At 66.0% G+C, this 56313-nt stretch carries 51 protein-coding genes (1 of these 51 only partly in view); 19 read left to right on the top strand and 32 right to left on the bottom strand.

The annotated features are described in order from the left end of the window. A protein-coding gene (locus IFT58_RS06245; protein WP_192080811.1) for an NADH:flavin oxidoreductase/NADH oxidase crosses the window boundary here: on the bottom strand, window positions 1–1099 show its 5' portion. 23 nt of this gene lie to the left of the window's left edge; only the first 1099 of its 1122 coding nucleotides appear in the window; it begins with the start codon at window positions 1097–1099; the stop codon falls past the left edge of the window. A 506-nt stretch (window positions 1100–1605) separates the two neighbouring features. Between IFT58_RS06245 and IFT58_RS06240 the strand changes: the two genes are divergently transcribed. After that, on the top strand, window positions 1606–2037 hold the full coding sequence (locus IFT58_RS06240) for a CBS domain-containing protein (protein WP_188325048.1): 432 nt from the start codon (window positions 1606–1608) through the stop codon (window positions 2035–2037). Window positions 2038–2129: 92 nt separating this feature from the next. On the opposite strand, the gene gloA is transcribed toward IFT58_RS06240, so the two are convergent. After that, on the bottom strand, window positions 2130–2648 hold the full coding sequence (gene gloA, locus IFT58_RS06235) for a lactoylglutathione lyase (RefSeq protein WP_192094208.1): 519 nt from the start codon (window positions 2646–2648) through the stop codon (window positions 2130–2132). Window positions 2649–2772: 124 nt separating this feature from the next. Here gloA and IFT58_RS06230 point away from each other — a divergent pair, with 124 nt between their 5' ends. Beyond that, window positions 2773–3876, top strand: coding sequence for a PLP-dependent cysteine synthase family protein (locus IFT58_RS06230; RefSeq protein ID WP_192080812.1), 1104 nt, complete (start codon window positions 2773–2775; stop codon window positions 3874–3876). Between the two features lie 132 nt (window positions 3877–4008). Then, complete coding sequence (locus IFT58_RS06225; RefSeq protein WP_192094207.1) at window positions 4009–6039, top strand: M3 family metallopeptidase; 2031 nt, start codon at window positions 4009–4011, stop codon at window positions 6037–6039. A gap of 16 nt (window positions 6040–6055) precedes the next feature. Here IFT58_RS06225 and IFT58_RS19015 read toward each other — a convergent pair whose 3' ends face one another. The 4 genes from IFT58_RS19015 to IFT58_RS06205 form a co-directional block, all read right to left on the bottom strand. Further along, window positions 6056–6802 (bottom strand): ankyrin repeat domain-containing protein, encoded by a 747-nt coding sequence (locus IFT58_RS19015; protein WP_192094206.1) that lies wholly within the window; start codon window positions 6800–6802, stop codon window positions 6056–6058. Between the two features lie 11 nt (window positions 6803–6813). Beyond that, the gene (locus tag IFT58_RS06215) at window positions 6814–7617 is read right to left on the bottom strand and encodes an SDR family oxidoreductase (protein WP_192094205.1); all 804 of its coding nucleotides are present in this window, start codon (window positions 7615–7617) and stop codon (window positions 6814–6816) included. Beyond that, window positions 7614–8195 (bottom strand): DUF1415 domain-containing protein, encoded by a 582-nt coding sequence (locus IFT58_RS06210; RefSeq protein WP_192094204.1) that lies wholly within the window; start codon window positions 8193–8195, stop codon window positions 7614–7616. Before IFT58_RS06210 ends, IFT58_RS06215 begins: the two co-directional genes overlap by 4 nt. A 128-nt stretch (window positions 8196–8323) precedes the next feature. Then, on the bottom strand, window positions 8324–8806 hold the full coding sequence (locus IFT58_RS06205; RefSeq protein WP_188325040.1) for a YajQ family cyclic di-GMP-binding protein: 483 nt from the start codon (window positions 8804–8806) through the stop codon (window positions 8324–8326). 80 nt (window positions 8807–8886) lie between these two features. Between IFT58_RS06205 and IFT58_RS06200 the strand changes: the two genes are divergently transcribed. Next, window positions 8887–9783, top strand: coding sequence for a DMT family transporter (locus tag IFT58_RS06200; RefSeq protein ID WP_188325039.1), 897 nt, complete (start codon window positions 8887–8889; stop codon window positions 9781–9783). A gap of 58 nt (window positions 9784–9841) precedes the next feature. Here the strand turns inward: IFT58_RS06200 and IFT58_RS06195 are convergent, their stop codons facing one another. Next, entirely contained in the window at window positions 9842–11353 is a 1512-nt protein-coding gene (locus IFT58_RS06195; RefSeq protein WP_192094203.1) for a hypothetical protein, read from the bottom strand. 293 nt (window positions 11354–11646) lie between these two features. Here IFT58_RS06195 and IFT58_RS06190 point away from each other — a divergent pair, with 293 nt between their 5' ends. Continuing rightward, window positions 11647–12654 carry an ATP-binding cassette domain-containing protein gene (locus IFT58_RS06190; RefSeq protein ID WP_192080819.1) on the top strand — a complete coding sequence of 336 codons (1008 nt, stop codon included), beginning with the start codon at window positions 11647–11649 and terminating at the stop codon, window positions 12652–12654. Beyond that, window positions 12651–13340, top strand: coding sequence for a methionine ABC transporter permease (locus tag IFT58_RS06185; RefSeq protein ID WP_188325036.1), 690 nt, complete (start codon window positions 12651–12653; stop codon window positions 13338–13340). The genes IFT58_RS06190 and IFT58_RS06185 overlap by 4 nt, the downstream gene beginning before the upstream one ends. 68 nt (window positions 13341–13408) lie before the next feature. Here the strand turns inward: IFT58_RS06185 and IFT58_RS06180 are convergent, their stop codons facing one another. Continuing rightward, window positions 13409–15349, bottom strand: a complete 1941-nt coding sequence (locus IFT58_RS06180) for a hypothetical protein (protein WP_192094202.1) — start codon at window positions 15347–15349, stop codon at window positions 13409–13411. Window positions 15350–15797: 448 nt separating this feature from the next. Continuing rightward, on the bottom strand, window positions 15798–16412 hold the full coding sequence (locus tag IFT58_RS06175) for a lipocalin family protein (RefSeq protein WP_192080821.1): 615 nt from the start codon (window positions 16410–16412) through the stop codon (window positions 15798–15800). A gap of 150 nt (window positions 16413–16562) precedes the next feature. On the opposite strand from IFT58_RS06175, the gene IFT58_RS06170 reads away from it, so the two are divergent. Together IFT58_RS06170 and IFT58_RS06165 are read left to right on the top strand one after the other, a co-directional pair. After that, window positions 16563–16844: a hypothetical protein gene (locus tag IFT58_RS06170; RefSeq protein ID WP_188325033.1), complete on the top strand. Its 282-nt coding sequence runs from the start codon at window positions 16563–16565 to the stop codon at window positions 16842–16844. A gap of 69 nt (window positions 16845–16913) precedes the next feature. After that, the gene (locus tag IFT58_RS06165; RefSeq protein ID WP_192094201.1) at window positions 16914–19016 is read left to right on the top strand and encodes a prolyl oligopeptidase family serine peptidase; all 2103 of its coding nucleotides are present in this window, start codon (window positions 16914–16916) and stop codon (window positions 19014–19016) included. 64 nt (window positions 19017–19080) lie between these two features. Here IFT58_RS06165 and IFT58_RS06160 read toward each other — a convergent pair whose 3' ends face one another. The 9 genes from IFT58_RS06160 to IFT58_RS06120 all read right to left on the bottom strand — a co-directional run bounded on the left by IFT58_RS06160 (window position 19081) and on the right by IFT58_RS06120 (window position 28274). After that, window positions 19081–20112, bottom strand: coding sequence for a symmetrical bis(5'-nucleosyl)-tetraphosphatase (locus IFT58_RS06160; protein WP_192080823.1), 1032 nt, complete (start codon window positions 20110–20112; stop codon window positions 19081–19083). 15 nt (window positions 20113–20127) lie between these two features. Further along, entirely contained in the window at window positions 20128–20508 is a 381-nt protein-coding gene (gene apaG, locus IFT58_RS06155) for a Co2+/Mg2+ efflux protein ApaG (RefSeq protein WP_188325030.1), read from the bottom strand. Between the two features lie 13 nt (window positions 20509–20521). Continuing rightward, the gene (gene rsmA / locus IFT58_RS06150; RefSeq protein ID WP_192094200.1) at window positions 20522–21334 is read right to left on the bottom strand and encodes a 16S rRNA (adenine(1518)-N(6)/adenine(1519)-N(6))-dimethyltransferase RsmA; all 813 of its coding nucleotides are present in this window, start codon (window positions 21332–21334) and stop codon (window positions 20522–20524) included. Then, window positions 21331–22311 carry a 4-hydroxythreonine-4-phosphate dehydrogenase PdxA gene (gene pdxA, locus IFT58_RS06145; RefSeq protein WP_192094199.1) on the bottom strand — a complete coding sequence of 327 codons (981 nt, stop codon included), beginning with the start codon at window positions 22309–22311 and terminating at the stop codon, window positions 21331–21333. Before pdxA ends, rsmA begins: the two co-directional genes overlap by 4 nt. Before the next feature lie 3 nt (window positions 22312–22314). After that, on the bottom strand, window positions 22315–23661 hold the full coding sequence (locus IFT58_RS06140; RefSeq protein ID WP_188325027.1) for a peptidylprolyl isomerase: 1347 nt from the start codon (window positions 23659–23661) through the stop codon (window positions 22315–22317). Beyond that, entirely contained in the window at window positions 23658–26081 is a 2424-nt protein-coding gene (gene lptD / locus IFT58_RS06135; protein WP_192080827.1) for an LPS-assembly protein LptD, read from the bottom strand. The genes IFT58_RS06140 and lptD overlap by 4 nt, the downstream gene beginning before the upstream one ends. A gap of 88 nt (window positions 26082–26169) precedes the next feature. Further along, on the bottom strand, window positions 26170–27105 hold the full coding sequence (locus IFT58_RS06130; RefSeq protein WP_192080828.1) for a histone deacetylase family protein: 936 nt from the start codon (window positions 27103–27105) through the stop codon (window positions 26170–26172). Window positions 27106–27127: 22 nt separating this feature from the next. Beyond that, window positions 27128–27682 carry a cob(I)yrinic acid a,c-diamide adenosyltransferase gene (locus IFT58_RS06125; protein ID WP_192080829.1) on the bottom strand — a complete coding sequence of 185 codons (555 nt, stop codon included), beginning with the start codon at window positions 27680–27682 and terminating at the stop codon, window positions 27128–27130. A gap of 7 nt (window positions 27683–27689) precedes the next feature. After that, window positions 27690–28274 (bottom strand): hypothetical protein, encoded by a 585-nt coding sequence (locus IFT58_RS06120; RefSeq protein ID WP_192094198.1) that lies wholly within the window; start codon window positions 28272–28274, stop codon window positions 27690–27692. Between the two features lie 111 nt (window positions 28275–28385). Between IFT58_RS06120 and ubiH the strand changes: the two genes are divergently transcribed. Together ubiH and IFT58_RS06110 are read left to right on the top strand one after the other, a co-directional pair. After that, complete coding sequence (ubiH, locus tag IFT58_RS06115) at window positions 28386–29591, top strand: 2-octaprenyl-6-methoxyphenyl hydroxylase (protein ID WP_192094197.1); 1206 nt, start codon at window positions 28386–28388, stop codon at window positions 29589–29591. Continuing rightward, a complete protein-coding gene (locus IFT58_RS06110) occupies window positions 29588–30769 on the top strand; it encodes a UbiH/UbiF family hydroxylase (protein ID WP_192094196.1) in 1182 nt (393 codons plus the stop codon). Before ubiH ends, IFT58_RS06110 begins: the two co-directional genes overlap by 4 nt. Before the next feature lie 164 nt (window positions 30770–30933). Here the strand turns inward: IFT58_RS06110 and IFT58_RS06105 are convergent, their stop codons facing one another. Continuing rightward, on the bottom strand, window positions 30934–31326 hold the full coding sequence (locus IFT58_RS06105; RefSeq protein WP_192080833.1) for an EF-hand domain-containing protein: 393 nt from the start codon (window positions 31324–31326) through the stop codon (window positions 30934–30936). A gap of 110 nt (window positions 31327–31436) precedes the next feature. Between IFT58_RS06105 and IFT58_RS06100 the strand changes: the two genes are divergently transcribed. Together IFT58_RS06100 and IFT58_RS06095 are read left to right on the top strand one after the other, a co-directional pair. Continuing rightward, window positions 31437–31862 carry a hypothetical protein gene (locus IFT58_RS06100; RefSeq protein WP_192094195.1) on the top strand — a complete coding sequence of 142 codons (426 nt, stop codon included), beginning with the start codon at window positions 31437–31439 and terminating at the stop codon, window positions 31860–31862. Next, window positions 31859–32335, top strand: coding sequence for a hypothetical protein (locus IFT58_RS06095; RefSeq protein WP_192094194.1), 477 nt, complete (start codon window positions 31859–31861; stop codon window positions 32333–32335). Before IFT58_RS06100 ends, IFT58_RS06095 begins: the two co-directional genes overlap by 4 nt. Window positions 32336–32410: 75 nt before the next feature. On the opposite strand, the gene rlmM is transcribed toward IFT58_RS06095, so the two are convergent. From rlmM to IFT58_RS06080, 3 genes are all read right to left on the bottom strand, one after another. After that, a complete protein-coding gene (rlmM, locus tag IFT58_RS06090; RefSeq protein WP_188325018.1) occupies window positions 32411–33493 on the bottom strand; it encodes a 23S rRNA (cytidine(2498)-2'-O)-methyltransferase RlmM in 1083 nt (360 codons plus the stop codon). Beyond that, a complete protein-coding gene (locus IFT58_RS06085) occupies window positions 33477–34037 on the bottom strand; it encodes a nucleoside deaminase (protein ID WP_188325017.1) in 561 nt (186 codons plus the stop codon). Before IFT58_RS06085 ends, rlmM begins: the two co-directional genes overlap by 17 nt. A 140-nt stretch (window positions 34038–34177) precedes the next feature. After that, entirely contained in the window at window positions 34178–35926 is a 1749-nt protein-coding gene (locus tag IFT58_RS06080; RefSeq protein ID WP_192094193.1) for a glutamine--tRNA ligase/YqeY domain fusion protein, read from the bottom strand. 151 nt (window positions 35927–36077) lie between these two features. Here IFT58_RS06080 and IFT58_RS06075 point away from each other — a divergent pair, with 151 nt between their 5' ends. Then, a complete protein-coding gene (locus tag IFT58_RS06075; protein ID WP_188325015.1) occupies window positions 36078–36341 on the top strand; it encodes a DUF2007 domain-containing protein in 264 nt (87 codons plus the stop codon). Window positions 36342–36350: 9 nt separating this feature from the next. Further along, complete coding sequence (msrA, locus tag IFT58_RS06070) at window positions 36351–37034, top strand: peptide-methionine (S)-S-oxide reductase MsrA (RefSeq protein WP_192080839.1); 684 nt, start codon at window positions 36351–36353, stop codon at window positions 37032–37034. A 431-nt stretch (window positions 37035–37465) separates the two neighbouring features. On the opposite strand, the gene IFT58_RS06065 is transcribed toward msrA, so the two are convergent. From IFT58_RS06065 to ahpC, 5 genes are all read right to left on the bottom strand, one after another. Beyond that, a complete protein-coding gene (locus tag IFT58_RS06065; protein WP_192094192.1) occupies window positions 37466–38425 on the bottom strand; it encodes a transaldolase in 960 nt (319 codons plus the stop codon). A 55-nt stretch (window positions 38426–38480) separates the two neighbouring features. Further along, entirely contained in the window at window positions 38481–38885 is a 405-nt protein-coding gene (gene rnk, locus IFT58_RS06060) for a nucleoside diphosphate kinase regulator (protein ID WP_192080841.1), read from the bottom strand. A gap of 129 nt (window positions 38886–39014) precedes the next feature. Next, window positions 39015–39980: a LysR substrate-binding domain-containing protein gene (locus IFT58_RS06055; RefSeq protein ID WP_192094191.1), complete on the bottom strand. Its 966-nt coding sequence runs from the start codon at window positions 39978–39980 to the stop codon at window positions 39015–39017. A gap of 84 nt (window positions 39981–40064) precedes the next feature. Next, window positions 40065–41657, bottom strand: coding sequence for an alkyl hydroperoxide reductase subunit F (gene ahpF, locus IFT58_RS06050; protein ID WP_192094190.1), 1593 nt, complete (start codon window positions 41655–41657; stop codon window positions 40065–40067). A gap of 177 nt (window positions 41658–41834) precedes the next feature. Continuing rightward, window positions 41835–42398 (bottom strand): alkyl hydroperoxide reductase subunit C, encoded by a 564-nt coding sequence (gene ahpC / locus IFT58_RS06045; RefSeq protein ID WP_188325009.1) that lies wholly within the window; start codon window positions 42396–42398, stop codon window positions 41835–41837. A 347-nt stretch (window positions 42399–42745) separates the two neighbouring features. Here ahpC and prmC point away from each other — a divergent pair, with 347 nt between their 5' ends. Together prmC and pip are read left to right on the top strand one after the other, a co-directional pair. Further along, the gene (prmC, locus tag IFT58_RS06040) at window positions 42746–43597 is read left to right on the top strand and encodes a peptide chain release factor N(5)-glutamine methyltransferase (RefSeq protein WP_192094189.1); all 852 of its coding nucleotides are present in this window, start codon (window positions 42746–42748) and stop codon (window positions 43595–43597) included. Window positions 43598–43646: 49 nt separating this feature from the next. Further along, the gene (gene pip / locus IFT58_RS06035; protein ID WP_192080845.1) at window positions 43647–44588 is read left to right on the top strand and encodes a prolyl aminopeptidase; all 942 of its coding nucleotides are present in this window, start codon (window positions 43647–43649) and stop codon (window positions 44586–44588) included. A 102-nt stretch (window positions 44589–44690) separates the two neighbouring features. Here pip and IFT58_RS06030 read toward each other — a convergent pair whose 3' ends face one another. Beyond that, window positions 44691–45575 (bottom strand): LysR family transcriptional regulator, encoded by an 885-nt coding sequence (locus tag IFT58_RS06030; RefSeq protein ID WP_192080846.1) that lies wholly within the window; start codon window positions 45573–45575, stop codon window positions 44691–44693. A gap of 108 nt (window positions 45576–45683) precedes the next feature. Here IFT58_RS06030 and IFT58_RS06025 point away from each other — a divergent pair, with 108 nt between their 5' ends. Continuing rightward, window positions 45684–47075: an MFS transporter gene (locus IFT58_RS06025; RefSeq protein WP_192094188.1), complete on the top strand. Its 1392-nt coding sequence runs from the start codon at window positions 45684–45686 to the stop codon at window positions 47073–47075. A gap of 94 nt (window positions 47076–47169) precedes the next feature. Here the strand turns inward: IFT58_RS06025 and IFT58_RS06020 are convergent, their stop codons facing one another. The 4 genes from IFT58_RS06020 to IFT58_RS06005 are packed head-to-tail and all read right to left on the bottom strand — an operon-like array spanning window position 47170 to window position 50078. Continuing rightward, window positions 47170–47961, bottom strand: coding sequence for an N-formylglutamate amidohydrolase (locus IFT58_RS06020; protein WP_192094187.1), 792 nt, complete (start codon window positions 47959–47961; stop codon window positions 47170–47172). Next, window positions 47954–48508, bottom strand: a complete 555-nt coding sequence (locus tag IFT58_RS06015; RefSeq protein ID WP_192094186.1) for an NUDIX hydrolase — start codon at window positions 48506–48508, stop codon at window positions 47954–47956. The genes IFT58_RS06020 and IFT58_RS06015 overlap by 8 nt, the downstream gene beginning before the upstream one ends. Continuing rightward, window positions 48505–49470 (bottom strand): 5'-3' exonuclease H3TH domain-containing protein, encoded by a 966-nt coding sequence (locus IFT58_RS06010; RefSeq protein WP_192094411.1) that lies wholly within the window; start codon window positions 49468–49470, stop codon window positions 48505–48507. Before IFT58_RS06010 ends, IFT58_RS06015 begins: the two co-directional genes overlap by 4 nt. A 26-nt stretch (window positions 49471–49496) precedes the next feature. Beyond that, window positions 49497–50078 (bottom strand): nitroreductase, encoded by a 582-nt coding sequence (locus IFT58_RS06005; protein ID WP_192080850.1) that lies wholly within the window; start codon window positions 50076–50078, stop codon window positions 49497–49499. 517 nt (window positions 50079–50595) lie between these two features. On the opposite strand from IFT58_RS06005, the gene IFT58_RS06000 reads away from it, so the two are divergent. Continuing rightward, a complete protein-coding gene (locus tag IFT58_RS06000) occupies window positions 50596–52878 on the top strand; it encodes a DUF1631 domain-containing protein (RefSeq protein ID WP_249405626.1) in 2283 nt (760 codons plus the stop codon). Window positions 52879–53140: 262 nt separating this feature from the next. Next, a partial coding sequence (locus IFT58_RS05995) for a DUF6531 domain-containing protein (protein ID WP_249405606.1) occupies window positions 53141–56313 on the top strand: 3173 nt, incomplete at its 3' end.

The raw sequence follows: 56313 nt of genomic DNA, 5'->3' as shown, positions 1-56313 counted from the left end.
GGCCGCGGTAGCGCGCCAGCCAATGGGCGTACGGGGCGGGAAGGGTGGTCCAGGCCGGGTTCTCGACGCCCAGCTCCTGCGCCAGCTGGTACGGGTAGTGCGGGTTGGCCAGGTGCGCGCGACCGATCATCACCAGGTCGCTCTGCTGCTTCTGCACGATGTCTTCGGCCGCTTCGGCGCCATCCACGCACCAGCCCACGGCCACTGCGATGCCGGCTTCATCGCGCACGCGCTGGGCAATCGGCGCCAGGAAGGACGGCGTGCCCCACGGCACCACGCCGGTCGGGATGACGAAGTTGATGCTGACGTTGAGCAGGTCCAGCCCGCGTTCGCGCATCTGCCGTACCAGTTCAATGGATTCGGCGACGGTCTCTTCATCGCGGCCGTCATACTCGATGACGCCCAAGCGCGCGGTCAGCGGCAGGTCGGCCGGCCACACCGCGCGTACGGCAGCGACCGTTTCCAGCAGGAAGCGGGCCCGGTTGTCGAAGTTGCCACCGTACTGGTCATCGCGCTGGTTGCTGTAGGCGGAGAAGAAACTCTGCGCCAGGTAGCCGTGCGCGAAATGCAGTTCCAGCCATTTGAAGCCCGCATCGCGTGCCCGTTCGGCGGCCGATACGAAGTCCGCCTGTACGCGCTTGATGTCGTCCAGGGTCATTTCCTGCGGCAGCTTGGACAGCCCGCCACCGAAAGCGATTGCCGACGGCGCCAGGGTCGGCCAGCCGCGCGCATCGTCCTCGGCCATATGGTCGTCACCTTCCCACGGCAGGTTGGCGCTGGCCTTGCGTCCGGCATGGCCGATCTGGATGCCCGGTACCGCGCCGGTCTCGGCGATGGCGGCGGCGATCGGGGCCAGTGCGTCAGCCTGGGCGTCATTCCACAGGCCAAGGCAGCCGGGGGTGATGCGACCTTCTGCGGACACGCCGGTCGCTTCCACGATGACCAGGCCGGCACCGCCACGGGCCAGCCCCGTGTAATGCGCCAAATGCCATGCGTTGGGCACGCCATCGACGGCGGAGTACTGGCACATCGGCGGTACCGCGATGCGATTGCGCAGGGTCACGCCTTTCAGCTGGAACGGAGAGAACAGTCGGGACATGGAAAAAATCCGGGGGAGGAGGGGGAGCAACGGCATCACGTACCGTGCGCTGCCCAGACAATGGGGGCCGGCGGGGGTGTAAACCATGGCGCTGCAGCAGGCGGAGGCAGGACGCTGCATGTCATCGGTGCAGGCACCAGCCGGGTCGAGCCACACGCGTCACGCGGTCCACTGCGCGCGAACTGGGACAGAACAGCACCGTTCTGTCCGCATGGCGGCAGCGGACGACCAATCTTGAGTGCACGTCACCGCCGATATTCAGCGGCGGTTTCACCCGCGGTGCCATTCTCTGGATTGTTGGCAAGTCTCCACGACATACAGTCCTATCCAAGCCGATAGTGACCGATGGTCGCAGTCGTAGAATCGAGCTGGCCGGGGTGTGGGTCGCGTCGTTGAACCTGCCTCGTTCGCGTTGCACCAGACGTGCGCTGCAAGGTCCGGTCCCGCGGTGGGGCGCACCGGCAGAGCACATTTTTTGAATCAGTGAACTGCAACAGGAAACAAGAATGAACGTTCGCGAGCTTCTGCAATCCAAGAAAGAAACGGTCATCACCATCGATATGGAAGACACCATCGGTGCAGCCGCGCACAAGATGAGTGCGAACAAGATCGCTGCCCTGGTGGTGATGAAGGACGGTGTACCGGTCGGCATCATTTCCGAGAAAGACATCGTGCGCTGCGTCGCCGATGATGGTCCGCAGGCCGGCCGTCGGGTGATCTCGAGTGTGCCGTCCACCGGCCTGGAAGGCATCGCCCCCGAGGCGACCCTGAAGCAGGCCATGTCGCTGATGACGTACTCGCGTCGTCGCCACCTGATGGTCACTGATGGCACGACGCTGGTAGGCATCCTCAGCCTGGGTGACATCGTCAAGAATCTGCTGGGTGAGCTGGAGCTCGAGAAAGCCGTACTGCAGGACATCTACCTGGCGGCGCACTGACGTCACAAAAAAAAGGGGACGGAGGGGATTAAGTCGTTTCTGGCACCGCTATGCCAGAAACGACTTAATCCCCTCCGTCCCCTTTTTCGGGGTCAGGCGTTGGAGATGATTTCGACCCAGTAGCCGTCAGGGTCCTTGATGAACGCCAGGTGCTTCATGCGGCCGTCTTCCAGACGCTTCTGGTAGGGCACCTGCAGGGCGTCGAAGCGCTGGCAGGCCGCCTGGATGTCCGGCACCGATACGCAGATGTGACCGAAGCCACGCGGGTCGCTGTTGCCATCGTGGTAGACCGGGCCGGATTGGGTCTCGGTACCGTGGTTATGGGTCAGCTCCAGTACGCCGGACAGGCCAGCCATCCACAGGCGGCGGGCCGCGTCGTCTTCCGGAACCGCCGTGTCGGCGGGCAGCAGGGCCAGGAAGTACAGGCTGAACTGCGCTTCGGCGAAGTCGCGCTTGTCGAGCAGTTGGTAGCCCAGTACACGGGTATAGAAATCCAACGATGCCGTGGCGTCCTTCACCCGCAGCATCGTGTGGTTGAAGACGAAGCCGGCTGTTTCTGCCGGAGGCTGGGCGGCGACGCCGGGAACAGTGCGCAGGGTAGCGAGGGTCATGGGGACTCCTTATCAAGACGGGCCGGTCAGGGCCGAAACGCCCATTCTACCGGCGGGCGGATGACGACGGCCCGGCGTAGAATGTCGGTTCCGCACCGCTCCACTACGGACATCAGACCCCGCCATGTCGCAGCGTGAATGGGTGGCAGCCGCCATCCGCAAGATCGAGGCCGATTTCAATCGTTCGGCCGATACGCATCTGATCCCGATGGATCTGCCCGGTTTTCCCGGCATCGATGTCTATTTCAAGGACGAGTCCAGCCATCCCACAGGCAGCTTGAAGCATCGGCTCGCGCGCTCGCTGTTCCTGTACGCGTTGACCAATGGTTGGCTGCGCGAGGGCCGACCGGTGATCGAGGCGTCCAGTGGCTCCACCGCGGTATCCGAAGCGTACTTCGCGCGCTTGCTGGGGTTGCCGTTCATTGCGGTCATGCCGGCCACCACCTCGCCGGAAAAGATCGCGGCGATCGAGTTCCACGGTGGCCGCTGCCATCTGGTGCAGAGCGCCTGCGGCCTGAATGCCGCGTCGGAGCAGCTGGCGCGCGAGACCGGCGGGCACTTCATGGACCAGTTCACGTTCGCCGAGCGCGCCACCGACTGGCGCGCCAACAACAACATTGCCGAATCCATCTTCAAGCAGATGGCCGAAGAGCCGCATCCCATCCCGGAATGGATCGTCTGCAGCCCGGGCACCGGCGGCACCGCGGCGACCCTGGGTCGCTACGTCAGCTACCGTCGGCACGACACGCGCATCCTCTGCGCCGATCCGGAGGTGTCCGTGTTCTACGACGGTTACTGCGCCGCGCTGGCGGGTGAGCCGTGGAAGCACCTGACCTGCGAAGGCGGCTCTCGGGTGGAAGGCATTGGCCGGCCACGGGTAGAGCCCAGTTTCATTCCGACCAGCGTGGATGCGATGGTCAAAGTGCCCGATGCCCTGGCGCTGGCCGCGATGCGTCAGGTCAGCCGCAGCCTGGGACGTCGTGTCGGCGGGTCCACAGGCACCAATTTCATCGGCGTACTGCAGGCCGCGCAGTGGATGCGCGATGCGGGGCGCGGCGGCAGTATCGTCACCATCCTCTGCGACAGTGGCGAGCGCTACGCGCACAGTTACTACGATCGGGCGTGGTACGAGCGCATGGGTATCGATGTGGTGGGTGCCGATGCCGTGCTGGAAGGCGTCATGGCCGGTGGATCGCTGCCGGTGCTGCCGGTCAGTCATCTGGAATAGCGACGAAGACCTGAAGCACCCAGCCCGTCGGCGGAATGCCGGCGGCGCTCGCCGTGCTCTTGCCATCGGCCCACGGCGATGCCATATGGGAGGGGATGCCACGCTGCGTGGCGCCCGTACCTGGAGCCGTTGATGACCACCACCAACCCATTGCTCGATTTTTCCGGCCTGCCCCGTTTCGACGCCATCCGCCCGGAACACGTCGGTCCGGCGCTGGACGTGCTGCTTGCCGAGGCGGAGGCCGCCGTCACCGCGGCAGAGAACGTGCATCCGGTGACCTGGGCGTCGTTCGTGGTGCCGCTGGACGATGCCACCGAGAAACTCTGGCGTGCCTGGGGCCAGGTGGGCCACCTGCAGGCGGTGATGAACACGCCGGCGCTGCGCGAAGCCTACAACGAGAACCTGCCGCGGGTGACACGCTTCGGCAGTGCACTCGGCCAGAACCTCAAGCTGTTCCAGCAGTACCAGGCGTTGGCCGTGCCGGCAGTGGCGCAGGGTCTCGATGAAGCGCAGCGCAAGGTGCTGGACAACGCACTGCGAGACTTCCGTCTGGGTGGCGCTGAACTGGATGCGCCATCGCAGCAGCGTTTCAGCGCGATCAAGGAAGAACTGTCTTCGCTCTCGGCCAGGTTCTCGCAGAATGTCCTCGATGCGACCGATGCGTGGTCGCTGCACGTTGAAGATGCTGCGCGATTGGCCGGGTTGCCGGACGATGTACGTGCGGCCGCGCGTGCAGCGGCAGAGAAAGAGGGCCTCGCCGGTTGGAAGCTGACCCTGCAGATGCCGTGTTACCTGCCGGTGCAGACCTACGCCGACGACCGTGCGCTGCGCGAAACGCTGTACCGCGCCAGTGCGCAGCGCGCCTCCGAATTCGGCGATGCGGGGTGGGACAACAGTGCAAACATCGAGCGCATTCTCGCTCTGCGCACCGAGCTGGCGGCGCTGCTGGGGTTCGACTCCTATGCCGATTACTCCATCGCCACCAAGATGGCGCAGGCGCCCGCCGATGTGCTGGGATTCCTGCGTGACCTCGCGGCGCGTGCGAAGCCGCATGCGGCCAAGGATCGTGCCGAGCTGGAGCGTTTTGCCCGTGAAGAACTGGGCATTGACTCACTGCAGGCCTGGGACCTTGCGTACGCTGCCGACAAGCTGAAGCAGGCACGCTACAGCTATGCCGAGCAGGAGGTAAAACAGTACTTCACCGAACCGAAGGTGTTGGCTGGCCTGTTCGCGGTGATCGAACAGCTGTACGGCCTGCGCGTGGAAGCGGACGTCGCGCCGGTGTGGCATGAGGATGTGCGGTTCTATCGCTTGCTGGATGCCCAGGGTGCCCTGGTCGGACAGTTCTATCTGGATCTGTACGCCCGCGAAGGCAAGCGCGGGGGCGCGTGGATGGATGACGGCCGCAACCGCCGCGTGCGTGCCGATGGCAGCGTGCAGACCCCGCTGGTCTACCTGGTGTGCAACTTCGGCCGTGGTATGGCCGGCAAGCCGGCCACCTTCAGCCACAATGAGGTCACCACGCTGTTCCACGAAATGGGCCATGGCCTGCACCAGCTGCTGACCCGCATCGGCGAGCTGGGCGTAGCCGGCATCAACGGCGTGGAATGGGACGCGGTCGAATTGCCGAGTCAGTTCATGGAGAACTTCTGCTGGGAATGGTCGCACCTGCAGGCCATGACCGCGCACGTGGACAGCGCTGAGCCGCTACCGCGCGCGCTGTATGAAAAGATGCTGGCGGCGCGTAATTTCCAGAGCGGTATGACCACGGTGCGGCAGCTGGAATTCGGCCTGTTCGACATGCTGCTGCACAGCCAGTTCGCACCGGCACAGGACACGGTGCTGGGCCTGCTCGATCGCGTGCGCGAGGAAGTCGCGGTGAACCATCCGCCCGCGTGGAATCGCTTCCCGCATCAGTTCAGCCATATCTTCGCCGGCGGTTATGCGGCCGGCTACTACAGTTACAAATGGGCCGAAGTGCTGAGTGCCGATGCGTATGCGGCGTTCGAAGAGGCGCCAGACGCCTTGGCGGCGACTGGCGCACGTTTCCGCGACGAAGTGCTGGGTCGCGGCGGCAGCCGCAGTGCGGCGGAGAACTTCCACGCGTTCCGCGGCCGCGCGCCGAGTATCGATGCGCTGCTGCGGCATTCAGGGATGGCGTGAGTCCAGGGTGGGCTTGTCAGCCGTTGGCTGCCTGTAGATTCCCCGCCATCTCCAACATCAGGCTGATCGCGGGACTGGTGCTGACGCTCATTGCGGTGCTGCCGTCACTGGCGGTGGCAAGCGGGTCTGCACCGGCTTTGATGAGCAGTGCGACATTGTCCGCATGCGAGCTTTCTGCCGCCGCGATCAGCGGAGTGGCGCCGTTTCGTGGTTGGGCGGCGTTGATGTCGACACCGGCTGCAATCATGGCCTTCAGCATGGCAGCGTCGGCGAGGGTTGCTGCCGCGACCACTGGGCTCAAATCCTCGCTATTGGGTGCCGTCGCAGATGCGCCGTCGCGCAGCATCTGTTCCACGTGCCCCACCTGACCGTAGGTCACCGCGATGAACATCAGGTCGCACGGCGCCGGCACTGGGAATGCTGTGTTGAAGTTGCACGGCAGGGCGTCCATGTCTTCAGCAGACAAGCGCATTCCGCTGGCCATCTTGAAGTTGGCGGTGTTCCAGGCGGATGCAGCCTTCTCGGACATGGGCTGCGGAGCGGCGTTGCTGATCTGGGCAGGGACCGGCATGGCGGTATCCACTGACGGTGCTGGTGTGGCACCGGCCGCACTTTTATCGGGTTGCTGCAACGCGGGCGTTGGCATGCGGGCGACGAATGAGTTGATCGTGTGAGGCATGAAGATGATGCTCTGAGCGGCGGCGGTCTGCGCCGAAGCATATGGTGCAACCGACCAGAGCTGGCGGCTTTCAAGAAAACGCACACCGACCGTCTTCAGTCGACGTAGATCATCTTGCGGGTCATGCCGCCATCGACGATATGGTCCTGTCCGGTGATGAACCCGGCCATGTCTGAAAGCAGGTAGACGGCGAGGGCACCGATGTCTTCCGGTTGGCCGACCCGGCCCACCGCGTGCTGCGCGTGGTCGGCCTTGGAGAGTTTGGCCGTGCGTCGCCGCGCGGGCGCCTGCCATGCGCCCGTGCTGATCCAGCCAGGGCTGATGCTGTTGACCCGCACGGCCGGCCCTGCACTGATCGCCAGGGCGTGGGTGAAGGCCAGCAGCCCGCCCTTGGCCGCGGCGTAGGCTTCGCTGTGCGGTTCGGACTGCTGCGCACGGGTAGAAGCGATGTTGAGGATGGCGCCACCGCCATCGGCTGCCAAGGCAGGCAGCGCGTGTCTGCTGCACAGGAACGCGCCGTGCAGCGAGGACAGGCGCTGCTGCCATTCGCTCCACGTCATGTCGGCCAGCGGCGTGCCGTGCGCGCTGGCGATACCGGCGTTGTTGACCAGGCCGTCGATCCGTCCGAAACGCTTCAGCGCCGCTTCGATGAAGCTGCGCACGCTCGATTCGCTGGTGATGTCCAGCTTGCGGAACGCGGCGTCGGCGGGGCGATTCCATTCCGCCAGACATGCCTTGCCGGCGTCCACATCCAAGTCCCCGATCATCACCTGGCCCCCGGCACCGAGTACCGCTTGGGCGATCCCGCGGCCGATGCCATTGGCGCCGCCGGTGACCAGCACCACCTTGCCCGCAAGCGGGGCGGTCGGCCACGGCGCAATGGTGGGCACGATGCTCACGACAGGTCTTCGCCGCGCAGGCGCCGCCACCAGCCCTGCACGCCGATCCGATCCAGTGTCTGGATGTTGCGCTCCACGATCACGTCCGGATCGGGGAAGGCGTCGACCGCACGCGCCACGCTGTCTTCGCGCAGCAGGTGCAGGATGGGGTAGGGCGCGCGGTTGGTGTAGTTGCTGGCATCGTCGGCGGCAACGCCCTCGAACTGGTACTGCGGATGGAAGCTGGCCACCTGCAGGATGCCCTGCAGGTCGAGCGCTTCGATCGCTGCGTCGGCGTTGTCGAGGAAATCGTTGTAGTCCAGGAAGTCGGTCAGCACCTCCGGGTGGATGATCAGCGTGGTGTCGATCTGCTCCGGCGAGGCATCGCGCAGCAGCACCAGTTCTTCGGCCAACTGCTCCACCAGCGCCTCCGGCGTGGTCGCATCACTGAGCACGTAGCGGACCTGCTCCTTCACGTACACCGCCTTGGCAAACGGGCACAGGTTCAGACCGATCACGATCCGTTCCAGCCATACCCGCGTGGCCGCGATGGGATCTTCGGAAGGCTGGCCTTCGGCCGGAAACGCGTACTCGGTCATGGCAGGCTCGACAAGCTGGCGGGGAACGTCATTGTTGCGGAAAAAAGGGGACGGAGGGGATTAAGTCGTTATCGGCCAGCGTTGTTGGTCGAAAACGACTTAATCCCCTCCGTCCCCTTTTTTATGCGTCAGTCGCGGAAGTTGTCGAACTGCAGCGGCAGGTCGAAGTCGGTCTTCTTCAGCAGGGCCATCGCATCCTGCAGATCGTCGCGCTTCTTGCCGGTCACGCGCAGCTTGTCGCCGTTGATCTGGCTTTCCACTTTCAGCTTGGCTTCCTTGAGCGTGGCAGCGATCTTCTTGGCGATCTTCTGTTCGATGCCCTGCTTGACGGTGATTTTCTGCCGCGCACCGGCTACGTTGGTTTCCACGTCGCCGAATTCCAAGCTCTTTGTGTCGATTTTGCGGGCCGACAGGCGGGCACGCAGGATGTCGGTCATCTGCTGCAGCTGGAAATCGCTGGGAGCGGACTGCGAGATCACCTCGTCTTCCAGGATGTACTTGGCATCCACGCCCTTGAAGTCGAATCGGGTGGTCAGCTCGCGGTTGGCCTGGTCCACCGCATTGGTCAGCTCGTGTGTGTCAACTTCGGAAACGACGTCGAACGAAGGCATGGGAATGCTCCTGTAATCAGTGGCGCCCATTCTACCCAACCGACATTGGAAGGCCGTGCAGACTGGCGCGATAATGGGCAATGAACCTCCAACGCTCCCCTTCGCGTGCCGTGGCCTGGATGATCGGCGCGGTCGCCTGTTTCTCGCTGATGGACGCTGGCATGAAGCAGCTCTCCACCGGCTATCCGTCGCTACAGGTGACCTTCCTGCGTGGTGCCGCCTCGCTGCCTTTCGTGCTGGTCTGGGTGCTGGCCAGCGCCGGCCCGCGTTCGCTGATCCCGCGCCGCTGGGGCCTGCACCTGCTGCGCGGCGTGCTGGGCATGGTAATGATCGGCTGCTTCGTGTTCGCCCTGCGCGATCTGCCGCTTTCCACCGCTTACAGCATCTACTTCGTCGCGCCGCTGATCATCGCCGCGCTGTCGGTGCCGTTGCTGGGTGAGCGGGTGGGCCCCCGGCGGTGGGTGGCCATCGGCATCGGCCTGCTGGGTGTCGTGGTGGTGCTGAGGCCGGGCGTGGACGGATTCATCTCCATCCCGGGCCTGATGGTGCTGGTCGCCGCGACGGCCTACGCCATTGCCGCGATCACCGTCAGCCTGCTGACCCGTACCGATACGTCCCAGTCCATGGTGGTGTGGTTTCTGGTCATCATGGCCCTTGGTGCCGGTTTGCTGGCCTGGTCGGACTGGGTGCCGATGCGTCTGGCCGATGCGCCGCTGGTGGCGGGGATGGGGCTGGCAGGGGCGCTCGGGCAGATCGCCCTGACCCGGGCATTCCAACTGGGCGAGGCATCGATGATCGCCCCGCTGGAGTACACCGGGCTGGTCTGGGTGATCGGCTGGGATCTGCTGTTCTGGCAGCAGTTACCTGACGCATGGACGTGGAGTGGGGCGGCGATCATCGTCGCCTCCGGGCTTTACCTGCTGCACCGGGAGCGGGTGAACCGGCAGGCCCCGCCGATGCCGCTGGACCACCCCTGAGGCGGCCACGCAGGCAGCGTGAGCGGGGTGGATCGGGCCAACCCACCGATCAGCGGGATCAGCCCATCGCCGCGAGGATGCGTTGGTTGACCATGCGCAGCGTGGCGACCGTCGTCGTCGACAGTCGTTCGACCCGCTTGATCAGCCGGTCAAGTGCCGCGATACGCGGGATATCGATGCCCGTGGGTGTTGGATCGCGCTGGGCAATGGTCTGCCTGAGCCCTTCCAGTCGCGATTGCAGGGTGTTGAGGTTTTTGCGCACTTCAGCAAGGCATCCGCCCAGCGCGCGTAGTTTGTGGCCCCGCAGGAGGGCGATGTCGTCGGGCCGGGCAACGGATGCCAACGCGTTTTCCACATGGGGCAGCGTTTGCTGCAAGGGGCGGATCGTCCTGCATTGGTCGATCAGGGGGGCGAGACGTCGGCTGCGCGGGCGCATCGGATGCTGTGGTCCGGACACGCTGCGCTTTTGCCGGATGCTTCGTAGCGCTGTCGGGACAGGCCCGGGTCGCTGCGTGTCGTCCAGCTCCAGTTCGGCCAGCGCACCCAGCCATGGACCGGGGTCGAGATGGGCACCGACCAAGTTGGTCAGTGGGGCGCTTTCCACCGCACTGATGGCTTCGGAGAGGGCCGACGTGGCGTGGTTGTCGCCCAAGCCGTGCCACAGCAGCCTGTCCAGCAGCCGTTCGCAGTTGGCGTGATGGCAGGTTCCCAGATAGTCCAAGGCAGCCGCGACCGCTTGTGGGTCGGCTACGCGCGGCTGCACGAGGGGAAGGGGTTCATCGCCCTCCGGTGCCATCCGCCACTGCGTGGTGGCCGCGAGCAAGGCGGTACCGGACAGGGCGAGCGCACCGCCGATCATGGCCAGCGCCGGCCGCCCGCAGGCCATCGCCGACCCTGACGCCGACGAGGCTGCCTGCACGGCCATCAGGCCGGCCTCCTCGGGTACAGCAGCCGCCGGTGCGACCCGGCTGGCCATCAGCAGTCCGGTGGCCGCCGCCAAGGGTGACCTCAGGCGAAGCATGTTGCTGCGGAGGGGAGCGGGCGCGGCCTCCGGCAGCGTCGGCCGGACCTCCGGCTTCGCATCTTCGCCGCCAAGTGCGCGCGCGTCGGCCCGGCATACGCTGCGATCAAACGAGCGCTGGTCGTGATGCGACAGAAAGCCGGCAAAGACGTCCTGCGTGGCGTGATAGGCGGGGGCCTGGAGCAGCCGACGCTGCAGCATTGCCAACCCGGCTGCACCGAGGGTGCGGAGTCGCTCGTCCACCTGCCTGATCAGCTCGGCGTGCGCAACGAGTAGGTTGATCAGCGTGGAAGGTGGGCTGTCAGGCCCATTATCACGCGCCAGTCCGGCCAGAAACAGCTCCGCTGCGTGCGGATAGCGGTCCATCACCTGGCATGCAGTGGCTAGGCGGATCGAGGGGCGCGCGATGGCCCCGGCGTCGTCGCGGTTGCCTGCCGGCAGGGCCCCATTGAGCAGCCGGACACCCCTGTGAGGGTGCGTCGACACCAGGACGGGGCGCACCGAACGCTCACGGATCGGCGACGCCGAGGAGTTGGGGGCAACGCTCATCATCGGAGCACTCTTTGCGGGACTTGAAGGTGCGCTCACTCTGCGGGAGCGGGTCGCGGCAGCACCATGGCGGTGATCGATTTCCGCAACGACCGGCGAGCGACGCCCAACGCATATCTGCATTGCGGGCGGATCGCCTCCGGCCGTTGACGTACCCGGCAGCGCCGTAAACGACGGTCGATCACGGCTGCTTAGAAGCAGACGGAATATCATTCGATCTGCCGGTACGGGCGCTGCTGCGCCCGTGCTGATAGGCTGCACGCCCCCTGTTCGCCCCTTGGTGAGTCGACCCCGTGATCGAGTTCCAGCGCCTGCACAAATCCTATGTCGTGGCCGGCCGCGCCGTCAGTGCGCTGCAGCCGCTGGACCTGACCATCCAGGCAGGCGAGGTGTTCGGCATCATCGGCCACTCCGGTGCCGGCAAGTCGACCCTGATCCGTTTGATCAACCGCCTGGAAGAGCCTTCCGGTGGGCGCCTGCTGATCGACGGCGAGGACGTCACCGCGCTGGATGCGCAGGGGCTGCGCACGCTGCGGCGGCGCATCGGCATGATTTTCCAGCACTTCAACCTGCTGTCCTCACGCACCGTGACCGGCAATGTTGCCTTTCCCTTGGAACTGGCCGGCACGCCGCGCGCGGAAATCGATGCGCGCGTCGCCGAGCTGCTGCAGACAGTGGGCTTGCAGGATCACGCCGACAAGTATCCCGCGCAGCTGTCCGGCGGACAGAAGCAGCGTGTCGGTATCGCCCGTGCGTTGTCCACCCGGCCGCAGATCCTGTTGTGCGACGAGGCCACCAGCGCGCTGGATCCACAGACCACGGCCTCGGTGCTGGCATTGCTGGCGAAGATCAATCGCGAGCTCGGCCTGACCATCGTGCTGATCACCCACGAGATGGATGTGATCCGCCGCGTCTGTGACCGGGTGGCGGTGCTGGATGCGGGGCACATGGTGGAGACCGGTCCAGTCACCGACGTGTTCCTGCATCCGCAGCACGCGACGACGCGTCGGTTCGTCAGCGAGTCCGAGCACGTGGATGAGGGCATCCTGCACCGTGATTTCGATACCGTGGGCGGCACCATCGTGCGGCTGACCTTTCTTGGCGGGGACACCTACCAGCCCCTGCTGGGCAGTGTCGCCCGGCAGACGGGGGTGGACTACAACATCCTGTCCGGTCGCATCGACCGCATCAAGGACACCCCGTATGGCCAGCTGATCGTATCGCTGGTCGGCGGTGACCAAGCGGCTGCGCAACAAGCATTCAGTGCGGCGGGCGTGCACGTGGAGGAACTGCGTCGATGATCATCGCAAGCAACGGCGGGTTCTTCCGCCATCTCGATGCGGGCAAGTGGGCCGACATCGGCCAGGCCACGCTGGATACGCTGCTGATGCTGGCGGGCTCGTTGCCGCTGACGCTGGCCATCGGCCTGCCGTTGGGGGTGCTGTTGTATCTGTTCGGCGCGCCGCGGATGCGCCGGCGCCCCTTTGCCTATGGTGGACTGGCACTGGTGGTGAATCTGCTGCGGTCGGTGCCCTTCATCATCCTGATGATCGTGCTGATCCCGGTCACGCTGGCGCTGATGGGCACCTCGCTCGGCGTGCGGGGCGCGATCGTGCCGCTGGTGATCGGCGCGGCCCCGTTCTACGCGCGCCTGGTGGAAACCGCGCTGCGTGAAGTGGACCGCGGCGTCATCGAAGCGACCCAGGCGATGGGGGCGACGACTTGGCAGCTGGTGACGCGTGTACTGCTGCCGGAAGCCCGCCCAGGCCTGATCGCCGGGGCAACGGTCACCACCGTGGCGCTGATCGGCTTTACTGCGATGGGCGGTGCGATCGGCTCCGGTGGCTTGGGTGACCTGGCCTTCCGCGACGGCTACCAGCGCTCGCACACCGATGTGGCGCTGGTCACCGTGGTGCTGCTGCTGGTGCTGGTGCAGTTGCTGCAGATGCTGGGCGACCGGTTGGTCGCCCATTACAGCCGCAGGTAAGCCCGCGTGCCTGCGTGTCTCGGCGGACACCTTCAGGCCGCTTGAGAATGCAGAAGTGGAGCCCGCGTTCAGCGGTGCAATGACTGGCGCAGCACGATCAGCTCCCAGCGTTCTTGCGCCAACGGCGGGCCCAGGCGTTTCGTTTCGTCCGATACCGGATCGTTGGGACCGATGTCGCCCAACTTCGGGATGAAGTCGGCGCTCCCCGGCTTTTTGGGGTAACTGGACCATGGCTTGAGCAATGCATGGTTGGGGTTGAATGGAATGGGCTGGTACTCCGGCTTGCCGGTCGTGCGCACGCCGACGATGTCGCCCGGCCCGACGAACATGCGCCATTCCGATTCACCTTCCCCGTGTTGGGTATAGATGCGGTCGGTCTGCCATTCCCATTGCTGGTCGCGGTTGAGCAAACAGTCCTGCATCACGATCTCCCCGCCTCCGCCTGGCGCCGAGCCCGAGGTGAGGATCCGCATGCATTTCTTCGAGCCCCGATTGAAGTAGCGGCCCTGGGTATCCAGTTGCCACTGTGCATGCAGGTCTTCGATCCAGTTGCCCTGTGCAACATCCGGGCACTGGCGCAGGACCACAACGCCGTGTTCATCGCGCAGGCAGCCGCCGTTGCCCGCTTTTGACTGGATGAAGACGGTCACTTCGCGTGTGAGGTAAGGCGAGTCCGCACGGATGCTCACCGAGGCAGTGGGCTGAAGGTATGGATCGGGCTTGTGATCTATGGCAGAGCCGTCGAACCCAAGGTTGTCGATTTTTCCGCCGGCGGACAGGCTCATCGTGCCGGTGTACGTGCCGGGGATGAACCATACGGCGCTTCCCTCGGCGGTCACCTGCCGCATTGACGCGGTCATTTTAATTTCACTCGGCGACCTGCCGAAGTAATCCGCCTTGGAGGCGATCGCTGAAGCCAATGGCATCTGCCAGTAGACGCGCGAGGTCTGGGCTGGAGTCTGCACCGCATTGGCGCCGATCGAGTAGTCCTTTACGGTGAAGGACAATGCGTTGGTTGTGCTGTAAGAGCGCGAAAAGTCAAAGCTGAAGGCCGCTTTCGCCCCCACGGAGGGACCCTCTTTGTTCAAGCCTGCGCTCACCTCACGACTCAGTCCGAAACCGTAACTGGTCGTGGTGGTGTGCGACTCGCTGATGTTCAGGTCGGTTGATGGTGAGCTGGCCGGCCGTGATTCACTGAGCTTGGGCAGGGTCCCGGTGTTGTCCGGGGTGAACAGGCGGAGAAAGTACTCGTACTTGCCTGGAACGACGATGCTTGGGCCGGACTTCCCGTTGTCATGGGGCTTCAGGTTGTGAGTCGATTTCGCGCTCACTACCAAGGCGTCGTGGGCGCGGCCGCTATCACGCACGATCTCGCCGCGCACTGTGACGAAGGCGCCATTGCCGGTTGACGCGTACTGAGTTTCGGTGAAGACCATGACGGGCAGGGCGACGAGTTCTGCGCCATCGGTGGAGGGAGCCGCCGTCGACGGCCCAGGTCCGCGCAGCGCCTTGGACGCGGTGTCGATGCTTTCGATGAGGGTGCGCGCAAGCTGCTGACGATCGCCAATCGACTCCGGGAGCTCGGCCACCGTATGCAGGTGGGGTGAACCGTCTGGATGTCGCACGTAGATCGTCAGTGCGGCCGAAGATGACAGGCCAAAGATACCGTGCAGCACGGTATCCACTGCGGCGTCCTGATCCTGCCGCAGCACCGCGACCGGGTGGCCGCGTCGGTAGGCGTCCACTGCCGTGGCACGGCGGTCGGCGTCGGCCAATGCGCTGTCGGTGAACCAGACGATCGATTGGTCCGGGTTGGAGCCCGCAGTCGGGTGCGGATTCTCCAGGCCCAGCAGGACCTGTAACTGCGCCAGGTCAAGCAGACCGTGGTGGGCAGCGACGGGCTCTGTTGCATGGACGGCGTTCGTGGAAAGGACAACAGTGATTGCAGCCGCGAGTAGTAAATGCTTCACGATGGTCTCCAGAAGAAATGTTTTGTCGGGCAGCATCACTGCTCGACAGCCAGATCCTCGGGTTTCGCGTCTGATGCTGTCGCGCACTGCGGCACTTATTACGACAGTGGTGCAGTAGTCCTATGCTTCGCCGCGGCAGTGCGGAGGGCATCGCGCTCGCAAGGCTCAGCGTTGCTGGGTGCCCTTCTTCTTTCTCGTGATCGTGCCGATTCCGCCGATCCCGGCGGTGGTGGGCATCGCGCTGAATCCCGGCCGGATCGACGTCTTTAGGGAAGGCGCACTTGCGCGCGTTGCACATGCCAGCGCCAGTCCGGCCACAAGAAGCGCTCGGGCAGCGCTCGGGTAGAGCCGACTTCAGTCGGCTGGTGTCAACGCACGGTAGCCGACTGAAGTCGGCTCTACCTTCGGCTCTACCTCGTGCTTGGTGCAGGGCAGCCGACTGAAGTCGGCTCTACCGGCGGCTCTACCGTGGATCCTGCGGGGGCGCTCAGCGCTTGTTGGGGACCTCGTAACCCAGGCGGTCGACCTGGCTGCGTTGCTGCGGCACGCGCTTGAGCTTGTCGGTGTTCACCCCGTATTCGTCGCGCAGGCGCTCGGCCAGCTGCTTGTACAGGGCGTTTTCCATTTCCGGCTTGCGCGCGAAGATCCACGCCATTTCGCGGCCCGGATACCCGACCAGCGCCCAGGAGTAGTCCGGCGCGACTTCCAGCACCCGCGAATGCGTGGGGACCACGCGATAGAACCAGGTGCGCCAGTTGTGGTTGCCGCTGTCTTCATCGACAGAGGCCCGCGCCTGGATCTCCTGCACGGGTTCGCCGAAGCCATCGCGGTAGCGGTAGGTGATGCCTATCTTCTGCGGCTCGCGCAGGGTGTACTCATTGACGCTGGCCACATGCCCGCGCTCGATGAAATTGGGCACGCGCCCGATCACATACCAGGTGCCCATGAAGCGCTTCAGGTTGATCGGCGCTCCCAACGCGCTGGCGTCAACGGTTTCAGTGGGCTCCGGGGCGCTGGACGCGCTCGAACGGAACATGGCACAACCCGGCCCGACGATCAGGGTGGTGAGCAGGAGGATACAAAGCGGGCGGATCGACGGCATGAGGCAGCGGGCTCCAGGAGGGCTTGCGCAAGCATGGTCGAATGCGCGCGAGGGATTCGTCAATGGTGTCTGACCGATGGATGTCGCAGCCAGTGAGAAACGACACGGGCACAGTCGGCGCCTGGACACCACCCTATGCCGGAGAACGCCATGTCGAAGATGAACCCCGCTCCCCCCCGCCGGAAGGCCGAAGCGGTCGATCCCCGCCTGCTGCGCTGCGTCAGGCATGTGGCCCTGGCCGGTCTGGCGCTGGTGGTCGTCTGGCCCGCAGCGCGCGGCAGCAGCGCGTGGCTGGGTTGGCTGCCGCTCTGGCTGCTGGCCATGCCGCTGACCGCGTGGTGGGCCCTGCTGCGCTTCCCGCTGCCCCGTTGGACGTCGCGCCATCGCCCGCAGGCCCGGCGACGTGGCCACCGTCAGCCGCGGGTGGCCTGACCTTCGACACAGGAGCGGTGGCGCGACGCTGTGCTAGCGTTCTGCAGCTTATGACTGCCTGGAACCGCAATGTCACGACTCGCTTCCGCCTGCCTGCTGGCCGGCATGATGACCACCGCCTCGGCGGGGACCGCCATGGCCGCTGAACCGGCTTCCGACGACCGCTACGCCTGGCTGGAAGACGTCGCCGGCGACAAGCCGCTGGCCTGGGTGAAGGAACAGAACGCGAAATCCGAAGGGCGCCTTGCGCAGACCCCGGCCTTCCGGCAGATGGAAGCCAGCATCCGCGAAGTACTTGATTCGGACGCCAAGATCCCCGGCGTGGAAAAGATCGGCGACTACTACTACAACTTCTGGAAGGACGCCCAGCACGAGCGGGGCCTGTGGCGCCGTACCACCCTGGCCGAGTACCGCAAGGCGTCGCCGAAGTGGGAAACCGTGCTCGACCTGGACGCACTGAACAAGGCCGAGGGCGAAAACTGGGTGTGGCATGGTGTCGAATGCCTGCGTCCTGAGTACAACCGCTGCCTGATCGCGCTGTCGCGCGGCGGTGCCGATGCCGATGTCACCCGCGAGTTCGACCTGGGTAACCGCAGCTGGATCAAGGACGGCTTCTTCCGCCCGGAATCCAAGGGCGGGCTGGGCTGGATCGACCGCGACAACGTGTTCGTCTACACCGATTTCGGCGATGGTTCGATGACCAGCTCCGGCTATCCGCGCGTGGCGAAGTTGTGGAAGCGCGGTACGCCGCTGTCCGCTGCGCAGGTGGTGTACGAGGGCAAGCCGGATGACATGTACATCGCGGCCCTCCATGACGATACGCCCGGCTTCGAGCGCAACCTGGTCAGCCGCACACTGGCCTTCTACAACAACGAACTGTATCTGCGGGGCGACGATGGCACGCTGACCAGGATCGATGCGCCGAACTCGGCTGAAAAGGGTCTGCACAAGCAGTGGCTCAGCCTGGAGCTGCGTGAGCCGTGGACGGTGGGGGGCAGGACCTACGCGGCGGGCTCGCTGCTGGCCACCCGCCTGGATGGCTTCCTGGCAGGCAAGCGTGACTTCGACGTGCTGTTCGCGCCGACCGACACCACCTCGCTGGCCGGTGCGGTGTGGACGAAGAACCACGTGGTGCTGAACGTGCTGGACGACGTCAAGAACCGCCTGAGCGTGCTGACGCCGGGCACCGGTGGCTGGAAGACCAGCCCGTTCGTCGGCGCGCCGACCTTCGGCACGCTGGGCGTCGGTGCAGTGGACAGCAACGACAGCGATGCGGTGTGGGTGACCGCCACCGACTACCTGACACCGACCACGCTGGCGCTGGCCGAGATCGGTCAGAAGCCGGAGGTCCTGAAGACGATGCCGGCCTTCTTCAATGCCGAAGGCAAGGTGATCGAACAGCACTTCGCCACCAGCAAGGACGGCACCCGCGTGCCGTACTTCGTGGTGCACGCCAAGGACATGAAGCTCGATGGCTCGAATCCGACCCTGCTGTACGGCTACGGTGGTTTCGAGATCTCGCTGACCCCGAACTACTCCGGTGGCATGGGGCGGGCGTGGCTGGAAAAGGGCGGCGTGTACGTGGTCGCCAACATCCGTGGTGGCGGTGAGTACGGTCCGCGCTGGCATCAGGCGGCGCTGAAGCAGAACCGTCACAAGGCTTACGAAGACATGGCCGCGGTGGCGCAGGACCTGGTCAGCCGCAAGATCACGTCGGCACCGCACCTGGGCGTGCAGGGGGGCAGCAACGGCGGTCTGCTGACCGGCAACATGCTGACCCAGTACCCGGAGCTGTTCGGTGCGGTGGTGGTGCAGGTGCCGCTGCTGGACATGAAGCGCTACAGCCACCTGCTGGCGGGCGCCTCGTGGATGGCCGAGTACGGCAATCCGGACACGGCCGACTGGGAGTACATCAAGACGTTCTCGCCGTATCACCTGTTCGATGCGAAGAAGACGTACCCGCCGGTGTTGTTCACCACCTCCACGCGCGATGACCGCGTGCATCCGGGCCACGCGCGCAAGATGGCGGCGAAGATGATCGATGCGGGCAAGGACGTGACCTACTACGAGAACATCGAAGGCGGTCATGGCGGCGCAGCGAACAATGCGCAGGCCGCGCACATGCAGGCGCTGGCTTACAGCTTCCTGTGGGAGCGACTGGGCGGCAAATGATCCCTTGCTGGGGCACTGACTGAAACAACAACGCCGCCGAAAGGCGGCGTTGTTGCAAGTGCGATTATTCCGACGGAGGAGGGCTGGCGGCGCCACCGCCGCCATTGCCGCGGCCGCGACCGCGACGCCGGCGGGGTCCCCGCGTGCGGGTCTCACCGGCCACCGGCTGCCCCTGCGCGGCGGCTTCGCCTTCCTGCGGCTCCTGACGTGCCTGCAACGGCGGCCTCGGCTTGGGCTTGGGCGCACGCGGTGGCCGTGCGCCGGCTACGGGCGCGGGCACGTCGCGGCCCGGCACCTGCACCACGCGCAGTTCATCGGTATCCAGCTGGAGTGCGGTCAACTTGCCGCCCCAGACCGCGCCGGTATCGATGGCGTGCACGCCCTGGGTGATGGTCAGGCCCAACGCGGACCAGTGGCCACAGACGACCTTGAGGTCGCGCTCCACCCGTCCGGGTACTTCGAACCAGGGGTACAGCCCCTGCTCCTGGGTGCCGGGCGTGCCTTTGTCTTCGATGCCGATGCGTGCCCGCGGTGTGCAGTACCGCATGCGGGTAAAGAAGTTGATGATCGCGCGGGAGCGATCATAGCCGGCCAGGTTGGGTGCCCAGATCGGCTTGTCGCCATACATGTTGCGCAGCAGTTTGCGATAGCCGTTGCCGTGCAGCTGCTGCTCCACCTCGCGCGCATGCTTCTCTGCCATCTGCGTGGTCCACTTCGGCGCGAGGCCGGCGTGCACCATCATCCAGCCCAGCTCGCGGTCGGTATGCACCAGTTTCTGCATGCGCAGCCATTCCAGCAGCACGTCGCGGTCTTCGGCGGTGACCACGCGCAGCAGGTCCGGGTTGACCTTGCGCTGTTCCTCTTCGGAACGCGCGCCAACGGCCAGCAGCGACAGGTCGTGGTTGCCCAGCACCACGACGCTGTGTTCGCGCAGGGAATGCACCAGGCGCAGCGTTTCCAGTGACTGGCCGCCCCGGTTCACCAGGTCACCGGCGAACCACAGGGTGTCCTGTGATGGATCGAAGTTGATCTTTTCCAGCAGTCGCTGGGTGACGTCGTAGCAACCCTGCAGGTCGCCGATAGCCCACACACTCATGGCCTGGCCTCCGTGTCAGTGCAGGGTTCGGGGAATGGTCAATACGAAGGGCGCGATGTCGGCGGCGAACTCGGTGCCATCGTCGGCCACCATGTCGTAGTGCCCCTGCATCGTGCCGTGCTCCGTACCGAGCATGACACCGGAGGTGTAACGGAAGTCTTCACCCGGCCGCAGCCGGGGCTGCTCACCGACCACGCCATCGCCGTCCACGTGTTCGACGTGGCCATTGGCATCGGTGATGCGCCAGTGGCGTGCCACCAGGCGCACGGCGATGCCGCCGCGATTGTGGATGCGGATGGTATAGGCGAACGCGAAGCGTCCATCTTCGGGGGCGGACTGGTCATCGAGGAAGCGGGGGGCCACTTCCACGTCCATTGCATAGGGTTCGTCGTGCATCGTGGCAGTGTAATCAGCTTGCATTGGCCAAGGCGACGAATTCCGCCACCTCCAGCTGTTCGGCGCGGGCATCGGGGCGAACGCCGGCCGCAATGAACTGCTCGGCCGTGACCACGTTGTTGAGGGCGTTGCGCAGCGTCTTGCGACGCTGGCCGAACGCGGCCTTGACCACCTCGGCGAAGCGCTTGCGGTCGTTGATGCCGATCGTGGCCGGATCACGCGGCACCAGCCGCACCACGGCCGAGTCCACCTTCGGTGGCGGGCGGAACGCGCCAGGTGGCACGTCGAACAGCGAGGTGACTTCGCAGTACGCCTGCAGCATCACGCTCAAGCGCCCGAACACCTTGCTGCCCGGGCCGGCGGCCATGCGGTCGACCACTTCCTTCTGCAGCATGAAGTGCATGTCGCGCACTACGCCGGCATGGTCCAGCGCATGGAACAGGATCGGCGAGGAAATGTTGTACGGCAGGTTGCCCACTAGGCGGATCTGCCCACTGCCCCCCTCGGCCTGCGCGAGCGCGGTGAAGTCCACCCGCAGCACGTCGCTCTGGATGATGGTCAACTCGCCCAGCGGTTCGGCGGCGGCGGTGAGCGGTGCGATCAGATCGCGGTCGAACTCGATGACGGTCAGCTTCGGATGCTGGCGCAGCAGCGGCAGGGTGATCGCACCCTGGCCGGGCCCGATCTCCACCAGACGATCGCCGTCCTTGGGATTGACCGCGCGCACGATGCTGTCGATGTAGTGACGGTCGGCCAGGAAGTGCTGGCCAAGCTGCTTCTTGGCCGGGGCGGTGAACGCCGGGCCAGTGGGGGAATGCGGATTCATGTCGTAAGTCTACGTTGCCGGGCGAGCTGCGCACACAGGGTGGTGGCCGCCTGCAGGCTGGAGGGGTCGGCGATGCCGCGACCGGCCAGGTCCAGCGCCGTGCCATGGTCCACCGCGACACGGGGGTAGGGCAGTCCAAGGGTCAGGTTCACGGCCTGCTCGAACCCGGAATATTTGAGCACCGGCAGCCCCTGGTCGTGATACATCGCCAGCACGCTGTCGAACCCGGCCAGCTTGGCCGGAAGGAAGGCCGTGTCTGCCGGCAGCGGTCCGATCAGTTCCATGCCTTCGCCGCGCAGGCGCTGCAGCAGCGGAATCATCAGGTCCAGCTCTTCGCGCCCCAGATGCCCGTCTTCGCCCGCATGCGGGTTCAGCCCCAGCACGGCAATGCGCGGCCGTGCGATGCCGAACTCGCGCTGCAAGGCAGCGTGCAGCGTGCGCAGGGCATGTTCGAGGGTGTCGGCGGTGATCGCATCGGCGACCGCGCGCAGGGGCAGGTGGGTCGTGGCAAGGGCCACCCGGACGATGGGGTTGGCCAGCATCATCACCACGCGTACGCCGGCCTGGTCGGCCAGCAGTTCGGTCGTGCCGCTGTAGGCGATACCGCCCTCGTTGATCACGGCCTTGTGCACCGGGCCGGTCACTACGCCCTCCAGCTTGCCGTCGAGGCAGGCCTGGCCCGCGCCCAGCAGGGCGTCGATCACCGCCGATGCATTGCGGGGGTCGGCCATGCCGAACTGACTGGTCGTGGCGTTGGGGATCGCGCGAAGGCGCAGGTCACCGGGCCGGCAGGCGTGCGCCTCTTCAGGCAGCAGCTGCAGCGGAAGGGACAGGGCGGTTGCCGCGGCACGCAGGGTGACGGGGTCGGCAAACGCCAGCAGCCGGCAATCAGTGCGCGGCTGCTGGATCAGACGGATGCAGAGCTCCGGCCCGATCCCGGCGGGCTCGCCCGGTACCAGAGCGAGCTCGGGGAGCATGGCTCAGGACTGGGGCGGCGTGGCGGTGCTTTCCGCCCGGTCGCCACTGCGGAAACTCACGTAGGCTTCGCCACGCAGCTCGGACAGGAAGCGGTTGTACTCTTCTTCCAGCTTGCGGCGGCCAATGGTTTCGCGGATCTGCGCACGCTGGTTGTCAACGCCGACATCGGTCTGCCGGGTGCCGACGCGCTGCACGATGTGCCAGCCGGCGTCGGTGCGGAATGCCGCACTGATGCCACCGTCGGCCACGCCTTCGACCTGACGGCCGAAGTCCGGACCGAAGGCATCGACCGGGAACCACCCCAAGTCACCGCCTTGGCCGCGGCTGTTGTTGTCTTCGGACGCTTCCCGTGCCACGGCCTGGAAATCGGCACCGCCGACGATGCGTGCGCGCAGCGTATCGATCTTCGCCTTGGCGGCGGCATCGTTCTGCTGGTCGGTTACCCGCACCAGGATATGACGCGCCTGATACTCGGTCACGGTCTGGCCGGTAGCGCCGCCGGCGTTGGCATCACGCACTTCCACCAGCTTCAGCAGCTGGAAGCCGCTCGGACCGCGCAGGGGGCCGACCACGTCGCCGGCCTTCATGCCCTGCATCACCTGCAGGAAGGCCTGCGGAATTTCGTCCATCGAGCGCCAGCCGAGGTCGCCGCCCTCCAGCGCATTGGGGCTGTCCGAATACCGGACGGCCGCCGCGTTGAAGTCCAGCTCACCCTTGTCGAGCAACGACTTCACGCCGTCGGCCTTCTGCTGGCCGGTGGCGATCTGGTTGGCATCGGCACCGTCAGGGGTCGCAATGAGGATGTGCGCCAGGTGGTACTGGGTACCGGCCACGGCCTGCTGCTTGAGCGCCGCGTCCACTTCGCCTTCGCTGACGCTGATGCGGCTCTGGGCATAGCTCTGGCGCAGGCGCTGGACGATGATCTCGTCACGTACCGAACGGCGGAACTCGTCGTAATCGATGTTGTCAGCCGCCAGGCGCGAGCGCAGCTGCTCGACCGTGCCACCGTTCTGCTGGGCGATCGAGTCGACGGCCTGGTTGAGTTCCTGGTCCGATACCCGGATGCCGCTGCCTTCAGCGCGCGTCACCTGCAGCTTGACCAGCACCAGCCGCTCCAGCACCTGCCGGCTCAGCACATCATCCGGCGGCAGCTGGTTCTCGCGACCGGCGTACTGGGTCTTGATGTTGGCCAGTGCGCGGTCCAGTTCGCTCTGCAGGATGACGTCTTCATCGACGACGGCGGCGATGCGATCCAGTGCCTGGGTCTGCTGGGCCAGTACCTGGAAAGGCACGGACGCAGTGGACACCGCCAGCAGGGAGGCGAGTAGGACGGGAAGGGTTTTGGTCATGGGATCAGATTCGGATCGTAGTCGTCGCGGGTCGCGCCGGTGGTGCTGGGGGGCACGAGATAGAGGTCGTCGCGGTTATAGCCGAGGATAGCACGGCGCAAGGTACGGTCCGTGTTCTGGCCCAGCGAGCTCAGGCCCTTCAGCACGAACTCGAGCTGGAAGGAGGTATTGAGTTCGCCTTCGCGATTGCGGACGTAGCGACGGGCCAGTGCACGCACGGCCAGGCAGCAGCTGTCCCACTGAACGCCACCGATGATTTCCAGCGGCTTGCTGTCTTCGATGGAGTAGTAATACCGGCCCACCACGCTCCAGCGCGGATTGATCGGGTACAGGAACGACAGATCGCCCTGCTTGAGCAGGTTGCTGCCATCGGGGTTGATGCGATGACGGTAGGTCAGGTTGACGATGCCGTCGTTGGACATCAGGTAGCGCGCACGCACGCTGGCCAGATCTTCGCGCTTGTTCTTGGGATCCCACTGGTAGGTGGCGCCCAGGTTCCAGCGGTCGTTGATCATGTAGTTGGTGTCGGCGATCCATGCGGACTTGCCCTGCTCCACCGGGGTGGGGCTGCTGGGCAGGGTAACGCGCGAATCGTCGAAGTACAGGATCTGGCCGATGCTGGCCGAGAAGCGCTCGCGACCGCTGGTCTGGTCGATGAAGCGCGTGCTCAGGGCCATGGTCAGCTGGTTGGCATCGTTCTGGCGGTCGGCGCCGGTATAGCGCGAATCGCGGAACAACTGGCCCCAGCTGAAGGTGAAGTCACGGGTATCGAAGACCGGCAGCTCGCTCTGGTCGCGGTAGGGCGTGCGCAGATAGAACAGGCGCGGCTCCAGCGTATGCAGGTACGGCTTGTCGCCGATCGTCGTCTCGCGGTCGAAGAACATGCCCGCGTCCAGGCTGGCGATCGGCACGCTGCGGTTCGGCGAAGTGTTGCCACGCAGCTGATCCGGCGTCGGGTTGGTGATGCCCGCATCGGCCAGGTTGGTGGCCCGGATCTGGTCGGCCAAGCCCTGCTCGAGGTCATAGCCGGTATAGCGCCATGCCAGTGTGGGGGTGACATACCAGGCCGCACCGCTGATCGGCATGGTCACATACGGCTTGATGTCCAACCGCGAGCCGCCGAACGACTGCTTGCTCAGGCCGTTGCGCTCATATTCCTGCTCCGGGCCGAACTTGTAGTTGATGTCATCGCGGTCGAAGCGCACGGCTTCGGCGTACACGCCCACTTCCAGCCACGGCAGGATCGGCTGATCCCAGGTGCCGAACAGGCGCGGCTGCCGGTTGTAGGGCAGCGACTCTTCGGTCAGCGTGTAATCGGTCAACTGCCAGTAGTCGGCCATCAGGCCGGCGGTCCAGTTTTCACCGGTGCCGTAGATGCCGGCCTGGCTCTGCAGGTTGGACGCGGTCACGCCCAGCAGTTTGTTGGCGAAGTCTTCCAGGTAGCGTTCGTCGCTGACCCAGGCCAGCCCGGCGCGTGCCTGCCAGTTGGCGTTGAAGTTGTGGTAACCGGAATACTCGACCCGGCCCCGGTCCTTGTCGCGCAGCTTGTCGTTGGGCAGGTAGGCCGTCCGCAGCTCGCCGCGGCCACCTTCGTAGAGGTAGCGGAACTCGTTGTCCACCATCAGGCCGCGCTTGCTCATGTAGCGCGGGGTCAGGGTGTCGTCGTAGTTCGGCGCCAGGTTGAAGTAGATCGGCTGCGCATAGTCGAAGCCGTTGCGCCCGGACAGGCCGAGCTCCGGGTACAGCAGGCCGGTCTGTCGACGGTCATCGATCGGGAACTTGAAGTACGGTGCCCACAGCACCGGCACCTTGCCGATGCGCAGCACGGCATTGCGCGCGGTACCGAAGCCCGCATCGTTGTCCACTTCGATCTGCGGCGCCGACAGCTTCCAGATGGGCTGGGAGGGATCGCAGGTGGTGTAGGTGGAGCGATGCATCTGCCCGACCGCACCCTGCAGGTCCACCGATTCAGCGCCACCGTTGCCACGGCGTGACACCAGCTGGTACTGGATGTCTGAAATCTTGTGGGTGTCGGCTTCCTGGTTGCCTTCGGCGCGCTTGGCGACCATCCGGATCGAGGAATCCTGGTAGCGCACGTTACCGTCGGCGACGTAGTTGCCGGTTTCGGTATCGAAGCTCAGGTGGTCGGTGCCGAGGAACTGGTCGCCGCGCTTCAGCGCGACGTTGCCCTCGTACTGCGGCACTGTCGAGGTGCCGGACAGCTCGTCACCTTCGATGTCGGTGGGCTGTTCGGTACGGGTTTCGGCGGCAGCCTTGTCCGCCGGCGGCGCGTCGCCAAAGGCGGGCAGCGCGTCGGACGCAGGGCAAAGCCCCCAGTTCAGTGGCTTGTCATCGGCAAATGCCGGCAGGCACAAGGCGATGCCGAGGGGGAGAGGCAGCAGGCGGAGAGCTTTGCGCACGCGTGATGGTTCAGGCGAAAACGATCCGTAGCTTGCCCCATCCCTTGCATAGGGGCAATGAAGGCGACTCATGATCGGCGGCTCGGGTTCATCGGCCGTCCGTTCCGGCACCGTCCAACAGGCTGCCGACATGGGCCACGCTGGACTCGGCCAGGGCCTGCAGGTCGTAGCCGCCTTCCAGCATCGACACCAGGCGGCCGGCCGCATGGCGGCGCGCCAGCGCATGAAGCTCGGTGGTGATCCAGGCAAAATCCTCGGCTTCCAGCATCAGGTCGGCCTGTGGATCGCGCAGGTGGGCATCGAAACCGGCCGAGACCAGGACCAGCTGTGGGCGGAAATCGTCAATGGCCGGCAGCATCTCTTCGACCCAGACATTGCGGAAGCGCAGGCTGCCGCTACCCGGGGGCAGCAGGATGTTCAACAGGTTGCCGGCGCCACGGTCGCGGCGCAGGCCGGATTCCGGGAACAGGCCGGCTTGGTGGGTGCTGTAGTAAGCCACCCGCGGATCAAGCTGGAAGATGTCCTGGGTGCCGTTGCCGTGGTGCACGTCGAAATCGACGACTGCAATGCGTTCCAGGCCATGGCGGTCACGCGCATGGGCCGCGGCGACGGCAATGTTGTTGAGCAGGCAGAAGCCCATCGCCGTCGTGGCGGTAGCGTGGTGGCCCGGCGGGCGTACCGCGCAGAAGGCCAGCGTGTCTTCGCCGCGCATCACCGCATCCACCGCCGCTACGCCGGCCCCGGCGGCATGCAGCGCGGCAGCGGCCGAGCCGGGCGAGGTCCGCGTATCCAGGTCGATCTGGCGCAGATCGGCGGTCTGTGGCTGCAGCACCAGATCGATCAGGCTGCTGTCATGTACCCGGGCAAGATCGCCGCGCTTGGCCGTCGGCGCCTCGCGCCAATCGAGCTGGTCGGGGAATGCACTGCGCAGCGCGTCCAGCACCACGCGCAGTCGCTGGGGGGATTCGGGATGGTCCGGACCGGGGTCGTGCTGCAGGCAGGAAGGGTGGGTGAAAACCAGCATGGGCGAAGGGGTCCGGGTGGAGTCAGGCGTGGCGACGCGCGTGCTGCCAGAGCACTTCGCCGTGGCCATCGGCACGGGCCAGTACACGGGCCATCACGAACAGCAGGTCGGAGAGCCGGTTGAGGTACTGCAGCGCCTGGGGTCTGACGGTCTCGTGGCGGGACAAGGCCACGGTCTCGCGCTCGGCCCGGCGCACGATGGTGCGTGCCAGGTGGCAGCGTGCGGCCGCTTCCCCGCCGGCCGGCAGGATGAACTCCTTCAGCACCGGCAGGTCGGCGTTGAAGTGATCCAACTGCTGCTCGAGCGCGGTGACGTCGTCGTCGGTGATCGCGGCATGACCTGGGATGCAGAGCTCGCCGCCGAGGTCGAACAACTGGTGCTGCAGGCGGACCAGAAGCGACTGCACATCGGTCGGCAGCGGCACGGCCAGCAGCACGCCCAGCGCGGAATTGGCTTCGTCGACCGTGCCGAAGGCGGCAACCCGCGCATCGTCCTTGCCGACCCGGCTGCCATCGCCGAGCCCGGTGCTGCCGTCATCGCCAGTGCGGGTATAGATGCGGGACAGACGATTACCCATCGCCGCCTCAGCCCTGCACGTCGCGCTGGGTCTGGCGCAGCTTGCCAACCTGTTCCAGCGCAAGCTGCAGGGTGGCAGCCAGCCCGACATACAGGGCGGTGGTGCCCAGGTAGGGGCCGAACCAGTCAGCGTAGTTCTTCACCCAGCCGCCCAGCGTCGGCTCGGCCACATTGCGGGTGGTCCAGTAGAAGCCGCCCTGCGCGAACAGGTGGCAGACCGCGACAGCGGCGACCACCAGCAGCATCGTCCTGGCCAGCGCCGGCCAGGTGGCGCCCTGGTAACCCCGTTCCAGCAGCATGCCGCCGGCCCACAGGGCGAAGTACGCCGGCAGCAGCATCCAGTAACCGGGCGATACACAGTAGTGCTGCCAGAAATCCAGCCCGAGGCGGCGGATCACCAGCCAGTCCACCACCACCGCCAGGCCCATCAGCAGGGGGAAGGCCCAGCGCGTCCAGCTGCGCAGGTAAAAGCCTCCGATGAAGAAGACCGCCCACGACGCATCGGGGATGGCGGCGAAATGATTCACCCGGGTGGCGGCCATCAGCAGCACGAGGCAGGTCAGCGCAAGAGCGCGGTGCACGGTGGGGGTCATGGCAGGGCACGCACGGAAAGGTGAACGAGGCCCATTCTAGACCGCATGGGCCCCCCGGCGCTGGGGTCGGCCAGCGGCCGGCGGCACCACCCGAACGCGTATCATTGACCCATGAGCGAACGTGTTGATGTCCTGATCGTCGGCGGCGGCCTGGTGGGTGCCAGCCTGGCCATTGCCCTGCAGCGGATCGGCCGCAGTGCCTGCCTGCTGGAAGCCAGTGCGGGAGCGGCAGTGCCGGCGGTATTCGACCAGCGCAACCTGAGCTTCGCCGCCGCCACGGTCAATGCGCTGACCGCGCTGGGCGTCATGCAGAAGCTGGGCAGCGCACCGGGCCCGATCACCCGCATCCATGTGAGCCGCGCCGGGGACTTCGGCCGCGTGCAACTGGCGGCAGCCGACTACGGTCGGCCGTGGTTCGGCCAGGTCGTGGTCGCGCGTGATTTCGGCAACGCGCTGGAGGCCCGGCTGCAGGAGCTGCCCGGGCTGGTACGCAGGCGTCCGGCGCGTTTCCTTGGGCTGGGCGAGGTGGTCGATGGCCATCGCCAGGTGCGGGTACAGGATGACGACGGCGAACACATATTGCTGGCGCGGCTTGTCGTGGGTGCGGACGGCACCGCAAGTGGTGTCCGCGCCGCGTTGGGCATCGGCACGGAAGACCATGATTTCCAGCAGACGCTGTTTGTTGCACGCGTGCGCAGCCAGCGCGCACCGGACGGCACGGCGTGGGAGCGGCTGACCGATACCGGCCCGACCGCGCTGTTGCCGCGCGGTGACCGCCATTTCGGCGTGGTCCATGGCGTGGCGCGCGACGATGCGGATGCGGTCATGGCACTGGACGATGCGGCCTGGCTGGCACGGCTGCAGGCGGCGGTGGGCTGGCGTGCCGGGCGTCTGCTGGAGTCCGGTCCGCGGGCGGCCTATCCGCTGCGGCAGGTCCTGTCCGCCGCGCTGGTGGGGGAACGGGCCGTGCTGCTCGGTAACGCTGCGCAGACCATCCACCCGCTCGGCGCGCAGGGCTTCAACCTGGGCCTGCGCGATGCGCTGACCTTGGCGGAGGTCCTCGAAGACGGCGGCGATGCCGGCAGTGACGCGCTGTTGCAGTCCTATGCGCAGCGTCGCGCGGAAGACCGCGCACAGACCATTGCGTTTTCCGGCGGGCTGGCCCGTCTGACCAGCAACGACGCACCGCTGATGCGCCCATTGCGCAGCTTGGGCCTGCTGGCCACGCAGGCGACCTCGTTGCAGTCGCTGTTGGTGGGTGGGGCGATGGGCTTCCGTGGCGATGTGCCCCGGCTGTGCCGCGGGGAGGCCGCATGAGCCGCCGCCCCCGCACCGATGTGGTCATCGTCGGCGGTGGCGTCGTAGGGGCCGCCTGCGCCTTGGCGTTGGCCGACGTCGGCCTGTCGGTGGCTGTGATCGAGGGGCGTGAGCCGCCCCCCTGGCAGGCGACCGAACCGGATCTGCGCGTGTTTGCCTTCGCCGCGGACAACGTGCAGTTGCTGCAGCGTCTGGGCGTATGGGAGTCGGTCATCCGTGGGCGCGCACATCCGTACCGGCGCATGCAGGTGTGGGATGCCGCTGGCGGCGACGACCTGCTGTTTGACGCGGACCGCTTTGGCCGCAGCGAACTGGGCTGGATCGTCGAGAACGGATTGCTGGTGGACCGCCTGTGGTCGGCGCTTCCTGCTGCGGGGGTGGAGGTGCATTGCCCTGCGCGCGTGGAAGGCATGGAGCAGGACGAGCAGGGCGTGCGGCTTCGGCTGCACGATGGGCGCCGGATCGAGGCCTCGCTGGCGGTCGCGGCAGACGGCGCGGAATCCACGCTGCGGCAGCTCGCCGGGATCACGGTGGACCAGCACGATTACCAGCAGCGCGGTGTCGTCGCGTACGTGGACAGCGAACTGCCGAACCAGGCCACCGCATGGCAACGCTTCCTGCCGGGGGGGCCATTGGCCCTGCTACCGGTGGCGGCACACCGCAGTTCCATCGTGTGGACGTTGCCGGATGCAGACGCCGAGCGCGTGCTGCAGCTGGACGAGGCCGTGTTCAACCGCGAGCTGACGCGTGCCTTCGGCGGGCGCCTGGGTGAGCTGAGCCTGGTGTCAGCGCGCGCTGCATTCCCGCTGCGTCGCCAGCTTGCCCGTCACTACGTGGCGGGTCGCGTCGTGGCACTGGGCGATGCCGCGCACGTCGTCCATCCACTGGCCGGGCAAGGCGTCAACCTGGGGCTGCGGGACGTCGCCGCCCTGCAGCGATGGCTTGCGCCCTCGGTGCAGCGTCGGGGGCAGCCGCAGCTGTCGCCGCAACGGCTGCAGCGCTGGGCGCGTGAGCGTCGCAGCGACAATACGGTGGCGGCTTACAGTTTCGACGGCATCAACCGCATGTTTTCCAACGATGAGCTGCACCTGACCTTGGCGCGCGGCCGCGTGCTGGGCTGCACGGGCAAGCTGTCGCCGCTGTTGCAGCTGTTCTGGAAGCGCGCCGCGGGTATCTGACGGGTTCGTCCGGCGGCAGACGTCGAGCGCGGCTCGGCGTCACGGCGTCGCCACGGGCGAGCGCATCGTCGGCACGCCATCAATGCAGGCGAACGCCTCGTCGGCACGCCGTCAACGCAGGCGAACGCCGCGGTAGCGCCGAGCCATGCTCGGCGGCTTCTGCATCAGTCCAGCAACCAGCCCGCCAGATCGTCCCGGTCCAGCTTCCCGCGCCGCTTCACGTCCAGCGAGATGAACTCGTCGGCCAGCGACGGATTGGCCTGCGCTTCTTCGCGGCTGATGAAGCCATCACCGTCGACGTCCAGTTGTGCGAAATGGATGCGGTACTGCCCCGACGCACTCGCAGGGGTGACCGAGCGTACCGTCACCGGTGTCTCGCCCAGTGGAACGGCGATGTCCACGCTGCCGGTCACGCGTCCGGCGGCCAGCGGCTGCGCGCGTACCACGCCGCTGTCATCGCGCAACGGCTGGCTTTCGGCCGGGGCCGGGCGATTGGATTGAGCAAGCGCGGGGATCGCGGCAAGCAGCAACGGCAGGGCGATGGCACGGGGCAGCATGGTGGTCTGTTCTCCACATCGGATGGGATGGTCACGCCGGGATTCTGAAAGCCGACGCTGCATGTAGTGGGCATAGTCCCATGATCCTTCTCGCGCATGCGTACGCCGACATGAACATCAATAACCTGTTCCTCCACGTTTTCAAGCCGGCGCTCGCCGCCCGCATGGCCGCCGAAGCGCGCATGGTGGCGGCTCCCGGTTGCGAACAGAAGCCGCTTGTTGCGTTGATCAAGCGCGTGGAGAACGCTGAGAGCCTGCGGGGCCTGGTGGTCACAAGCCCTGCGGCGCAGCGGCTGGCTTCCCACGTAGCAAAGACCCATGCGCTGACACCAAGGCAGATCATGAATCACGCGCGCGCCTTGAAGCATGAGCAGCAGGACGTCCTGCGCGACCTGATGCAGCGCAGTGCCGGCGCTCGCGGCGGCAGTGCCCATGCACGGCAGATCGCGGCCACGCGTGAAGTCGTCCACGCGGTTCGACACCTCAGCTGGGAGGTGCGTGTGGCGCCTGCGCCCGCCCTGCAAGGCAACGTATGAGCTTCAAGATAAAGAGCTGCCTCGCCCCGCTCCGCGCGCTGAAGCGCCATTGGCCCGGTACGGCCTGTCGGGCCGAGTCGCCGTTGGACACCGGGGCGAAGAAGGCGGTTGAAAGTGTGCTGTTGTCGGTCGTCAATGCCAGCAATGCCGGCCTGGTGCCATCAAGCCGCGCGCAGAAACTGCACGATCGGCTGCAATGCGAGCAGTTGCAGGAATCAGCGCAGCCCATGAGCCGGCGAACGCTCACCCGCAGCCTGGAGCGGCTGCAGGGCGAGTACGAAGCGACGCGCACGGAACTGCAGGCAGAAGGACTGCGCTGGTCCATGGACTGGATGATGGGCGTGGAATGCTGCGCGGCGAATGAGATTGCCGGCGTGTACGCGCGCGTCGAAGCTGCTACTGCGGTGATCCACAGCGTAAGCGCGGCACGCGCTGAGATGCATATGCCACGCGCGCGTCCCGCGTCCTGGTAGCACAGGCCTAGCAGGGGCGGTCAGGGCGCCGAGCATGGCTCGGCGCTACCGGGAGTGCCGGGAGCACCCGGATGATCAGCGCAGTGGCGAGGCCAGCACGGTGATCTCTTCGCGGTCGTGATAGAGCTGCTTGGCGCGCACGACCAGTGACTTGCCCGCCTGTTGTTCGAACAGGTCCAGGCACAGGCGGGTTTCGTCCCAGCGCTTCTTCATCGGCAGCTTGAGGTTGAAGATCGCATGCTTGCACCAGCCTTCGCGGAACCAGGTGGCCATGCGCTCGGCCACGCGTCGCGGCTGTTCGACCATGTCGCAGACCATCCAGTCCAGCGACTGTTCGGGCTGCCAATGGAAACCGTCGGCACGCAGGTGCTCGACCAGGCCGGTATCCAGTACATGCTGGCGCAGTGGCCCGTTGTCGATGCTCAGCACCTTCAGGTGTTGGCGGGTGAGCACCCACGTCCAGCCACCCGGAGCGGCGCCCAGGTCGGCGGCACGCATGCCCGGCTTCATCAGCGCCTCGCGCTCCTCGGGCGTCAGCAGGGTGAGCAGGGCTTCTTCCAGCTTCAGCGCAGAACGCGACGGCGCGTCGGGCAGCAGCTTCAGGCGGGGAATGCCCAGCGCCCACGGTGCGCTGTCGGCGGGTGACGCCGTGCACACGAAAGCATGGGTGCCATCGACGAAGACCACGTGCAGGCGTGGCAGTTTCTCGTTGGGTTTGTCGGTCAGCTTGCCGGCCTTGCGCAGGGCGGGGCGCAGCGCGTTGGCGAACGCGCGCGACAGGCCCGACAGCGGCTTGCCCGCATCCGAATCCGGATGCTCCACCCACAGGTCGCCAAAGCGAGGTGCATCGCCCAGCACCGCCAGCATCGGCGTGATGCGGTCGGCTGCATCCAACTGCGGCAGCTCGGCCAACACGACCAGCTTCTGCCGCGCGAAAATCAACTCGCGCCAGGACAGCATCCGACTGAGTGCGGCGGCTTCGTCGCACATGAAAAGGACATAGCCATCATTGCGCTGGGTACGGGCATAACCGGCGAAGCCGAATTCGCCTGCGCGTGCGGACAGTTCGGCCGCCAGCTCGGGCTCGAAGCCCTGCCGGCACAGACACAGCAGGCCGACGCCTGGTGCGGTATTGCCTGCTTCAGTAGCGTGCGCCATCGGCTTCTCCGTAAGCGCGCAGCACGTCGCGCGCGTCGTCGCGGTTGAGGCCCTGCACCACCTCGATACCGCGCTTGTTGAGTTCGCCCACCCAGTCGGCCGGCAGCGGGCCTTCGTCGAAGGGCGTCAGTTCTTCCACGTCGGCCGCGCTGGCGCCGATCAGCAGGCGATCGATGCCGGCCCACACCGTAGCGCCGTAACACTGGCAGCAGGGTTGCGAGGACGTGGCGAGCATGATCGGCGACAGCACATCGTTCAGGCGTGGCGTCTGCAGGCGCTGTTGGGCCAGCATGTAGGCCATGTTTTCGGCGTGCGCCAGCGACGTGTTGTGCGGCATCACGCGGTTCACCCCGGCGGCGATCACCTTGTCATCCGGGCCGAACACCACCGCACCGAAGGGGCCGCCGCTGGCATGATCGACATTCAACCGGGACAGTGTGATGGCCAGTGCGACCTTGGCTTCGTCGCCCGGATAGCGCTGATCCAGGTCGATCTGGTCATGGATCCAGGCGGGAAGGGTCAGGTGGACTTGCGCATACAGCATCGCGGGGTGCCTCTCATCGGGTTACGGGGGTGGAACACAACAACAGCCGCGCGCAGTGTAGCCCGCGTCCGATGAAGCGGGCGGGCAGGGGCGGCGGCAAGGGCGCGCGGTGGTGGCCGCGCGCACGGACGTCGGTGGTGTCAGGCCGACCAGGTGTCGCGCAGGGTCACGCTGCGGTTGAACACCGGCTTGGCCGCTGTGTGGTCACGCCGGTCAGCGACGAAGTAGCCGGTGCGCTCGAACTGGAACGACTGTTCCGGCGTGGCGCTCGCAGCGGCGGGTTCGACATAGCCGGTGACGGTGCGACGCGATTCGGGGTTCAGGTAGTCACGGTACGTCTTGCCCTCCGACTCGTCATCGGGGTTGGCTACCGAGAACAGCCGATCGTACAGGCGGACTTCGGCCGGCACCGCATGCGCTGCGCTGACCCAGTGGATGGTGCCCTTGACCTTGCGGTTGGCGCCTTCCATGCCGGGGCGCGACTCCGGATCCAGCCAGCCGCGCAGCTCGGTGATAGCGCCGTCGGCGTCCTTGATCACTTCATCGCAGCGGATGATGCCAGCGCCGCGCAGGCGCACTTCACCACCCGGCAGCAGGCGCTTGAAGCCCTTCGGCGGCACTTCGGCGAAGTCGTCGCGCTCGATCCACAGCTCACGGGCAAACGGCACCTCGCGGCTGCCGAAGGACTCATCCTTCGGGTGGTTGCTGAAGGTCAGCGTCTCTTCGTGCCCGTCGGGCAGATTGGTCAACACCAGCTTGATCGGATCGATCACCGCCATGCGGCGAGCGGCCGCGCTGTCCAGGTCCTCGCGCAGGGCACCTTCCAGCACGCTGAAATCGATCAGCGAGTTCTGCTTGCTGATGCCCACGCGCTCGGCGAACAGGCGCATCGCCGCCGGGGTATAGCCACGGCGACGCAGGCCCTGCAGGGTCGGCATGCGCGGATCGTCCCAGCCATCCACCAACTGCTCGGTGACCAGCGCCATCAGCTTGCGCTTGCTCATCACGGTGTAGTTGATGTTGAGGCGGGAGAACTCGATCTGACGGGGCTTGGCGGCTTCGCGTGGCAGCCCGGCCGCAACCAGCGGGGCGGTCAGCGCATCGTCATGGGCAAAGTCCACATGATCCACGCACCAGTCGTACAGCGGGCGGTGGTCTTCGAATTCCAGCGTGCACAGCGAATGGGTGATGCCTTCCAGCGAATCGCCCAGCGCATGTGCGAAGTCGTACATGGGGTAGATCGGCCAGGCATTGCCGGTGTTCTGGTGTTCGACGTGCTTGATGCGGTACAGGGCCGGATCGCGCAGGTTGATGTTGCCACTGGCCATGTCGATCTTCGCGCGCACGGTGCGGGCCCCATCCGGGAACTCGCCGGCGCGCATGCGGGCAAACAGATCCAGGTTCTCTTCCACGCTGCGATCCCGGAAAGGCGACGGGCGGCCCGGCTCGGTCAGGGTGCCGCGGTAGGCGCGCACTTCCTCGGCCGACAGGTCGCAGACGTAGGCCTTGCCGTCGCGGATCAGCTTCTGCGCCGCCAGGTAGTAGGCCTCGAAGTAGTCCGAGGCGTGGCGCAGCTCGTTCCACTCGAATCCAAGCCAGCGCACGTCGTCCTGGATCGCGGCCACGTACTCCGGGTCTTCCTTGGCCGGGTTGGTGTCGTCGAAACGCAGGTTGCACACACCGCCGAACTCGCCGGCGATGCCGAAGTTCAGGCAGATCGACTTGGCATGGCCGATGTGCAGGTAGCCATTGGGTTCCGGCGGGAAGCGGGTCTTGATTGCCTGGTGCTTGCCGCTGGCCAGGTCCTCGCGCACGATCTGGCGGATGAAATCGCGCTTCTCGGTGCCGTCGGTGGGGGTTTCGGGGCTGGCAGGGGTGTGCTCGGACATGATGCGGCAATCAAGGGCAGAAAGACCGCCAGTCTAGCGTGTCAGCGCTCCAGCTGCCCGCTGGGTGTCCGTCCTGGGGCTGTTGGACAGGACCACAGGCCCGTTCATGCCGCAAGCGTATGCTCGATCGCAGTCATCCAAGGAAATGTCCATGCACATCGTGTACAAGGCCGACAACCTGTTTGATGCCCACCTGGCCAAGCATGCGCTGGAGGACGCCGGTATCCCCGCGTTCGTCTTCGGCGAGTCGTTGCTGGGCGGCATGGGCGAGCTGCCGTTGTTCGGCGTGCTGCGCGTCGCCATCCCCGACGCCGCCCGTGCGGAGGCAGAAGCCGTGATGGCCGGGCTGGACTTGGGCCACGGCCCGGACGACCCCATTTCAGACACAGACGATCTTGCCGGGCAGCCGGCCTAGGAGCACAGCATGTTGGGACTTGGCAACGGGATTCTCGGTATCGGCGCCTTCAAGCAGCGTCTGCCGCGTGCGGAAGAGGCGCTGCCCGGGCGCGATCAGCCCTTGGCACTGCAGAACAACCAGCACTTCGTGAACAGTCATCCGCTGAAGGATCGCTTCGCGGGATACGAGCGGATCCGCTTTGCCATGGGCTGCTTCTGGGGTGCCGAGCGGAAGTTCTGGACCCTGCCCGGGGTGTACAGCACCTCGGTCGGCTACGCCGGAGGGGTGACGCCGAACCCCACCTATGAGGAGGTCTGTTCGGGTCTGACCGGCCATACCGAGATCGTCGAGGTGGTGTACGACCCGAAACTGATCACCGTGGAGCAGCTGCTGCAGGTGTTCTGGGAAAGCCACGACCCCACCCAGGGCATGCGTCAGGGCAACGACACCGGCACCCAGTACCGGTCGGCCATCCACTGCCTGACCGAGGGCGAGTACGCGGCGGCGCTGGCCAGCGAAGAGGTCTATGGCGTGCATCTGAAGGAGGCCGGCTACGGCCCCATCACCACCGAGATCGTGTATCCGGCACCGGAGTACTACTACGCCGAGGACTACCACCAGCAGTACCTGGCGAAGAACCCGAACGGCTACTGCGGCATCGGCGGTACCGGGGTGAGCTGCCCGATCGGTACCGGCATCGCGGCGCCCTGACGCTTTTCAAGCCAGGGCAAAGTCAACTGCCTCAGGGCTGTGGGCTCGGCGGGCCCAGGGCGGTGCCCTGGTAGCGCCGACCCATGGTCGGCGAGCGCAGCGGGCCGTCGGCGGAAACATTTCGCCGAGCACGGCTCGGCGCTACCGATGGCAGTAACCCGTCGGGTGGAGGGAGCCCCTGAGTCAGGGGCGGCCGCGAAGCGGCGGGGTGTGGGTGCTGGTGAGACGGGGCCCACGGTTTGCGCAGCAAAGCGTGGGAGCGGCAGCGCGAATGCGATGACGTGTACCCGCGCCATGGATGGCGCGAAACGAGGCACGCAGGAGCGGCTTTTGCCGTCCCCCGACCAGCCCCACCGCCCGGCCCCAAGCAAGCAGTCTGCTTTGAGAGCCCACCGCGAGGGGGTCTTACCCGTTCGACCCGCCCGAAACAATTACAGCTCTGCGCGGATCCGCGCCCGCAGGCTTTCCAGATCCTTGGCGAACGCGTCGATGCCGGTGGCAAGCTTCTCGGTTGCCATCGGGTCGGCGGCCAGATCAGCCGCAAAGCGCGCGCTGTCGATCGGCGTGGACGTCACCGATTCGGTCGCACCGGCGACCAGCTTGCGCTCCAGCGCGCCCTGGTCGGCATCCAGCTTTTCCAACAGGTCCGGCGAGATCGTGAGGCGATCGCAGCCCGCCAGTGCTTCGATCTGCGCGGTCGAGCGGAACGAGGCGCCCATCACCACGGTCGACGAGCCACGGCGCTTGAACTCGGCATACACGCCGCGTACGAACACCACGCCCGGGTCTTCGTCGATGGTGGCCGGTGCCTGCCCATTGGCCACGTACCAGTCCAGGATGCGGCCGACGAAGGGCGAAATCAGGAACGCGCCCGCTTCACTGCAGGCCAGCGCCTGGGTCGGGTTGAAGATCAGGGTCAGGTTGCAGTCGATGCCTTCGGCCTGCAGCACGCGGGCGGCTTCGATGCCTTCCCAGGTGGCGGCGATCTTGATCAGGATCTTCCCGCGCGGCACGCCGGCGTCTGCGTACATCTGCACGAACCGACGCGCCTTGGCGATGGTCGCCTCGGTGTCATGCGACTTGTCGGCGTCCACCTCGGTGGACACGCGACCGGGCACCAGGGTGCTCAACAGCGTACCCACGCCCACCGTCAGCCGATCAGCGACGGCGTCGACGACCGCATCGCGTTCGCCGCTCTGCTGCCGACCCCAGTTGAGCGCATCTTCGATCAACGTCGCATAGACCGGCAGGTCCAGCGCCTTCTTCACCAGGGTGGGATTGGTCGTGCAATCCACTGGCCGCAGCTTCTTGATGGCCTCGTAGTCGCCGGTGTCGGCCACCACCACAGACAGTTCGCGCAGCTGGGAAAGTTTGGACGGGGGGGTGCTCATTGCAGCTCCATCGTTGCGGGCGCGCGTGGGGCGCGGCCAAAGGGTCTGGGATTCTTCAGGGCTTGTCGTTGTGGACAGCGGTGACACGCAGCTTCAACTTGCGACCACCGGGGGCATCCCACTCGATGCGCTGGCCGATCGCCAGTCCCAGCAGCGCCGTGCCAACGGGCGCCAGCACGGAGACCTTGTGCTCATCGACATTGGCTTCGCGGGGGTACACCAGGGTCAGTACGTGGGTATCGCCGGAGGTTTCATCTTCGCACTCTACCCGCGAATGCATCATGACGATGCCTTCTGGCATTTCCGCCGACGGCAGCACGTTGGCGCGGGTGAGCTCTTCTGAAAGCGCTGCGGCAGTGGGCAGTGCACTCGCCGCAGGCGAGTCCAGCAAGGCCTCCAGCCGGGCTAGATCGTGGGAAGAAACGGTGATGGATGGCGGCAGGCCGCTGGCGGTGGTCATGCAGTACTCCTGGAAAGGGACCATACAAAAGGCGGCACCGGATGGCGCCGCCTCGTTCTATTGTGGGGACAAACGGGGCGGGAATCGACCCGTTGACTGCTTCCAGGGATTTCGCTGTTCCGCTGCGGCTCAGACCAGCCGCGCCGGCGCGGTGCGATCGACGCCGCGTGGCGGAGGCGGCGCCCCGTCCTCCAGCGCGAACAGCGATGCGGGCAGGTGTTTGAACTGATCCGCCAACTGCAGCAGGAACCCACTCATCGCCGAGCTGCGCCGCCACGCCATGGCGATGCGGCGGCTGGGCGGATTGTCACCGATCAGGTCCAGCAGGCGGATGTTGTCCGATCGCGGTACCGGTGGCTTGACCGACAGCGTCGGCAGCAGGGTGATGCCCACATCCGCGGCGACCATCTGCCGCAGCGTCTCCAGGCTGGTGGCGCGGAACTCCGATTTTTCGTTTGCGCCGAACAGCCGGCAGACTTCCAGCGCCTGATCGCGCAGGCAGTGCCCGTCTTCAAGCAGCAGCAGGCGCTGGGCCGACAGTTCCTGCACGTCCAGCCGCTTGCGCCCCGCCAGTGGATGCTGGGCGGACACCGCCAGCAGGAACGGTTCTTCGAACAGGAACTCGGTATGCAGCTGATCGTCCAGCACCGGCAACGCCAGCAGTGCTGCATCCAGTTTGCCTTCGCGCAGTCGGGCCAGCAGGACATCGCTTTTCTCTTCCACCAGCAACAGCTCAAGCTGTGGAAAGCGCTCGCGGATACGAGGGATGACATGCGGCAGCAGGTACGGACCGAGCGTAGGGAAGATGCCCAGCCGCACTGCACCGGCCTCCGGGTCGCGGCTGCGACGCGCGGCCTCCTTCATCTGCTCTACTTCGGCCACGATCACGCGTGCGCGCGCTGCCGCGTCGTGGCCGGCGGGTGTCAGCATCACTTTGCGGGGAGCGCGCTCCACCAGCGACACCCCGAGTTCGTCTTCCAGCTTGCGTATCTGGGTGGACAGCGTGGGCTGGCTGACGAAGCAGGCCGCCGCGGCCTTGCCGAAGTGACGATGCTCCGCCAGCGCCACCAGGTATTTCAGATCACGTAGGTTCATCCTGAGACCTCATTGGATAGATACCGGGTGATGGCGTGGTTGACCCAGTGGACACGTACGGTCCCGGTGGTCCGGGATCTTTTGTCAGGCAGCTTCTGCAACGGTGCTGCTGCTCTTGCTCACGGACGAGCGGATCAGATGGTCGAAGGCACTGAGTGCGGCCGTCGATCCGGCGCCCATGGCGATGATGATCTGCTTGTACGGTACGGTAGTGCAGTCTCCCGCAGCAAACACACCGGGCAAACTCGTCTGGCCCCGATCATCGATGACGATTTCGCCACGCGGTGACAAGGTGATGGCGTCGGCCAACCACTCCGTATTGGGCAGTAGTCCGATCTGCACGAAGATGCCTTCCAGCTCGACCCGGTGCGAATCGTTGCCGATGCGGTCCTTGTAGACAAGACCGGTCACTTTCTGCCCATCACCCAGCACGTCGGTGGTCTGCGCGCTGGTCAGCACGGTCACGTTGCCCAGGCTGCGCAGCTTGCGCTGCAGCACCTCGTCGGCACGCAAGGTGGTGTCGAACTCCAGCAGGGTCACGTGGGCGACCAGGCCCGCCAGATCGATCGCCGCTTCGACCCCGGAATTGCCACCGCCGACCACCGCCACACGCTTGCCCTTGAACAGCGGGCCATCGCAATGCGGGCAGTAGGCGACCCCTTTGTTGCGGTACTGGTCTTCGCCGGGGACGTTCATCTGCCGCCAGCGCGCGCCGGTGGACAGGATCACCGACTTCGACTTCAGCACGGCGCCATTTTCGAGCTGCACCTGCACCAGCCCGTCGTCGCCGGCGGCCACCAGCCCCGTCGCGCGCTGCAGGTCCATGATGTCCACGTCGTACTCGCGCACGTGCTGTTCCAGGGCCATGGCCAGCTTGGGGCCCTCGGTCTCCTTGACCGAAATGAAGTTCTCGATCGCCATGGTGTCCAGCACCTGGCCGCCGAAACGCTCAGCGGCCACGCCGGTGCGGATGCCCTTGCGCGCGGCATAGATCGCCGCGGCAGCACCGGCCGGCCCGCCGCCGACGACCAGCACATCGAATGCCTCCTTGGCGGCGATCTTCTGCGCATCGCGCTTGGCAGCACCGGTATCCAGGCGCGCCACGATCTGCTCCAGCGTCATGCGGCCCTGGTCGAACAGCTCACCGTTGAGATACACGGTGGGCACGGACATGATCTGTCGCTGCTCCACTTCGTCCTGGAACAGCGCACCGTCGATGGCCACGTGCTGCACGCGCGGGTTGAGCACGGCGGCAAGATTCAGCGCCTGCACCACATCGGGGCAGTTCTGGCAGGAGAGCGAAAAATACGTTTCGAACCTGTACTCGCCTTCCAGGTTGCGCACCGCCTCGATGACCTCGGCCGTCGCCTTGGACGGGTGGCCGCCCACCTGCAGCAGCGCCAGCACCAGCGAGGTGAACTCGTGGCCCATCGGCAGGCCGGCGAAGGTCACATGGATGTCTTCGCTCGGGCTGCCCAGGTCGAACGAGGGCACGCGGCCCTGGCCGTCGCGCAGGACGTCCAGCGAGATCTTGTCGGACAGGCTGTCCAGCGTGGTCAGCAGTTCCAGCATTTCCTGTGCCTTGGGACCGTCATCCACGCGCGCGGTGATCTGGATCGGGCGGGTGACGCGCTCCAGGTAAGTCTTCAGCTGCGACTGCAGGTTGGCATCCAACATGGTTTTCTCCTGGCTTCAGGCAAACAGGGGGCGTGGCGCCGCTGCACAAGGTAGCGGACCAGCGAGGGGTAGGGGTGAACCCAAGACGCCTGTGGAAGGGGCTGGCGGTGGCTGGCGCCGGCGTCTTGGGTTCACCCCCACGCCCGCACGGGGCGGGCATGGGAGCGAGGGGGCAGCTTAGATCTTGCCGACCAGGTCAAGCGACGGGGTCAGGGTCTTCTCGCCTTCCTTCCACTTGGCCGGGCAGACCTGGTTCGGGTTGGCGGCGGTGAACTGGGCAGCCTTCAGCTTGCGCAGGGTCTCGGACACGTCACGGGCGATCTCGTTGGAGTGGATCTCCATGGTCTTGATCACGCCTTCCGGATTGATCACGAACGTGCCACGCAGGGCCATGCCGTCTTCCGGGATGTGCACGCCAAAGGCGTTGGTCAGCTGGTGGGTCGGGTCGCCAACCAGCGGGAACTGGGCCTTGCCAACGGCCGGCGAGGTTTCGTGCCAGATCTTGTGGGCGAAGTGCGAGTCGGTGGTGACGATGTAGACCTCGGCACCGGCCTTCTGGAACTCGGCGTAATGATCCGCCGCGTCTTCGATCTCGGTCGGGCAGTTGAACGTGAAAGCAGCCGGCATGAAGATCAGGACGGACCACTGGCCCTTCAGCGTGCTGTCGGAAACCTTGATGAACTCGCCATTCAAGTAAGCGTTGGCTTCGAACGGCTGGATCTGGGTGTTGATCAGGGACATGGATATTCCTCTTGGGTGAAGGGGACTGGGTGAATCGACAGGGCCTAGATTACCGGCTCCAATTCAATAAGGACAATCCATTGATCGCATCTATTCAATAGGCTTTGACTATCAAAATGGCCCGTCGTAACGAGACTCACCCCACCGGAGCGTCGGGAAAGCCTTGTCGCACGGCGCTCCTGAGGTCCAATGCCGGTTTGTTCGATAGGTCGCGCTTATTTCAGACCCCCACCTGCAGCTGAACGCGGTGGCCCGTCACCCAGGCCATGCAGGACAGGGTGGCGCTGGGTGAGCTGATTGCGTCGCAGCCACTGGGCTAAGCTGCGCGCCCCTGCAGGTTGAGTCCGATGAGCGCGTCTTCCCCGGTTTCAGTACGTGATGTCCTTGCCGATGCCACCGCTCGGCTGTCCGGCCCGGATGCCCGGCACGAGGCGGAGCTGTTGCTGCTGCATACGCTGCAGTGCGCCCGCTCCTGGCTGTTCGCGCACGCAGCCGATGCGTTGGGTGATGTTGACCGCGCGCGGTTCAGCGCGCTGGTGGCGCGCCGCGCGGAGGGTGAGCCGGTGGCGTACCTGACCGGACGCCGTGGGTTCTGGACCTTGGATCTGGACGTTGACGGGGCGACCCTCATACCGCGTCCGGAAACCGAGCTGCTGGTCGAGCTGGCACTGGCGCGCTTGCCGTTGGACAGGCCACTGGAGGTGGCCGATCTGGGAACGGGAAGTGGCGCCATCGCCCTGGCCGTAGCCAGCGAGCGGCCGAACGCACGGGTGCTGGCGACCGACTTCAGTGAGGCGGCGTTGGCGGTGGCCGCCCGTAATGCCCAGCGCCATGCGTTGACCGCGGTGCGCTTTGCCCACGGATCCTGGCTGGTACCGCTGCAGGGCCAGCGCTTCGACCTGATCGCCAGCAACCCGCCTTACATCCGCAGCGACGATCCCCACCTGCAGCAGGGTGACCTGCGCTTCGAACCCGCCACCGCGCTGGCCTCCGGTGAAGATGGCCTGGCTGACATCCGGCTCCTCGTCGCCGGCGCCATGCAGCACCTGCACGCAGGTGGCTGGCTGCTGCTGGAACACGGCTGGGACCAGGGCGCGGCCATCCGCCTGCTGCTTCAGCAGGCAGGGTGGGACGCGGTGGAGACCGTACAGGACCTGGAGCAGCGCGACCGGGTCACGCTGGGTCGACGACCGGCCTAGAATGGAGGCTCTCCTGCCGCGCGCAGGGCACCACCATGGAGTTCCAAGCATGCGTACGCTGTACCCCGACATCGCCCCGTACGACCAGGGCACGCTGAAGGTCGATGACCGCCACACGCTTTATTTCGAACAGTGCGGCAACCCCGACGGCAAGCCGGTGGTACTGCTGCATGGCGGCCCCGGTGGCGGCTGCAGCGACAAGATGCGCCGTTTCCACGATCCGGCGAAGTACCGCATCATCCTGTTCGACCAGCGCGGCTCGGGCCGGTCCACGCCGCACGCCGATCTGGTGGACAACACCACCTGGGACCTGGTGGCGGACATCGAAAAACTGCGCGAGCACCTGTCCGTCGAGAAGTGGCAGGTGTTCGGCGGCAGCTGGGGTTCCACTCTGGCGCTGGCCTATGCGCAGACCCATCCGGACAAGGTAAGCGAGCTGGTGCTGCGCGGCATCTTCATGCTGCGTCGTTGGGAGCTGGAATGGTTCTATCAGGAAGGCGCGAACCGGCTGTTCCCGGATGCATGGGAGCACTACCTCAAGCCCATCCCCGCCGTTGAACGGCATGACCTGATCTCGGCGTTCCACCGCCGCCTGACCAGTGACGACGAAGCCACCCGGTTGGCGGCGGCCAAGGCGTGGAGCGTGTGGGAGGGTGCGACCAGCTTCCTCCACGTGGACGACGACTTCGTCAACAGCCACGAAGATCCGCAGTTCGCGCTGGCCTTCGCGCGCATCGAAAACCACTACTTCGTCAACGGTGGCTTCTTCGAGGTGGAAGACCAGCTGCTGCGCGATGCGCATCGCATTGCCGACATCCCGGGCGTGATCGTGCATGGCCGCTATGACGTGGTGTGCCCGCTGGCCAATGCCTGGGACCTGACCAAGGTGTGGCCGAAGGCCAAGCTGGAAATCACCCCGGCATCGGGGCACTCGGCGTTTGAAGCCGAGAACGTGGACGCGCTGGTGCGGGCAACGGATTCGTTCGCCTGAGCCAGCCGCGGTAGTGACGGCCGCTGGCCGTCAACGGATGCGGGTGAACCTGCATCCGGTTGGGTGACGGCACCTCGTCGTCACCCACCGGCCGTTCCCGTGTCACCACTCGCCGGCCAACAACGCATCAGCCAGCACCTTCAGCTTCGGTGACGCCTGCCGCGACGGCGGGTAGACCAGCGACAGCGCACGGCTGCGTCCTTCAAAGGGTTGCAGCACGCGCTGCAGCGTGCCGGCCGCCAAGGCATCGGCCACCGCGAAATCCATCACCTGCACGATACCCACACCGGCCACTGCCGCTTCCACCAGCGGGTCGCCGCTGTCGAACACCATCCGCGCCGGGGCGGTGAATTCGCGCAGCCGGCCGTCTTCGCGGAATTGCCAGTCGACCAGCCGTCCGCTGCGCAGGTTGCGCACGGCCAGGCACACGTGGTCATGCAGCGCATCGACGGTGGCGGGTGCGCCGTGCCGGGCCAGGTAACCGGGCGCGGCCACCGTGACCCAGTGCAGTGGACGCAGGGGGCGCGCGACCATGCGCACATCGCTGATCGGCCCGGTGCGCAGTGCGGCATCGAAGCCCTCGTCCACCAGATCGACCAGTCGATCGTTGAGCACCAGCTCGAACTGCAGCAGCGGATGCTCGGCCATCAGCCTGCCGGCCAGCGGCACCAGCACCTTGCGACCGAACATCGACGGCGCGGTGAGCTTGAGGATGCCGGAGGGCGTGCAGGGGCGGTCCCCCAAACGCCGCTCAGCGTCTTCCAGACCGGACAACAATGGCGTGCAATGTTCGACGAACTGACGGCCATCCGGGGTCAGGCTGACGTTGCGCGTGTTGCGGTTGAGCAGGCGCACGCCGAGCTCCGTCTCCAGCCGCCCGATCGCACGCGACAGCCCGGACTGACTGATGCCCAGCTGCCCCGCCGCCACGGTGAAGCTGCGGGCGTCGGCGACCTGCACCAGCATGCGCACGGCGTTGAGATCCATCGCTGACCTTTGATTGATGTCTGTATGCATTACAGAAATCGAAGTATCGGGGTTTCTTTGTCGAGCGTCATCAATGAGACTGCGCACCTTCCCGGAGTCTCCATCGGCATGAATCCACGTATCCCGCTGTTTCCGCCCCGTCTCGCGCTGACCCTGCTGGCCATGGCCCAGCTGATCATCGCCTTGGACGCCACCATCATCTTCGTGGCCCTGCATGAGATGGGCATCCAGCTGGACATCAATGCGCAGCAGTTGCAGTGGATCGTCAGTGCCTACACCGTGGCGTTTGGCGGCTGCCTGTTGCTGGGAGGGCGGGCGGCGGATCTGCTGGGGCGTCGCCGCCTGTATCGCATCGGCATGGCGCTGTTCGCACTGGCCTCACTGGTCGGTGGGCTGAGCAGCAGCGCAGGCATGTTGATCGCGGCCCGCGCGGTGCAGGGCATCGGTGCGGCCCTGCTGTTCCCGGCCACGCTTTCACTGATCAACACGATCTACGCCGAGGGCGCGGCGCGCAACCGGGCGCTGGCGATCTGGAGCATGGCCAGCGCGGCGGGGCTGGCCCTGGGCACGTTGCTCGGGGGGGTGCTGACGCAGTTCTTTGGCTGGTCATCGGTGCTGCTGGTGATCGTGCCCGTCGCCGCGGCGTGCGCCGGGTTGGCGGGACGCTGGTTGCCGCAGGATGCGGCGGTGCCCTCGGGTCGCTCCTTCGACCTGGCCGGCTGCGCGACGGTGACCTTGGGCGGCAGCCTGCTGGTGACCACGCTGGTGCAGGGGCCCGAGTGGGGCTGGACGGCGCCGCTGACGCTTGCCTGCCTGCTGCTGTCGGTCGCCCTGCTGTGGGTCTTCGTGCAGATCGAGAAGCGCAGCCGCGATCCGTTGATGCAGTTCGCGCTGCTGCGGCTGCGCACCCTGCGTGCGGCCATGCTGCTCACGATGTTGTTCATGAGCAGCTTCGGCGTGCAGTACTACTTCCTTGCGTTGTACTTCCAGGATGGCTACGGCTGGTCACCGCTGCAGGCCGGGTTGGCGTTCCTGCTGCCCACGCTGGTATGCACCTACGGCATCAGCGTGGCCGAACGCATGCTCAGCCGACGCTCACCGCGGCAGGTGCTCGCGCTTGGCATGGGCGCTGGCGCGCTCGGCATCGCCGGCGTGGCGCTGGCCTTGCCGCATGGCCAGACCTACTGGGCACTGCTGCCGGGCATCGTGGTGCTCAGCCTGGGCCAAGGCATGACCTGGACGGCGATGTGGATTGTCGCGGGGCAGGGTGTGCCGGCCGCGCAGCAGGGCGTTGCCTCGGGCATGGCGGCGACGGCGCAGCAGATCGGGGGCGCGCTGGGGCTGGCGGTGCTGGTGATGGTGGCCAACGCCGGCCGCACCGCTGGTGCCGCCGGTTCAAGTGTGGAGGCGCTGCAGGGCTTGATCAGTGCGCAGTACGGTGCAGCGCTGTTCGCGCTGCTGGGCGTGGCGGTGGCGTTGTGGCTGCGTCCGTCGCGATGACGGGATGATGGACGTGGGCCGTCATGGGACCCGCGGCTGACGGCCAGCGGCCGTCACTACCAAGGCCCCTGGCCGTCGTTGCCGAGGCATTGGATCAGCCGAGCAGTACCGGCTGCAGCGCGGTGAAAATGCGCGCCAGCCTGTCCGCCCATGCCTGCTGGCCGGTGGTATCGGCGATAAGGTCCTGGCGGATTTCCAGTTCCACGTGCAGCAGGCCCCGGCCTTCGCCATGCACAGGCACGGCGTAGTCGCTGGTGCTGCTCACCGCGTACGGCTGGTTGTCACCGACCACCAGGTCGTCCTCGTCGCGCAGCGCGTGCAACAGCGCATCGGCCATGCGCGTATCGCGGTGGTACAGCACGCCGGCATGCCATGGCCGCTCCACGCCGTTCATCCTGGGGGTGAAGCTGTGCATCATCACCAGCAGGGTCGGGCGCGATGCGGCGCGCCGCGCGTCCAGCTCGTCGTCGATGCGCGCATGGTATGGCGTGTGGATGGCATCGATGCGTTGTTGCCGCTCGGCGGCATACAGGGCCGCATTGCCCGGAACCACCGTGTGATCGCTGGTTTCAGGCATCAGCGTGGGAGACGCCAGCGGGCGGTTGCAGTCGATCACCAGCCGCGAATACGTCTGTTCGATGGCCCAGGCATCCAGCCGTTCGGACAGCGCACGGGTGGTGCCGGCGATGCCGATGTCCCAGCCGATGTGCCGGTCCAGCTCGGCCTGCGGCAGGCCCAGTGCACGTAATGCGTGCGGCACGCACTGGCCGGCGTGGTCGGCCAACAGCACGTACGGCGAGGTGCCCTGCGGGCGGTGGATGGCGAACACCGGCGGGTCGCCCGCGCCCAGCAGGAACGGCGCTTGGCGCAGATCGGCATCAGCCACGCGGGGTGCCATCCAGATGATGGTCGATCATCCACAGGCCCGCCCACAGCTTGGCATCCAGCTCGTAGCCTTCGCCGATCTTCTGCACCAGCCAGGCAGCGGCGTTGGCGCGTGGGATCTCATGCACGGTGATGTCCTCGCTGTCATCGCCGCCGCCGACACCCACCCGGCTCAGGCCGGTAGCGCGTACGAAGGCGATCTTCTCGCTGCTCGCGCCGGACGACGTCGGCCCGATCATCAGCACCTCGGCGTGCTCGGCCGTCCAACCGGTTTCTTCTTCCAGCTCGCGCACGGCGGACAGTTCAATGGATTCACCTGCATCGATGTCACCGACCAGGCCGGCCGGCATTTCGATCGTCCTGGCTTGCAGAGGCACGCGGAACTGCTCGACGAACAGCACCGTGTCCTGCGGGGTGACCGCGATGATGATCGCAGCCAGGCCACCGGCGTGGGTACGCTCGCTGTATTCCCAAGTGCCGCGCACGACCATGCGCTGGTACTTGCCTTCGAAGACGACGCGAGGGGCTTCGGTGTTGCGCTGGCTCATGCGAACTCGCTCGATGTGGGATAAGGGGCTGGCGCGCTGGCGTCGCCGAGGCCGGCCACGGCGAACAGCCGCCGGCGGGTCAAGGGGCCGAAGCGCAGCGTGCTGCACAGGCCGTCAAGCAGCTGTGGATCCACCTCGTCGCGCAACAGGCCGCTGACCGTGCCGTCCAGTGGTGCATCCAGTGCGATGGTGGTCAGCTGCCGCCACAGCAGGGCGTGCTCGCGCTGCTCGCGCAGTCGCACCGCCATCTGGGCCGCGCCACGCAAACGCAGGAACGGCACTTCGTCCAGTCGCTCGTACAAGGCGTCCAGGCTGCCGAAGTGGGCCAGCAGCACGGCGGCGGACTTGCTGCCCACGCCGGTGATGCCGGGAATGTTGTCGACCGCATCACCGCACAGCGCAAGGTAATCGGCGACCTGGTGCGCATGCACGCCCAGTCGGCCTTTGACGCCGTGCATGTCCCAGCGGACGTTGCGGGCGAAATCCCATTGCTCGTCCTGCTCCAGCAACAGCTGCGACAGGTCTTTGTCTGCGGAGATGATCAACCCGTGGTGGGTGCTGCGATGGGCGTGCAGGGCGCTGCCGATCAGGTCGTCGGCTTCGTAATCATGGTGCGCCATCACCGGCAGGCCGAGGGCCGCGCACAGGGCCTTGCAGTGGACGAACTGCCGGCGCAGGGCTTCCGGGGCCGGATCGCGGTTGGCCTTGTAGGCGGGATACAGCCGGTTGCGGTAGCCGTTGTCCAGCGCTTCGTCGAAGGCGATGGCGATGTGCCTGGGGCGCTGCCGCTCCAGCAGGTCCAGCAGGAAGCGCGCAAAACCGTGCACGGCGTTGGTGGGCCAGCCCTGCGCATCCTGGAACTCGTCCGGCATCGAATGCCAGGCGCGGAAGACGTAGATGCTGGCATCCACCAGATACAACGGCGCGCGCGGCCGCTGAGCTGTTGGCGTGCTCGACGGCAGCGGGTCATCGACCCGCTCGACAGCGCTCACGCCGTGCCCGTCCACTGCTGCAGCAGGGCCTGCGGATCGGGCCGGTCGCGTTCGGGGATCTCGGTTTTCGGGGTGCCGATATGGATGAAACCGGCGATCCCTTCTTCCTCGGTCAGTCCGAGATGGGCGTGCACGGCTGCGTCGAAGGCCATCCAGCCGGTCAGCCACTGGGCGCCGAAGCCCAGTGCCTGTGCGGCCTGCAGCAGGGCGAAGCAGACACAGCCGACCGTCATCAGCTGCTCCTCGGCCGGCACCTTTGCATCCGGGCGGATACGGCTGACGACGGTGATGACCAGCGGGGCATGGTTGAACCGTTGGCGGTCCTTCTCCAGCTGCGCGGACGACACCTGCGGGTCACGTTGCTGCGCACGTTCTACAAGGAATTCGCCCAGCGCCGCGCGTGCGTCGCCGTCGATCTGCAGGAAGCGGAAGGGCACGCGCTTGCCGTGGTCGGGCACACGGACGGCCGATTCGAGCATGCGCAGCACCGTGGCGGCGTCCGGGCCAGGCTCGCCCAGCTGGCGCGAAGGCACCGAACGGCGTGCATCGAGGGCGGTCAGGGCAGCAGAATCGGACATGCGGGGGCCAGTCAGTAAAGCGGAACCCTGAGTATAGCGACGTCATCTGGCGGGGCCGGGAAGGCAGTCAGCTACGGGCAAGGGTAGGGGGCGCCACCCCCGTGTGAACGGAGCCCGGAACCTGTGCTCCCAGTGCCTCGCGGCTTAATCATTCATCACAGGTCGCCGGGTATAGTGGCCTGCGTCAGTCGGCCCGTGCCGGCCTCCCCTTCCCAGTGACAGAATGTGATGTCCATCAGGCTCCATTTTCCCCGTGCCTGCGCCATGGCGCTCGCGCTGCAGCCCCTGCACCGCTTACGATACGTATGTTGTGAGTTGCCCGGTCGTGGGGTTTGGAAGTGAGGACTGATTCACTGTCTGCGGCGGGGCGGACGACGTACCATCGAGCAGTTGACGCCGGGGAGGCGTCAGCTGTCATGTCATCGCTGCAGCATCCAGTTTCGCCGAAGGTGGGGAGCCTTCACGCATGGTGACGCCCAGTCCGATGGGAACGCCGGGACGCGACGTGACCCAGCTCATGCTGGTGCGCGAAGCGACCCTGCCCGCGCTATCGCTTGCATTCACGACCGTGCTCGCACGGTTCGACGACGTGCTGTTCGACCGTGCCGCAACGGCCGGCTCCTCGCAGCTGTTGTTCCTGGATGGCATGCGCGAGCTGCGCCGACGGCGCGACGATATCGGCAATGGCTTCATCGCCCATCTGGAACGCAGCTGGGATGCCTTTGCTGCCGGTACACCGTTGTCGGCCGAGGTGACCTTGTCCGGGCAAGGCGACGAAGTGCTGAGCCTGGTGGGTGAGCATGAACTTGAATCGCGCTTGGCGGCGCGGCAGTTCGCGACCATCCTGTTGCGCGATTTCAAATCCGTGCTGGGCCGCCTTGATCGGCGGCTGGGTTTCATCGGCGGCGGTCTGGAGCTGGATGCGGATACCAATCCGATTAGCCCCGAACATCTGGGCGTTGCGGTGCACGAGGCGTTCGCCGACTGCGAGCTGGCTCCGGAAGTCCGCCTGGTCCTGATCAAGTTGTGCGAGCGCGATCTGCACGGCCCGGTGGGCAAGATCTACGAAAAGGTGGACGACCATCTGGTCAAGGCGGGGGTGATGCCGAACATGGCAACGCCACGCCGGCAGCCACAGCCGCCGCCGCGCCCGCAGCATGCCGCTGCCGCGCAAGGCATGCTGGATGACTTGGTGGAACACCGCCAGGCACCGGGCGCGGACGCCTATGAAGGGCAGGATGATGGCCAGGCCGCACCGGCGTGGGCGCAACGGTTCACGGACCGCTGGGCGCAGCAGCGCGGTTCGCTGCAGGGCATGCCGGGTGACGGTGAAAGTGGACCCTCGGGGCAGGGCGGCGAACAAGGCATGCTGCTGGATGCGTTGCATGAGTTGCTGCGCCAGACCCGCCACGTACGCGAGGACGCTACGTCCGCCGCACAGGTAGCGGTGGGGCAGCAGCGTCCGTTGAGCCAGCGCGAAATGATGTCGGTGCTCTCGCTGCTGCAGGCCACGCCCAGCGCCACCTTGCGCGCAGCCATCGGCGAAGACGGCGAGTCACTGGCGCAACGGTTGAAGAGCGAAGTGCTGTCCAACGCGACCCAGCTGGGCATGGACCCCAGCCAGGCCCGGTTGGACCCGCAGGACGAAGATGCGATCGATCTGGTCGGCATGCTGTTCGACGTCATGCTGGACGAACGTGAGTTGGAAGGCCGCTCACGCGAGCTGATCGGTCGCCTAGTGGTGCCGTTCGTGAAGGTCGCGATGCTGGACCGGCGCATGTTCGTGCAGAAGACCCACCCCGCGCGCAAGCTGCTCAACTCGCTGGCCGAGGCCTGCGAAGGCAATACCGGCGAAAGCCAGGCCGAGCGCGTGTTGATGGGCAAGGTCGAAGAGATCATTGAACGACTGGTCGCCGAGTTCAACGAGAACCTGGCGATCTTCCTCACCCTGGAAGAAGAATTCCGCGACTTCCTGGCCCAACACCGTCGGCGTATCGAGATCGCCGAGCGTCGTGCGGCGGAGACGCAGCGTGGCCAGGAGAAACTCGAACTGGCCCGTGCACGCTCCAGCGCCGAGCTGGATCGGCGCATCGCCGACGCGACGCTGCCGCAGGCGATCGCCGAGTTCCTGCGCCAGCCGTGGCAGCATCATCTGACCCTGGCGCTGCTGCGCGAGGGCGACGATGGGGCATCGGTGGCCGAAGCCCTGGCGCTGGCCGATGGGTTGCTGGATGAAGTCGCCGAGGCGCGGCGCAAGATCGTCGGCAAGCCGTGGTTGCAGGCTTGGCAACCGGCACTGGGGCGGGTGTTCACCAGCGTCGGCGTGCACGGTGACGGCGCGGCACGCGCGATCGATGCGCTGCATGACACGCTACAGAGCATCGCCGAGTCGCGTCCCGAGCTGGAGCGCGCGCTGCCGGATCTGCCGCAGGGCATGCTGCCGCCGCCGCCGCCCACCGACCCCACCTCTGCGGAAGTGACCGCATCGGTGGATGACGACAACTTCGACAATGCCGACGCCGATCGTTTCCGTCGCATGGAGATCGGTATCTGGCTGGACTTCATCGACAAGGACGGCAAGCTGCAGGCCGGCAAGCTGTCGTGGATCAGCCCGATCTCCCAGCGGCTGCTGTTCGTCAACCGCCGCGGCGTCCGCTTCTGCGTCGCCTCCCCGGAAGAACTGGCCGTCATGGTGCGCCTCGGCCGCCTGCGCCCGCACGTAGACAACGGCGCGTTCGACAGCGCCATGCAAGGCGTGATCGACCGCCTGGATCCTCACGGAAGCACCACCGTCCACTGATTGATTGGGTAGCGCCGAAGGCGGCGGCAGGAGCCCGCTGCCAACGTCGCTCGCGACGGCCTGCAGGGTGCCGATCAGGACGACCGGCATAGCCATGCTCGGCGGGCGCAGCCGCGTCAGCCGACACCCGGCTGTCTCAAACCTGCAATGAGCTAAACGAGACGCCGGGCACAAACATTCACCTCCTATCTGGGTTCTGATGGCGCGCGGCCTGCTGCGTTGGTTGCGGCTGACACCACGTTCTCAACGGATGGAGACAAGGATGTTGACGTTTTCAATGGCAGTCCCGCGCATGTGCGCGGCCACTGTGTTTATGCTCATTCTGGCGCCTGGGCTGGCCAGCGCGCAGGAAGTCACCAAGGGCTGGCACACCTACGCCAGTAGCGGGCAACCCCTGCAAACCGAGAAGGCTGCCCAACGCAGCATCGAGGCAACATTCGACATGTATCAGCAGTTCGGTGCCTTCTCTTGGGAAGTGCGCGAGCAGACTGTTCTGAGCGATAAAACGATCTATGCATACCGGGTAAAGCCGCAGCCCATCAACCGGTCGCCCTGGGTGTATCGATCAGGGCAGCAGGATTTTGATAGCGAAGATCAGCTCCTGGCTTACCTCGGCGCCGCAAGCGACGCCCAGTGCCCAGCGGCCTATGTCTCACCGCCAGCTTGGACGCGCCTCTCTGGTACAAGCGATGGCGACGAGGTAAACAACACGATCGAAGATACCGAGTTCGAGACCATCCTGTATTTCAGGGGTACTGACGGTGTCTGCACCAGCATGGCAGGAGGCGCGTACGCGCAGCGACTGCGCACCGTAGCCTGTCCGAACGCAGGCTTCCTAGCCTGGAACTCAGAGCAGGCGGCATGTGGCATGCCCGCGGCTTTCGAACAAGCCGCAGCAATGATGCTTTCCTACTGGAGCGGCCCGGTCACCAACGAGTGTCAGGTCGGCAACCCCTGCGATCCCACGACAGGTGACAAGTTCGAGACCGAGGAAGATCTCGCCCTCAGCTGGCTGACCTTCAATCGCTACTACCACTCTCAAAGCAGTACGGCCGGTGGTGCCTTCGGTCCGGGTTGGACGCACTCGCACAACATCCGGCTCGCAATGGGCGTGGATACGACCACGATGCCTGCCGCGACCGAACTGAAGGTCGGCCTGGTCGAGGCGGATGGCAGCCACATCGCATTCGTCAAACAGGGCACGGAGTACGAGGCCAACGATGGCAGTGGTGACCGCGTTTCACAGCAGGGCACCGACTGGACGCTCCGGCGCCGCAACGAAGTCATGGTCTTCAACGCAGCGGGCCGACTGCAATGGCGCGAGTTCGAGGACGGCACTTGGCTTCAGTACACCCACGACGCGCGCGGCCGCTTGCTGGCCATTACGCATTCAACAGGGCGACAAGTAACGCTCCAGTACGCGCTGCCCGCGGACGATACGGTCATCTCGTCCCTCTCGATCAGTGGCGCCGTCGTCGTCTCCTATCTCTATGACGGCAACGGCAAGTTGGCTTCGGCAAGCTATCCCGACAGTGGTGCGCGTACCTACCATTACGAGGACAGCCGTTTCCCGCAACACCTCACAGGCATAACGGCGGAGGATGGACAGCGATTCAGCTGGTTCGGCTATGACGAAAAGGGCCGGGTCACTTGCAGCCGGCATTCGGGCGACTGCACGCAGAGCGACGTCGGTGTGGATGGTGTCAAACTGGCCTATACCGCGACGGGCACCGTGGTGACCGATGCGCTCGGTCGGCAGTCGAACTTTGGGCTGACGGTCTCAGGCACCAGCGGTCTGCCGCGCAAGGTCAATGGCATCACCGATTCCCAGGGAAGCATCAGCCGAACTTACCTGCCGGAAACCACGGATTTCCGCAGACGCGTGCAGAGCGTCAGGGACCGTCGCGGCACGGCGACCAGCCACCTGTATGCAGACATCAATGATCCCGCTGCGGGTGCGGTGCAGAGCCACACGGTGACCGAAGCGGCGGGCCTGCCCGAGCAGCGCGTATCGACCACCCACGTGGCGGTCGGCAGCAATCGCGTCGTACTGCAGCGCGAAGCAAACCGCGAAACCCGTATTACGCGCAATGCGAGGATGCAGCCGGTCTCGATCACCGTGCAGGACCTCGTCAGCGGACAGTCGCGCGTGACCACCCTTGCCTACTGCGAGGCGGTGGGAGCCGATTGCCCGGAGATTGGCCTGCTGCGCTCCGTGGATGGGCCGCGCAGCGGCGTGGCCGACACCGTCACCTACGCGTACTACACCGCAGATGATGCCGGCTGCAGCAACGCTGGTGCGTGCACATTCCGCAAAGGCGATCTGCGCAGCACCACCAACGGTCTGGGGCACAAGCGCGACGTGCTGGCTTACGACGCGGCAGGACGGGTTCTCTCCTCGCGGGACGCGAACAATGTAATCACCGACTATCGTTACCATGCGCGAGGCTGGCCGACGCAGGTCATCGTCCGTGGCGCCACCACGGCGGCCGACCGGATCACTTCGATTGCGTACTGGCCGACCGGCCAGGTCAAGCAGGTGAACCAGCCGGACGGCAGTGCGGTCACCTACGAGTACGATGCCGCGCAGCGTCTCACCGACATCGCCGACACGTCAGGAAACACACTGCACTATGTTCTGGATAATTCAGGAAATCGCCTGCAGGAGAAGGTGCTCGACGATGCAGGTACGCTTCGCCGCACGATGGCACGGGTGTACGACACGCTGGGCCAGCTGACCGCGCTCAAGGACGCGGGCGACTACGCTACGACCTACGGCTATGACGCCAACAGCAATCCGACCCTCGTCACCGACGCCTTGCTTCGCCCCAGCACGCAGGGCTTCGACGCGCTGAATCGTCTGGCGCGCTCGCTGCAGGACGGCGCGGGTGTCGCGGCCGAGACCCTGATGCAGTACGACTCGCTGGACAACGTTACGCGCGTCACCGATCCGAAGGGACTGCATACCAACTATCAGTACAACGGCTTCGGTGACCTGCTGGTCCTTTCCAGCCCGGACACGGGGAGCGCCACAATGACCCGTGATGCCGCAGGTAACATGGCGACGCGTACCGATACGCGTGGCGTCACTGCGACCTATGGCTACGATGCGTTGAACCGCGTTACGTCCATCGCCTATCCCGACCCCATTCAAGACGTGGCGGTGCAGTACGACGTCGCACCGGCGGCATGCGCAACGACAGAGCGCTTCGCCATCGGTCGAGTTGGGCGCGTGGTTCACCCCGGTGGATCTACCCAGTATTGCCACGACCGCTTCGGTCAGGTGACCCGTAAGATCCAGACGATCAACAACGTCGCGACGACTCTGCGGTACACCTACGACAAGGCGGGACGGCTTGCCTCTGTGATCTATCCCGGTGGGGCGGTGGCCGACTACATGCGGGATGCGCAGGGCCGCGTCACCCAGGTAGGACT

Origin of the sequence: Stenotrophomonas sp. CFBP 13718 (assembly GCF_014842145.1) — a bacterium.
In the GTDB taxonomy this organism is placed as follows: domain Bacteria; phylum Pseudomonadota; class Gammaproteobacteria; order Xanthomonadales; family Xanthomonadaceae; genus Stenotrophomonas.
The sequence above is the reverse complement of the archived record's forward strand: the minus strand, read 5'-3'. Positions and strand labels throughout refer to the sequence as shown.

What these genes read in the sequence shown, in the direction of transcription:
- ahpC (WP_188325009.1), bottom strand. Translation starts at nt 42,398, where the DNA reads ATGTCCCTGATCAACACCCAGATCCAGCCGTTCGAAGCCAACGCTTAC.
- IFT58_RS06005 (WP_192080850.1), bottom strand. Translation starts at nt 50,078, where the DNA reads ATGTCCGATTCTGCTGCCCTGACCGCCCTCGATGCACGCCGTTCGGTG.
- IFT58_RS06175 (WP_192080821.1), bottom strand. Translation starts at nt 16,412, where the DNA reads ATGCCGTCGATCCGCCCGCTTTGTATCCTCCTGCTCACCACCCTGATC.
- IFT58_RS06230 (WP_192080812.1), top strand. Translation starts at nt 2,773, where the DNA reads ATGTCGCAGCGTGAATGGGTGGCAGCCGCCATCCGCAAGATCGAGGCC.
- prmC (WP_192094189.1), top strand. Translation starts at nt 42,746, where the DNA reads ATGAGCGCGTCTTCCCCGGTTTCAGTACGTGATGTCCTTGCCGATGCC.
- IFT58_RS06170 (WP_188325033.1), top strand. Translation starts at nt 16,563, where the DNA reads ATGTCGAAGATGAACCCCGCTCCCCCCCGCCGGAAGGCCGAAGCGGTC.
- rsmA (WP_192094200.1), bottom strand. Translation starts at nt 21,334, where the DNA reads ATGAATCCGCATTCCCCCACTGGCCCGGCGTTCACCGCCCCGGCCAAG.
- IFT58_RS06210 (WP_192094204.1), bottom strand. Translation starts at nt 8,195, where the DNA reads ATGACCGAGTACGCGTTTCCGGCCGAAGGCCAGCCTTCCGAAGATCCC.
- IFT58_RS06130 (WP_192080828.1), bottom strand. Translation starts at nt 27,105, where the DNA reads ATGCTGGTTTTCACCCACCCTTCCTGCCTGCAGCACGACCCCGGTCCG.
- pip (WP_192080845.1), top strand. Translation starts at nt 43,647, where the DNA reads ATGCGTACGCTGTACCCCGACATCGCCCCGTACGACCAGGGCACGCTG.
- IFT58_RS06165 (WP_192094201.1), top strand. Translation starts at nt 16,914, where the DNA reads ATGTCACGACTCGCTTCCGCCTGCCTGCTGGCCGGCATGATGACCACC.
- IFT58_RS06030 (WP_192080846.1), bottom strand. Translation starts at nt 45,575, where the DNA reads ATGGATCTCAACGCCGTGCGCATGCTGGTGCAGGTCGCCGACGCCCGC.
- IFT58_RS06140 (WP_188325027.1), bottom strand. Translation starts at nt 23,661, where the DNA reads ATGACCAAAACCCTTCCCGTCCTACTCGCCTCCCTGCTGGCGGTGTCC.
- IFT58_RS06085 (WP_188325017.1), bottom strand. Translation starts at nt 34,037, where the DNA reads ATGCTGTATGCGCAAGTCCACCTGACCCTTCCCGCCTGGATCCATGAC.
- IFT58_RS06225 (WP_192094207.1), top strand. Translation starts at nt 4,009, where the DNA reads ATGACCACCACCAACCCATTGCTCGATTTTTCCGGCCTGCCCCGTTTC.
- apaG (WP_188325030.1), bottom strand. Translation starts at nt 20,508, where the DNA reads ATGCACGACGAACCCTATGCAATGGACGTGGAAGTGGCCCCCCGCTTC.
- pdxA (WP_192094199.1), bottom strand. Translation starts at nt 22,311, where the DNA reads ATGCTCCCCGAGCTCGCTCTGGTACCGGGCGAGCCCGCCGGGATCGGG.
- IFT58_RS06100 (WP_192094195.1), top strand. Translation starts at nt 31,437, where the DNA reads ATGAACATCAATAACCTGTTCCTCCACGTTTTCAAGCCGGCGCTCGCC.
- gloA (WP_192094208.1), bottom strand. Translation starts at nt 2,648, where the DNA reads ATGACCCTCGCTACCCTGCGCACTGTTCCCGGCGTCGCCGCCCAGCCT.
- IFT58_RS06095 (WP_192094194.1), top strand. Translation starts at nt 31,859, where the DNA reads ATGAGCTTCAAGATAAAGAGCTGCCTCGCCCCGCTCCGCGCGCTGAAG.
- IFT58_RS06185 (WP_188325036.1), top strand. Translation starts at nt 12,651, where the DNA reads ATGATCATCGCAAGCAACGGCGGGTTCTTCCGCCATCTCGATGCGGGC.
- IFT58_RS06105 (WP_192080833.1), bottom strand. Translation starts at nt 31,326, where the DNA reads ATGCTGCCCCGTGCCATCGCCCTGCCGTTGCTGCTTGCCGCGATCCCC.
- rlmM (WP_188325018.1), bottom strand. Translation starts at nt 33,493, where the DNA reads ATGGCGCACGCTACTGAAGCAGGCAATACCGCACCAGGCGTCGGCCTG.
- IFT58_RS06125 (WP_192080829.1), bottom strand. Translation starts at nt 27,682, where the DNA reads ATGGGTAATCGTCTGTCCCGCATCTATACCCGCACTGGCGATGACGGC.
- ahpF (WP_192094190.1), bottom strand. Translation starts at nt 41,657, where the DNA reads ATGTTGGATGCCAACCTGCAGTCGCAGCTGAAGACTTACCTGGAGCGC.
- IFT58_RS06080 (WP_192094193.1), bottom strand. Translation starts at nt 35,926, where the DNA reads ATGTCCGAGCACACCCCTGCCAGCCCCGAAACCCCCACCGACGGCACC.
- rnk (WP_192080841.1), bottom strand. Translation starts at nt 38,885, where the DNA reads ATGACCACCGCCAGCGGCCTGCCGCCATCCATCACCGTTTCTTCCCAC.
- IFT58_RS06195 (WP_192094203.1), bottom strand. Translation starts at nt 11,353, where the DNA reads ATGAGCGTTGCCCCCAACTCCTCGGCGTCGCCGATCCGTGAGCGTTCG.
- IFT58_RS06065 (WP_192094192.1), bottom strand. Translation starts at nt 38,425, where the DNA reads ATGAGCACCCCCCCGTCCAAACTTTCCCAGCTGCGCGAACTGTCTGTG.
- IFT58_RS06160 (WP_192080823.1), bottom strand. Translation starts at nt 20,112, where the DNA reads ATGAGTGTGTGGGCTATCGGCGACCTGCAGGGTTGCTACGACGTCACC.
- IFT58_RS06055 (WP_192094191.1), bottom strand. Translation starts at nt 39,980, where the DNA reads ATGAACCTACGTGATCTGAAATACCTGGTGGCGCTGGCGGAGCATCGT.
- IFT58_RS06110 (WP_192094196.1), top strand. Translation starts at nt 29,588, where the DNA reads ATGAGCCGCCGCCCCCGCACCGATGTGGTCATCGTCGGCGGTGGCGTC.
- IFT58_RS06000 (WP_249405626.1), top strand. Translation starts at nt 50,596, where the DNA reads ATGCTGGTGCGCGAAGCGACCCTGCCCGCGCTATCGCTTGCATTCACG.
- IFT58_RS06200 (WP_188325039.1), top strand. Translation starts at nt 8,887, where the DNA reads ATGAACCTCCAACGCTCCCCTTCGCGTGCCGTGGCCTGGATGATCGGC.
- IFT58_RS06205 (WP_188325040.1), bottom strand. Translation starts at nt 8,806, where the DNA reads ATGCCTTCGTTCGACGTCGTTTCCGAAGTTGACACACACGAGCTGACC.
- IFT58_RS06025 (WP_192094188.1), top strand. Translation starts at nt 45,684, where the DNA reads ATGAATCCACGTATCCCGCTGTTTCCGCCCCGTCTCGCGCTGACCCTG.
- IFT58_RS06240 (WP_188325048.1), top strand. Translation starts at nt 1,606, where the DNA reads ATGAACGTTCGCGAGCTTCTGCAATCCAAGAAAGAAACGGTCATCACC.
- ubiH (WP_192094197.1), top strand. Translation starts at nt 28,386, where the DNA reads ATGAGCGAACGTGTTGATGTCCTGATCGTCGGCGGCGGCCTGGTGGGT.
- IFT58_RS06015 (WP_192094186.1), bottom strand. Translation starts at nt 48,508, where the DNA reads ATGAGCCAGCGCAACACCGAAGCCCCTCGCGTCGTCTTCGAAGGCAAG.
- msrA (WP_192080839.1), top strand. Translation starts at nt 36,351, where the DNA reads ATGTTGGGACTTGGCAACGGGATTCTCGGTATCGGCGCCTTCAAGCAG.
- IFT58_RS06120 (WP_192094198.1), bottom strand. Translation starts at nt 28,274, where the DNA reads ATGACCCCCACCGTGCACCGCGCTCTTGCGCTGACCTGCCTCGTGCTG.
- IFT58_RS06075 (WP_188325015.1), top strand. Translation starts at nt 36,078, where the DNA reads ATGCACATCGTGTACAAGGCCGACAACCTGTTTGATGCCCACCTGGCC.